Genomic DNA, 56,712 nt, shown 5'->3' on the forward strand with positions numbered 1-56,712 from the left:
TAAGCCCGTGCTTCCTGCACAGGTCCGCCACCGGCACGCCGGCCTCCTGCTCGCGCAGGATCCCGATGATCTGCTCTTCCGTGAACCGTGATCGCTTCATTCGTCCGTCCTTGGGTCGGGCGGACTCCAGTTATTTTTGGAGGAGTCTCAGGGGGGCACGTCAGGGGGCATGCCCCCAACCCCGTTGCCATCACATCAACCATCAGACAAAACAGCGAAAGACTCTCCGTCTGAATGGATACATTCAGAAGAGCACGTCAGGAGCAACGCGCAGCCAGTAGCGCTCCCCAAAGATCGCCAGGGCCCAGCAACGTCGTCAAAAGGCGCGCACGTATATGATCCGAGTTCAGGGCTTGGCGGCTCATGCTCTGATGGGCGTTCTCCACGGCGATGACAGCATCGAGCAGCTCATCCACTAGGTTGGGAGAGTTACTGAATTGCTCCTTCGTGTTCGCTGCCGCTTGCGCGCGCAGACTATCTGATTCGAGCAGCTTCCCCTTCAGGGTCTCAACGTAAGCCACGGTATCACCATCCGTGATGTCACCCTCGAACAGATCATTCATCGCCGCGATAATCTCGGCCAGGCGCAGCTTCTGCTTATCTTGCAGTTGCCCGGAGCCGACCTCGGTCATCGGCTTCAGCCCCTCTGGTGGCTCATTGCCGCCGAGGTTCAGGCGCTGCTGGCCCAGATCCCGCATCCGGTGGTGAGTCAGCTTCAGCGCCGACAAATCGAGGCCTTCCCGCTCACGGCGGTAATCCAACAACGGCACCAGAACCTTGGCGAACAGATACAGCTTCTCGTAATCCGTGTTCCCATAGTCGAACATCTGCCCCAGGAATTCGTAAACCCGGATGTAGCTCGCCAGGTCGCTCTTGAACTGCCACAGCAGCGCCATTTCGGCCTTGCCGTCTTCCCAGGGCTTGCTGCCCTCCGGCTCAGACCTAAAAGCTTGCTGCGCGTGCTTGAACGCGGTCGTGAGACGCCCGACCACCGGCCCGATCGCGGCATCCAGCTCCGATTGGCTGGCGTTCGGCTTGACGATCACCTTGGCGACGCGATCAACCTCGAATCTGTCGTAGCGCCCGGTCGCCTCCAGCTTGGACCGCAGGTCCAGCACCACATTCGGGTCACTGACATCCACCAGCTCCGCTGTCGTGTGATACAGGCGGAAGGCGTCCAGGATGTCCGAAGGCTCATTCACGAAATCCACCACATAGGTGGTATCCTTGCCCGGATAGGCGCGGTTCAGGCGCGATAATGTCTGCACCGCCTGAATGCCGCCCAGCTTCCGGTCGACATACATGGCGCACAGCAAGGGCTGATCGAAACCGGTCTGGAACTTGTTCGCCACCAGCAGGATGCTGAACTCCGGCGTGGCGAAGGCCTCGCGCAGATCCCGGCCCTTCAGGCCCGTGTTCATGTTGGCTTCGGTGAAGGGCTCAGGCCCTGTCTCCGGGTCGTTCACCTCGCCGGAAAAGGCGACCAGCAGCCCGATGCCGTAGCCCTGTCGAGCGATATAGGCCTGCATGGCCTTCATCCATCGCACGGCCTCCTTGCGGCTGGCCGTCACCACCATCGCCTTCGCCTTGCCGCCCAGCAGATGCGCCACGTTCTGGCGGAAATGCTCGACCACGATCTCCACGCGAGAGGCGATGTTGTACGGGTGCAGCCGCACCCAGCCCATGATGCCCTTCTTCGCCTCGGCGGCGTCCACCTCCTTCTCCGACATCTCCTGCCCGTTATGGGTCAGCCGGAAGGCCAGCTTGTAGGCGGTGTAGTTCTTCAGCACGTCGAGGATGAAGCCCTCCTCGATCGCCTGGCGCATGGAATAGACGTGGAAGGCCGCCGGCAGGTTATCCGCCGCCGCGGGGCGAGAGGGATCAGGCCGGCGGCCGAACAGCTCCAGCGTCTTGGCCTTGGGCGTCGCGGTGAAGGCGACATAGGTGATGGCCGCCTGCTGGTCCGCGCGCGCGGCCATGTTGGCGGCCAGCACGTCCTCCGCGTCGAACTCGCCCCCGTCCTGAAGTGCCGCCTGTTCCTCCGCGCTCAGCACGATCTTCAGCTTGTTCGCCGTCTCCCCGGCTTGAGACGAATGCGCCTCATCCGCGATCACCGCGAAGCGCTTGCCCTTGCTCGCCGACAGTTCCCGCACCTGCTCCAGCGCGAAGGGGAAGGTCTGGATCGTGCAGACGACGATCTTCTTGCCGGCCGATAGCGCGGTAGCCAACTCACCGCTTTTGGCCGTGCCTTCCCCGGTGATCACGGCGACCACGCCTTGCACGCGTTCGAACGCCTCCAGCGCTTCCTGCAACTGCTTGTCCAGCACCGTCCGGTCGGACACCACCAGCACCGTGTCGAACAGCTTGTGGTTCGCGCTGTCGTGCAGATCGGCCAGGAAATGCGCGGTCCAGGCGATGGAGTTCGTCTTGCCCGACCCTGCCGAGTGCTGGATCAGGTAACGCCCGCCCGGGCCTTCCTTCAGCACCGCAGCGACAAGTTCGCGTGTCGCGTCCAGCTGGTGATAGCGCGGGAATATCCAGCTTTTCAGCTGCTTCTTGTCATCCTTCACCGGCACTAGGTAGCGGCCCAAAATCTCCAGCCAGCTGTCGCGCTGCCACACTTCCTCCCACAGATAGGCGGTGGGCGCGCCGTTCGGGTTGGGCGGGTTGCCCGCGCCCATGTCCTTGCCCCTGTTGAAGGGCAGGAAGAAGCTGTCGGCCCCCGCGAGGCGCGTGCACATCGCCACCTCGCTGTTGCTGACGGCGAAATGCACCAGCGCCCCGCCGGGAAAGGCCAGCAGCGGTTCGGGCGTGTTGGCGGTGCGGGGCGGGCGGTCGAAGCGGTACTGGTCGATCGCGTCCTGCACCGATTGCGTGTAGTCCGACTTCAGCTCCACCGTGGCGACGGGAATGCCGTTCAGGAACAGCACAAGGTCGATGCAGGCCTCACTGTGCTTCGAATAGCGAAGCTGCCGCACCACGCGCAGCCGGTTGGCGGCGTATTGGGCCTGCAGCGCCGGGTTCATCGCCAACGCCGGGCGGAAGCGGCATAGGTCGAGCCGCTGTTTCAGGCCCATCACATCCAGCCCATCGCGCAACAGCGTCAGCGTGCCGTGTTTGTCGAGCGCGCTGCGAAGCCGGGTCATCACCGTGTCCAGCGCCTTGGCGCCCTGGGTCTTTTCCAGCGTGGCCCAGGCATCGGGCTGGGCCTGTTGCAGCCAGGCCGCCAGATCCTCGGGGAACAGCGCCCGGGCGCGGTCATACCGGGCGGCGGCGCCGGCCTCATACAGCCAGCCATGGGCAGCGAGATGGGCGCAAATGCCGTCCTCGAAGGCGAGTTCCTTATGGATGCTCATGCCTCGTCTTCCGTCGCCTGCGAAAGCTGCCGGGCCTCCCATTCCTTATAGGTGATGCCCTCACCCATGAGCCGCCAGGAGGTCAGGCCGTTGGCGCTGCGGCCGTAGACCACGGCGGCGGCGGCGCTGGGGCTGCTGAAGGCGTAGTCCTGGGCGAAGACTCGGACCTCGCCCTGCGCTGCCAATACGCCGGCGCGCACGAGTTCATTGTAGAGCGGCAGATAGGTGCCAGCCTCGCCGTTCTGCCCTTCCCAGCGAGCGCGGGCAGTGGAGCCAGCCTCGACCCAGAAGGTGCCATCGCGCAGCGTGGCGGTGGCGTCCAGCCCGAGCCTGGCCGAGCGCAGGTCGAAGCGCGGCACCTCGGCGATAGGGGGCGTGGTGGCGGGTGGCGTGGTGGCGAGCGGCGCGGGTACCGAAGGTGCGGCGGTGGGCGGGTGGGTGGCGGGCTGGGGCCCTGCCGGCGCGGCAGGTCGAGTGCGCTGGATGAACATGTCCACCCGCACCGCCGGCAGCACGACCAGCAGGTTATCGATGAAGGCTTCCATCTTCGCCCGGTCAGCCTCGCTCAACCCCGGCAGGGAAGGGGTTGTGCCGTTATCGAGCGGGGTGCGGTTGATCTCACGCGCACGGGCGATCAGCCGCGCTTCCAGGTAGCGCACATGCGCCTTGTTCAGCTGATTGGCGGCGGTGGTGACGAGCAGGGCGGTGGTCCACCAATCCTTCTGCGCATCATGGCTGGTGATGCGCGCGCCGATATCCTCACCCTCGCCGATATAGGCGCGGGGCTCGCCCTCCTGTTCGCCCAATAGCAGGTAGATGCCGGTGAAGCGGGATTGCGGGCGCTTGAGCGCGGCGGCGAGCTGGGTGCGGGGTGCGACCAGCACATGCCCGGTCCAGTTGAACATCTCCGCCGTCAACATGCCGTCCGGGCGGCCGTCGATGTAGAACAGTTCGAGGGAACGGCCGAGGGCGGTGCTCATGCGGCGACCTCGGTTTCGGGCACCAGGCCGCGCACGTCGATCTTGCCGGTGACGGCGGCGGAGATGAGGGCGGCGCGGCGTTCGCGGAGAAGGGCGATGGCGCGGGTGGCTTCGGCTCCTAATACATCAAAGCTTGCAGCCTTCGCGCCCAAACCCATGACAATGCTTCGCTGCTCTGACATCGGCGGCAAAGGGACTCGGAATTTTCGCAGCATCTCAAGCGTGATTTCTTTAAACGTTGCTCCTTTAGATTGAGCATCAAAACCCTGATTTGCTGAGTGCGAGTTTAGAAAGAGGAAAAGATATTCAACGTCGACCAACGGTCCTGGTGAGACGCGAGCCGTACCTTGCGTGAGATTCGCTCCATGCAGATGCGCAGGAACTTTAAGCGTCTTACCGACTGTGGCCCGGATAGCAACGACCAGATCGCCTGCCTCAACTTTCGAGCGGGAATAGGCCCGGTCGATCTCTGGCGTCGTCTTGAGATAACCTTGTTCGGGAAACTCGGAACCGCTCATATCGGAGGTTCTAATATATGGAATCCCATCAAGCTGGTCTGGGCCGGCTTGCACAATCCCATAGGTGATTGTGGTCCCTCTGCGTACCATGGAAGAGAGGGCTCTAACATTCCAATGCTCCGGCACCTGCCCGAGCCATTCGATGCCGGAGTCCTTCATCGGCACGCTGGGGTCCAGGCCCTTGGTGACGGCGTGGGAGATGACGGCCTGCCGCTTCTCCTTCAGCAGCGCGATCAAGCGCTCCTGCTCGGCCACCAGCGCGTCAATCTTGCCCGTCTCGCGGTCAAGGAAGGCGGCGATGGCGGATTGTTCGGTCGGAGGTGGGACCGCCAGCAAGATATTGCGCATCTCCGAGAAATTCGTGCTCCAGAGATCGGCCACGATGCCTTTCCCGTACCGGTAGAACTCCTCCTGAAAGGGAGGGCTCTTTAGCAAGTGGCCTACGAATTCCATCTCGATGGGCTGATGCGGATAGAGCACGATGTTAATGAGGGAGACGGAGCCATCAAGCGTCGATAACCCTGATGAGCCCTTTCGATCCGAGCGCCCATTGATTACGAAGTCTTTGGCGCACACGCGCTTGCGATTGTCGCCATCATCTGTCTTCGCCGCCGTTTCGAGTTGGGGCACTATTCCACTCTTGGTGACAGAGAGCGCAGGAAAATCCCGATCGCTCACCTTTTCACGACGCTCTGCTAGGTAGTAGCCAAGCCGGCGCAGGATCCAATGCGCTGGGACCTCGCCGAGCCATTCAACGACACTGTCCTGATACGCCGGATAAGCCGGAAAGCTCACGCCGAAAGCCCCTCCAGCATCCGCTTGATATTATTCGTCACCGCCTTCAGATCCGCGTCGATCACCTCCAGCGGCCGCGGCGGCTCGAACACATAGAAATGCCGGTTGAACGGAATCTCGTACCCGACCTTCGTCTTCTCCTCGTCGATCCAGGCATCGGGCGCGTGCGGCTTCACCTCGCGCTCAACATACGCATGGATGTCCTCGGTCAGCGGCACATTCTCCGTGTCGCGCCGCGCGGTGTCGGGCTGCGGCTTGCCCTTCTGCTTGCCTTTCTGGCCCAGCACCGGCCGGCCCGCCTCATCGCACAGCGGGCGCTCCACCGTGATGGTGCGGTAGCCGAAGGCCTCGTTGCGGAACAGCCGCGCCAAGGGGGCGAGCTTCACCGAACCGCCCTCCGGCGCCTCGGGCGGGGCCTCCCCCGGCGTCACCGCCACGCGCGTGGCCTTGCCGGCCTTGTCCGTCACCGTCGCCAACTGCGCCTCGCCCCCCGCGCCGAACAGCCGGGTGACCAGGGCGATGTCCTCCTCCCCCATCTCCCGCCGCTTGGAACCCAGGCTCTTGCGCATCTTGCCCCACAGGGCAGAGGCATCGATCAGTTGCACCGTGCCGCGCCGGGCCTCGGGTTTGCGGTTGGTCAGCAGCCACACATAGGTGGCAATGCCGGTGTTGAAGAACATGTCGGTGGGCAGGGCGATGATGGCCTCGACCAGGTCATTTTCCAGCACATAGCGGCGGATCTCGCTCTCGCCCGAACCCGCGCCCCCGGTGAACAAGGGTGAGCCGTTGAGCACGATGCCGATGCGGCTGCCGCCGGCCTGGGCGGGCGTCATCTTGCTGATCAGGTGCATCAGGAACAGCAGCGAGCCGTCGGAGATGCGCGGCAAGCCAGGGCCGAAGCGGCCGTTGAAGCCCTGCTGTTCATGCTCGCGTCGGACTTCCTTTTCCACCTTCTTCCATTCCACGCCGAAGGGCGGGTTGGACAGCATGTAGTCGAACTTCCTGTTCGCGTGGCCGTCTTCTGACAGCGTGTTGCCGGGCATGATGTTGCGCACATCCTGGCCCTTGATCAGCATGTCCGCCTTGCAGATGGCATAGCTTTCGTCGTTCAGCTCCTGCCCGAACATGGTCAGCCGCGCGGCGGGGTTATGCGCCAGCAAATGCTCGGCCGCGACGGAGAGCATGCCCCCGGTGCCGGCGGTGGGGTCATAGATCGTGCGCACCGCCTGCTTGCCGGGGTTCAGGATGTCGTCATCCTCGATGAACAGCAGGTTCACCATCAGCCGGATCACGTCGCGCGGGGTGAAGTGCTCGCCGGCCGTTTCGTTGGAAATTTCCGCGAATTTGCGGATCAGCTCCTCGAAGGCCAGGCCCATGTCGTGGTTACTGACCTGGTCGGGATGCAGCGGAAAGCCCACGAAGCGCTCGGTCACCTTGTACAGCAGCCCGGCCTTGCGCAGGCGTTCCACCTGCTCGGCGAAGCGGAAGCGGTCGAAGATGTCCCGCACCGGGGCCGAGAAGCCTTGGATGTAGGCGTCGAGGTTGGCCGCAATATTGTCCGGGTCGCCGGAAAGCTGCTTCAGATCCGTCTCGGCCGTGTTGGCGAATGGCAGCCTGGTAAGGCGCGTGGCGAAGGGCTCGGGGTTGATGCCCATCGCGGCCTTCGCTTTGGCTTCGGCCAGGACCGCGTCCTTCGTCGGCGCCAGCACGCAATCCAGCCGGCGCAGGACGGTAAAGGGCAGAATGACCCGCCCGTATTCGGAGGGTTTGTAGTCGCCACGCAAAAGGTCAGCGACGGACCAGATGAGGGCGGAAAGGGACTGCGACTGACTCATGATCACTGCTCGGCCGAATTTCCTGGCAGGCTAGCCTTGCGGGCGAGGTGGGGAAAGGATGGGCGGCTGCTCGTTGTCCTACTGTGCGCAGGCGCCTCTATGGCTGCGCCCTGAGCGCTGTTCGCCACAGGCCGAATCCTGTCCCCGCATCCAACGTTCGCAGTACTTCAAGACCAAAGCCAGAACGGCCGTGCCCATTAAGGGCAGCGGCCGTTTTGGCGTTTGAGGCCTGAACAGCGTCGGCCTGCAGAAAGAACGCAAGGTCGCCACGGAGAGAGACCTCGACCTCGCCTCGGCGCTCGCCGGGGAACACGAGGATACTGTCCACCAGCAGGCGCAGCGCCTCGGTGGCCAGGGCATTCAGCTCAGGGTCCACCAGATCCTGCTCCAGACGCTCCACACGACGACGATACAACTGCGGGAGGTTGGGGTGGAGGACAGGAGCTAGTTCGACCTCGCCAGCAGCAGAACGTCCTGCGTCCCATCCTTGGGCCTCCGATCGAGTGAAAACCTTAACCAGGTGTCCACAAGACCGGCAGCAGCTCAGAGGCATCGCCGCGCCCCGCCGCCCCGCCGCTGGTGATCCGGCATTGAACCACCCGTCAGGCTGACCAGGCGTCCAGGCGTTCCATCAGCGCCAGCATGGGCGCCAGGGCGGGGTTCGCGTTGTCGGGCTTCCAGGCGGCGTTGAGCTCGATGGCCGGGGCATCGGGGATGGCGATGGCGCAGAAGGCGACATTCGCGAAGGTCGCGTTGCGCGCTTCCTCCGGCACCAGGGCAACGCCCATCCCCGCGCTGACCAGCGACAGAATGGTCTGGGCGTGGGCTGCGGACTGCACCCATTGCGGCTGCACCCGAGCCTCGGCGAACAGCGCCGCCTGTAGTTCCTGCATGTAGGGGCCTTCTTCGGAATAGCCGATGAAGGGCACGCCATGCAGGTCGCGCAGCCGCAGCCGGGGCCGCGCGCCGAGCGGGTGGCCGTGCGGCACCGCCAGCGCCAGCCGGCCGCGAAACACGCGGAGGTTCGCCAGGGCGCTCAGCCCGGGCCCAGGACGCAACAGCCCGATATCGAGCCGGCCGGTGCGCAGTTCTTCCAATTGGGTGACGCCGTTCATCTCCCGCAGGACGAAATCCGTGTCCGGCAGTTCCTGGCGCGCCTGGGCGATCAGCCGGGGCAGATAGGCGTAGGTGGTGGCGCTGAAAAACCCCACCCGCAGCACGCTGCCGGTCCCGGTCTGCATGGCGCGCCGCGCGACCTGCCCCGCACGCTCGCTGGCGGCCAGCAGGGCCTTGGCCTCCGGCAGGAACGCCCGCCCCGCCGGGGTCAGTGCGACGGCATGGCGCGACCGGTCGAGCAAGGTCACGCGCAGCCCTGCCTCCAGCAGCTGGATCTGGCGGCTGAGCGGCGGCTGGGTCATGCCCAGGCGCTCCGCCGCCCGGCCGAAATGCAGTTCTTCGGCGACGCAGACGAAGGAACGCAGGTGGGTAAGGTCGAGCATCGCCCCGGTCACGCCCTTTCGTGATACCATTTATAGATCACCGAGATACTGCATTAATGTTAGACGAGCATCAGCAGCCCCCTAGGATAGAGCCCGAAGAATCCGGGCCATCGCGCCCGAAATGGGGGAATCCGGTGCCCGAGAATGTAATCGGCCTGTCGTCGCATCCTGCCGCCGCGATCATCGCGGACCCGCAGGACAACACCGCCACGCTGCGGCGCCCTACCGGCGCGGGCAGCCGCCTTAACGGCATTGATGCCCTGGCGGCTGAGGATCTGCCCGCCGGGGCGAAGGTCGCGCTGCGCCCCATCGCGCGTGGTCAGGCGGTGCTGAAATCCGGCCTGCCCATCGGCATCGCCGCCACCGACATCGCGCCCGGCACGCGTGTCCATGCCGGGTTGCTCGGCCCGGCTCCGGCAGCGCAGGCGACGGCGCCGCGCGCCCCTTTGGCCGCCCTCGCCCCGGCCAGCTTCGAGGGTTACGTGCGCGCCGACGGGCGGGTGGGCACCCGCAATTTCATCGGTGTGGTGATCGCGAGCAACTGCGCTGCCACCGCAGCGCGGCGCACGGCCGATTGGTTCGATGCCGAACGCCTGGCCGAATTTCCGCATGTCGATGGGGTGGTGCCGCTGATCCACACGCTCGGCTGCGGCATGGAAATGACCGGGGAGCCGATGGACCTGCTCCGCCGCACCATTTCAGGCGTCATCCGCAACCCCAACATGGCGGGCGCGGTGATCCTGGCGTTGGGCTGTGAGCGCAACAACCTGAAGCTGCTGCTGGAAACCCAAGGGCTGCAGCCGGGCGACATGCTGCAGACCGTGACCTTGCAGGAGGTCGGCGGCACCAACGCGGCGATGGAGATGGCCAAGGCGCATATCGAGAAGATGCTGCCGATCGCCAACGCCGCCCGTCGCACCACCGTGCCGGCCGGCCGCCTCACGCTCGGGCTGCAGACCGGTGCTGCGGATGGTTTCTGCGGCCTGTCGGCCAACCCGGCGCTGGGTGTGGCGGTGGATATGCTGATCGCCCAGGGCGGCACCGCCATCCTGTCGGAAACCCCCGACCTGCTGCTGTCGGGCGACGCCTTCGCCGCCCGCGCCGCGAGCGAGGAGGTGGCCGCCGCGCTGCGGGAACGGCTGGATTGGTGGCAGGATTACGCGGGTGGGCGCGATACCAGGCTGAACGGCGAACTCGACCGTGCGGCCGAACAGGCGGGCTTCGCCAGCGGGCGGGAACGCGCGCTGGACGGGCTGCGCAAGGCGGGCTCCACCCCGCTCACCGCGGTGCGCCGCTATGCCGAGCAGGTGTCTGGCCCAGGGCTGGTGCTGATGGACAGCCCGGACCACGACCTCGTCTCCGTCACCGGGCAGGCGGCGGCCGGGGCGACGATGATCGCCATGACCACCGGGCTCGGCAGCGATTTCAGTTCCCTGCCCGCCCCCGCGCTGAAGATCGCTTCGAACACCGAGACCTTCACCCGCATGGCCGACGCGATCGACATCGACACCGGCGCCGTGCTGGACGGGACTGAGAGCGTGCAAGCCGCCGGCGAGCGGATCTTCGCCGCCATTCTGCGCCACGCGTCGGGCGAACCGACCAAGGGCGAATGGGAAGCCATGGGCGAGACGGGCTTCGCGCCCTGGCCCGTCGGCATCTGCTCCTGACCGGAAAGGCTGAAGATCATGGAAAGCTCCGTCACCCGGCCGAACTACAGCCCCTTCATCCGGCTCGACCCCGCCGACAACGTGATGGTCGCGCGCATGCCCGTGCCCCAGGGCACCGCCGCCCCGGGCGAAGGCATCGTGACCCTGCAGGATGTGCCCGCCGGGCATAAGGTCGCAGCCCGGCACATCGCCAAGGGCGAGGCCGTGCGCAAATACGACACCGTCATCGGCTATGCCTCCGAGGATCTGGAACCGGGCACCTGGATCCACAGCCACAACATCCTGTTCGATGATGTGGAGAAGGACTACGCCTATGGGCGGGATTATCGCCCGACCGCCTTCGTGCCGAAGCCCGAGCGCGCGACCTTCCAGGGTATCCGCCGCCCCGACGGGCGCATCGCCACGCGCAATTACGTGGGTGTGTTCACCCTCGGCCCCGCAGGCGGGGCGGCGGCGCGCAAGATCGCGGCGCACTTCACCCCCGATCGCCTGGCCGGCTTCCCGATGGTCGATGGCGTCGCCCCCTTCGTGCAGGAGCGCGGCGAGGGCATGGAGCGCAGCGGAGAGGCGATGGCCGTGCTGCGCCGGACCATCGGCGGCACGCTGCGCCACGCCAACACCGCGGGCGCGCTGATCATTGCCTCCGCCGCCGAGGCCAATGGGCTCGAGGAATTCCTGGTCGAGCAGGGGCTGGTGCGCGGCCCCACGCTGCAGACCCTGGTGCTGGAAGAAACCGGAGGGATGCGCCGCGCGGTGGAAGGCGGCATCGCCGCCGTGCGGGCCATGCTGCCCGCAGCCAATGACTGCCGGCGAGAAAGCGTCTCGGCCGAGCATCTGATCATCGGGATGCAGTGCGGCGGCTCGGACGGGTTTTCCGGCCTGTCCGCCAACCCGGCGCTGGGCGTGGCGATGGACACGCTGATCCGTCACGGCGGCACCGCCATCCTGTCCGAGACCTCGGAGATCTTCGGGGTCGAGCACACGCTGACCGCCCGCGCGGTGACGCCCGAGGTCGGCCAGAAGCTGGTGGAGCGGATGAATTGGTGGCTAGCCCACAGCGAGGGGCTGGACACCCAGATCAACGGCCGCGTCTCACCGGGCAACAACGCCGGCGGGCTTGCCAATGTGCTCGAAAAATCCCTCGGCGGGTCGAAGAAGGGCGGCAGCACCGGGCTGATGGCCGTCTATGAATACGCCGAACCGGTAACGGCCCAGGGCTTCGTCTTCATGGACACGCCGGGCTATGACCCGGTCGCCGCCACCGGCCAGATCGCGGGCGGGGCGAACATGATCATCTTCACCACCGGCCGTGGGTCCTGCTTCGGTTCGCTGCCCGCGCCGACGATGAAGCTGGCTTCGAACACACCGATGTATGAACGTATGCACGCCGACATGGACCTGAATTGCGGCCTGGTGATTGATGGTGAGGAAACTCTGGAACAGGCCGGCGCGCGCATCTTCGCGCAGCTGCTGCGCCATGCCTCGGGCGAAAAGACGAAAAGTGAGCTGGCGGGGGTCGGCACCAATGAATTCGTGCCCTGGCCGCTGGGCGTGACGGCATGAGCGCGCCGATGACCGCCGCGCTTGCCGCGCGCCACGATGCGGGCGTGCTGCGCCGCTTCGCGACCGAGCTGTTCAGCGCCTCGGGCATGGACCCGGACAAGGCCGAGATCGTCGCCGCCGTGCTGGTGGAGGCCGACATGCTCGGCCACGACACGCATGGGCTGGCGCTGGCGACCCGCTACCTCACCGAAATCGACAACGGCGCGATGACCCTGACTGGGGAGCCTGAGGTGATCTCGGATCGTGGGGCGTGCCTGACCTGGAACGGGCGGCGGCTGCCGGGGCCGTGGCTGGTGGTGAAGGCGATGGAGATCGCCTTCGCGCGTCTGGAACAGCACGGCATCGTCAGCGTGGCGATCGGCAACGGGCACCATATCGGCTGCCTCGCGGCCTATGCGCAGCGCGCGGCCGCGCGCGGCAAGGTGCTGACCATCCATTCCTGTGCGCCGGGCGTGGCGACGGTCGCCCCCTTCGGCGGGCTGCGCGCAGCACTTTCCCCCGCCCCCTTCGCCATCGGCTTCCCGACCCAGGCGGACCCGGTGATGATCGACATCAGCGCGTCCATCACCACCAACAACATGGCCCTGCGGCTTTCCCAGGAAGGGCGGCGTTACCCCAATCCGTGGCTGATGGACGCCGAGGGCGAGCCCACCGATGATCCCACCGTCCTGCAGCGCGGCGGCACCGTGCTGCCGGCCGGTGGCGTGGACCATGGCCAGAAGGGCTATGGCTGGGGCCTGACCGCCGAGGCGCTGAGCCAGGGGCTGTCCGGCCAGGGGCGCGCCGATGGGCCGAAGGGCATGGTGAACGCGGTGTTCCTGCAGCTGATCGACCCGGAGGCCTTCGCGGGCCTCGATGCCTTCACCCGCCAGACCAGCGCCATCGCCGATAAATGCCACGCGAGCCCGCCGCGCCCCGGCATGGGCCCGGTGCGGCTGCCCGGTGAGGGCGGGCTACGCCGCCAGGAAGCGGCCGAGCGTGGCGGGGTGCCGCTGCGCGACGGCATACTCGATGCGCTGCAGCCCTGGGTGAGGCGGCATGGCGTGGCGATTCCTCCCGCATTGAACTGATGGCGGATTGATGCACCTGGTCGATCGGCCCAACCCCGATCGGCTGGCTGATCCGACCGCCTAGCCGTCGTTACACCGGCCTGCATGCAGCCCCCACCTTTCCCGCCGACGCGCCCCGCGCGCCGGTTAGCAACGATACGCCCGCGAATTGGGGGCCGCTCCAGGCCTCCGATCGAGTGAAAACCTTAACTAGGTGTCCACAAGACCGGCAGCAGTTCACCACGACGAACCACACGCATGAGCCAGCCGGACTGTCGTCGCCGCCGAGCGCGTCGAGCGCCTCGGCTAAGGGATTCGAAGCTAAGCTAGGAAAGAGCTAAATTAGAACCGTTATGCACCTCTGACGCCGGCTGCGGCTCCCCGCATCCAAATCAACCCCACCAGCTCACCTGGTGGGGTTTTCGCGTTCTAGAAACAATACTCTCCTACCCCCTCAACCCCAGCGACCGCACCGCATCGCGCTCCTCCGCCACCTGTTCCGCCAGGAAGCTGCGATACTCCTCCGTGCCCTTGTACATCACGGGCATATCCAGCCTTTCCAGCGTCTGCACATGCCGCTCATCCAGCAGCGCATCCTTGAAGCCGTCATGCAGCGCCTTCACCGTATCAGCCGACATGCCGCGCGGCCCGACCAGCCCATAGGGCGAGGCAAACACCAGGTTCGTCCCCGTCTCCTTCAGCGTCGGCGCCTGCGCGAAGCGGCGCGGGCGTTCCGCGCCCCAGGTCACCAGCAGGCGGAAGGTGCCGTCCTCCACCATCGGTGCCCAGCCGCTGGAATCGGCGGCGGCGTGGATCTGCCCGCTCATCAGCGCCTGGACGTTCTCGCCCACGCCGCGATACGGCACATGCGTCCAGCGGATGCCCTGCTCCCGCGCGATGCGCTCCATCCCGATGAAGGGCGTGCTGGCCGCACCCGCCGTGCCGTAGTTGATCTTGTCGGGGTTCGCCTTGGCATAGGCCAGGAACTCCTGCCAAGTCTGCCACGGCGCATCCCGCCGCACGACGACACCCAGCAGATAGCCGGTCAGGTGCAGCACCGGCGCGCAATCCCGCGTCGGGTCGGCCTCGATGTCCCCGGTCATCAGCATGTTCCGCACGGCCGTGATCGGCAGCGTGGTCAGCGTCAGCCCATCCGCCGCCGCCGTCCGCATCGCGGTCATGCCCAGGGAGCCGCTGGCGCCCGGCCGGTTCTCGATGATCACGGTCTGCCCGAAACGCCTGGACGCCACATCCGCCAGCACCCGCATATGCACGTCGGTGGACCCACCTGCCGAGAACGGCACGATCAGCCGGATGGGTCGCGCGGGCAGGCCCTGGGCGCGGCCCAGATTCGGCAGCGCGAGCGCGGTGCCCGACCCGAGCAGCAGCCGGCGGCCGATGGCGATGTGATGCATGGCGTTTCCCTTTCCTTGTCATGTGAGCACTCGCACATCGCTCACCTGGCCGGAACCCCGCTTTGCAATCGTTTGCCCCGCGATTGACGCACAACCGCCGGCACATCATGACGCATGCACCGCCGCCCCTTGCGGCGCGAACGCTCTGCCGGGAATCACGGAATGGACTGGAAGCAGCTGCTCTGCAGCGAACGTCTCAATGACGGGAAGTACGAGGCCGGCCCCAACCGCTCCATCTTCGTCCAGGACCATGACCGCATCGTCTTCTCCGCCCCGTTCCGCCGCCTGGCCAACAAGACCCAGGTGCAGCCCCTGTATGAGAACGACCACGTCCATCACCGCCTGATCCACTCGGTGGAGGTCAGCAGTGTCGGCCGCTCCCTGGCCATGCGCATCGGCGCCTGGCTGGAGGAAGAGGGGGCGATCGAGCCCGGTGAATCCGCCACCCTGGCCAACATCGTCCAGGCCGCCTGCGCCGCGCATGACATCGGCAACCCGCCCTTCGGCCATCTGGGCGAAGCCGCGATGGGCGACTGGTTCGCCGAGCGTTTCGCGAACCCCACCGGCCTCGCAGCCGAGATCGAACCGGGCCATCGTTCGGAATTCACGAAGTTCGAGGGCAATGCCCAGGGCTTCCGCATCATCACCCGGCTGGAGATGTACCGGAACGCCGGCGGCATGCGGCTGTCAAAGGCGATGCTGGGCGCCTTCTCGAAATACCCCGTGACGTCCGTGACGCGTGAGGCACTGGCGCCCAACCCGTATGTCGGGCTGAAGAAGTTCGGCGTGTTCCAGGCCGACCTGCCGCAGTTCCAGGAAGCGGCCACGGCGCTGGGCCTGCCGCGAGAGGATCACCCGACAGGCCCCTGGTGGCGCCGCCACCCGCTGGTCTTCCTGGTCGAGGCAGCGGACGACATCTGCTACAACATCGTGGACCTGGAAGACGCCTTCACCACCGGTGAGCTGCCCTTCCGCACCGTGCGGGACCTGCTGCACAAGGCCGCCAACAGCCCCAACCGCGACCCCGGTGACCTCAGCGAGGCGGAGCAGATCGCGCTGCTGCGGGCCCTCAGCATCGGCGCCGCCGTGACCAGTTGCCTGGAAGCCTTCAAGACCCACTATGCCGAGATCATGGCGGGCACCTATTCCGGCTCCTTGACGGAGGCCGGGCCGATGGCGCCGGCTTTCGCGCAGATGCGCGAAGTCTCCCGCGATCAGGTCTTCACCGCCCGCCGCAAGACGGAGCTGGAAGTCTCGGGCCGCCGCGTGATCGGGAACGTGATGTCCGGGCTGTGGCCGGTGTTCGAGGACCTGGCCCGCGCCCGGTGGAACGCGGCGGATCTCAGGCCCCATCATCGGCAGTTGGCCCGGGCGGTCGATCTCGACCTGCGGGATGTGGCCAGCGCGGCCCAGGCGTTGCACGCGCTGGCCGATTTCACCTCGGGCATGACGGACCGCTACGCGGTGCGCATCGCCCGGATGCTGACGGGTATCTGACGCGCGGCTATTCGGGCCGGCGCGCCAGCTCCCGGTTCATGGCCAGCACCAGCAGCGTGACCAGCGCGCCGGACAGCAGATAGGCGCCGGAGGATACCAGCCCGAAATGGCTGGCCAGGAACAGGGCCACCAGCGGCGCGAAGCCCGCGCCGAACATCCAGGCCAGATCCGCCGTCAGCGCGGAACCCGTATAGCGGTGGCGCGGCGCGAAGTTGGTCGACAGGCTGCCCGAGGCCTGGCCGAAGCACAGGCCCAGCAGGATGAAGCCCACGATCATATAGGCCGTCTCGCCTCCGCGGCCGGCATCCAGCAGCTGCGGCGCGAAGCCGCTGAACGCCGCGATCAGCGCGGCGCAGCCGCCCAGCACGGTGCGCCGGCCCAGCCGGTCCGCCAACATGCCGGAGGCGATGATCGCCAGCAGCCCCAGCACCGCCGCCCCGGCCTCGACCAGCAGGAAGCGCGAGGGCGTCTGGTCGGTGAACAGATGCACCCAGGAGAGCGGGAACACCGTGACGATGTGGAACATCGCGAAGCTGACCAGCGGCGCGAAGGCGCCCAGCAGCACGGTGCGCCACGCGGTGCGCAGGGTCTGCGCCACGCTGGCGGGCGCGAGCGTCAGGTTCTCATACAGCTTGGTGTATTCGGGCGTGACCACCATGCGCAGCCGCGCGAACAGCGCGACCACATTGATGGCGAAGGCCACGAAGAACGGATAGCGCCAACCCCAGGAGAGGAAGTCCTCCGCCGGCAGGATGGCGGTGAAATAGGCGAACAGCAGGCTGGCCACGATCAGGCCGATCGGCGCGCCCAGCTGCGGCAGGGCCGCGTACCAGCCGCGATGGCGCTCCGGCGCGTTCATCGCCAGCAGCGGCGCCATGCCGTCCCATGAACCGCCGAGCGCCACGCCCTGGCCCATGCGGAACAGCGCGAGCAGCGCCACGGCCCACCAGCCGATGCGCTCGAACCCCGGCAGGAAGGCGATGGCCGCCGTGGACCCGCCCAGCAGGAACAGCGCGATCGTCAGCTTCACGCCGCGCCCATAGCGCCGGTCGACACCCATGAAGAAGATGGACCCCAAGGGCCGCGCGACGAAGGCCAGCGCGAAGATCGCGAAGGAATGCAGCGTGCCCGTCAGCGGGTCCGCATAGCTGAAGAACACCCGCGGAAACACCAGCACGGAGGCGATGGCATAGACGAAGAAGTCGAAGAACTCCGACGTGCGCCCGATGATCACGCCGATGGCGATCTCGCCCGGCGTCACCTCATGCTCATGGGCGACCAGGGTGCGGGCGTCGTGCTCTGCGGTGGTTTCGGGCGTGATGGTCATGCGTGTCGGTACTCTAAAGCTTGCGCGGCCGCTGCTTCGCAGAGATGGGGTGGGCGGGCCATTGGACAAAATGTCCTATGTGCACCTGCGAAGGGCTCCGGTAGGGGGCGCGCATGAAGCTGTTCCCGCCTGTCGTCGCGCGCCTTCTGGCCCTGTTCTCGCTGCCCGCGCTGCTGGGCGGCTGCAACCTCGTGGTGCTGAGCCCGGCGGGCGACGTGGCCCAGCAGCAGGGCAACCTGGTGCTGATCTCCACCGGGCTGATGCTGATCATCATCATCCCCGTCATGATCGTGACGGTGCTGTTCGCCTGGCGCTACCGCGAAAGCGCCAAGGCCCGGTATGAGCCCGAATGGGCGCATTCCACGGGCCTCGAACTGGTGATCTGGGCGGCGCCGCTGCTCATCATCATCTGCCTGGGCGCGCTGACCTGGGCGGGCACCCATCTGCTGGACCCCTATCGCGCGCTGGGCCGCATCGCGCCCAACAGCACGGCCGACCACACCCGCCAGCCGCTGGAGGTGCAGGTGGTCGCGCTGGACTGGAAGTGGCTGTTCATCATGCCCGAGCAGGGCATCGCGACGGTGAACGAACTGGCCCTGCCGGTGGACCGCCCGGTGCGCTTCCGCATCTCGTCCTCCTCGGTCATGAACTCCTTCTACGTCCCGGCGATGGCGGGCCAGATCTATGCCATGCCGGGCATGGAGACGCGGCTGAACGGCGTGCTGAACCAGCCCGGCCGCTTCATCGGCTTCTCGGCCAACTACAGCGGCGCCGGCTTCTCCGGCATGCGCTTCCCCGTGAACGCGATGCCCGAGGCCGAGTTCGAGCGCTGGGTCGAGCAGACCCGCGCCGGCGAGGGCAGCCTGGACCGCGCCGGCTACCTGGCGCTGGAACGCCCCAGTGAGAACGAGCCCGCCCGCCGCTTCGCGCGCGTGGAGCCCGGCCTGTTCGACGCCGTGGTGAACATGTGCGTGGAGGCCGGGAAGATGTGCATGCACGACATGATGTCCATCGACGCGCGCGGCGGCATGGGCCTCGCCGGCACCATCAACCTGACCACGCTGGCCTATGACCGCTATGGCCGCCGGGGCGCCACCCAGGGCACGCGTGAGGTGGTCGGCGCCATCTGCACCGAGCCCACCCCCGTGCAGTCCCATGCCTGGTCGCGCCCGATCGACCAGACCCCGCTGGCCGGCATGTCCTTGCCGCGGCCCAGCTCCCGCCTGGGCCAATCCCGACCGCAGCCCTTCGCCACGCTGCCCGCTCTCACGCCCGATACCTGAAGGCTAGACCATCATGGCCGCACCCCACGCCCTGGAGACCACACCTCTCCTGGGCCGCCTCTCGCTCGAAGCCCTGCCGCTGCATGAGCCCATCGTCGTCGCGACCTTCGCGGCCGTGGCGCTCGGCGGCCTCGTCGTATTCGCGGCGCTGACCTACTTCCGCCTCTGGGGCTATCTGTGGAAGGAGTGGTTCACCAGCGTGGACCACAAGAAGATCGGCATCATGTACATGGTGCTCGGCCTCATCATGTTCCTGCGCGGCTTTGCCGATGCGGTGATGATGCGCCTGCAGCAGTCCATGGCCTTCAACGGGTCAGAGGGCTATCTGAATTCCCATCACTACGACCAGATCTTCACCGCCCATGGCGTGATCATGATCTTCTTCGTGGCGATGCCCTTCGTGACGGGGCTGATGAACTACATCGTGCCGCTGCAGATCGGCGCGCGCGACGTGTCCTTCCCCTTCCTGAACAATTTCAGCTTCTGGATGACCGCCGGCGGCGCCGTGCTGGTCATGATGTCGCTGTTCGTGGGTGAATTCGCGCGCACCGGCTGGCTCGCCTTCCCGCCGCTGTCGGGCATCACCTACAGCCCGGATGTGGGCGTGGACTACTACATATGGGCACTACAGGTAGCGGGCGTGGGCACCACGCTGTCGGGCATCAACCTGCTGTGCACCATCATCAAGATGCGCGCGCCCGGCATGGGCATGATGAAGATGCCCGTGTTCACCTGGACGTCGCTCTGCACCAACGTGCTGATCGTGGCGTCCTTCCCGGTGCTGACGGCGGTGCTGGTGCTGCTGTCGCTCGACCGCTACATCGGCACCAACTTCTTCACGAGCGACTTCGGCGGCAACCCGATGCTCTACGTGAACCTGATCTGGATCTGGGGCCACCCGGAGGTCTACATCCTGATCCTGCCGCTGTTCGGCGTGTTCTCCGAGGTCACGTCCACCTTCAGCGGCAAGCGGCTGTTCGGCTATACCTCGATGGTCTACGCGACCGTCTGCATCACCATCCTGTCCTATGTCGTGTGGCTGCACCACTTCTTCACGATGGGCTCGGGTGCCAGCGTCAACAGCTTCTTCGGCATCACCACCATGGTGATCTCCATCCCCACGGGCGCGAAGCTGTTCAACTGGCTGTTCACCATGTACCGCGGCCGCATCCGGTTCGAGCTGCCGATGATGTGGACGGTGGCCTTCATGCTGACCTTCGTGGTCGGCGGCATGACGGGCGTGATGCTGGCGGTGCCGCCGGCTGACTTCGTGCTGCACAACTCCCTGTTCCTGATCGCGCATTTCCACAACGTGATCATCGGCGGCGTGCTGTTCGGCCTGTTCGCGGCCATCAACTTCTGGTTCCCGAAGGCCTTCGGCTTCAAGCTGGACCGCTTCTGGGGCCTGGTGTCCTTCTGGTGCTGGGTGGTGGGCTTCTGGCTGGCCTTCATGCCGCTGTATATCCTGGGCCTGATGGGTGTGACGCGCCGCATGCGCGTGTTCGACGACCCGTCGCTGCAGATCTGGTTCATCGTGGCGGGCGTCGGTGCCGCCATCATCGCGGTCGGCATCGCGGCCATGCTGATCCAGATCGGCGTCAGCATCCTGCGCCGCGACAAGCTGCGCGACGTGACCGGCGACCCCTGGGGCGGCCGCACGCTGGAATGGGCCACTTCCTCGCCGCCGCCCGACTACAACTTCGCCTTCACCCCGGTCATCCATGACATGGATGCCTGGCACGACATGAAGCGCCGCGGTGCCGCCCGCCCGCTTGAGGGCTTCCGCCCCATCCATATGCCCAGCGGCACGGGGGCGGGCGTGATCCTGGCCGGCTTCAGCACGGTGCTGGGCTTCGCGATGATCTGGCACATCTGGTGGCTGGCCGCCGCCAGCCTGGCCGCCATCGTGCTGGGCGCCATCATCCACACCTTCAACTACCATCGCGACTACCACATCCCCGCCGAGACGGTGGCCGCGACGGAACAGGCGCGCACCGCGCGGCTGGCGGCGGCGGAGTGACCATGCAGACCCCCACGACCAACCCGGGCTTCTGGGACCTCGACGAGCACGCGCACCCGGAAGGCCACAGCACCATGCTGGGCTTCTGGATCTATCTGATGAGCGACTGCCTCATCTTCGCGATCCTGTTCGCCACCTATGCGGTGCTGGGGGCCAACTACGCCGCCGGCCCCGCGCCGAAGGACCTGTTCGAGCTGGAGCTGGTGGCGGTCAACACCGCCATGCTGCTGTTCTCCTCCGTCACCTACGGCTTCGCGATGCTGGAGATGCAGAAGGGCCGCAAGGCCGGCACGCTGGTGTGGCTGGCCGCCACGGCGGTGTTCGGCGCGGCGTTCCTCGGCATCGAGCTGTATGAGTTCCACCACCTGATCGAGAACGGCGCGGGCCCGCAGCGCAGCGCCTTCCTGTCCTCCTTCTTCACGCTGGTGGGCACGCACGGGCTGCACGTGACCTTCGGCATGATCTGGCTGGTCACGCTGATGATCCAGGTGGGCACCAAGGGGCTCATCCCGGCCAATCGCCGCCGGCTGATGTGCCTCAGCCTGTTCTGGCACTTCCTGGACGTCATCTGGATCGGCGTCTTCACCTTCGTCTACCTGCTGGGGATGCTGCGATGAGCCACGACCATCATGACGCGGCGCATGAAGGCGCCCACGGCTCCCTGAGGGACTACCTCGTCGGCTTCACCCTGGCAGTGATCCTGACGGCCATTCCCTTCTGGCTGGTCATGGAACGCCCGCTGCCGGCCAACTGGACGGCGGCGCTGGTCATCATCTTCGCGGCCGTGCAGGTCGTGGTGCACATGATCTACTTCCTGCACATGAAGGCAGGCGCCGAGGATGGCTGGACCATGACCTCCCTGGTGTTCACGGTCATCGTGGTGGTCATCACGATCGCTGGTTCCGCCTGGGTCATGTACCATATGAACACCAACATGATGCCCATGATGCACGGAGCCACCTGATCCTACGTCGCGTCCTCCTGGGTGGCGGCCTGCTTCTCGCCGCCGCCCTCTTCACCTGGCTCGGCACCTGGCAGATCGAGCGCCGCGCCTGGAAGCACGCGCTGATCGACCAGGTGGAGTTCGGCCTGCGCACGGCGCCGGTGCAGGCCTTCGGGCCCGGCAACTGGGACCATGTGGACCGGCGCGACGCCTATCGCCGCCTGACCGTCACGGGCGAGTTCCTGCATGACCGCGAAACCCTGGTGCGCGCGACGACGGAGCTCGGCAGCGGCTATTGGGTCATCACGCCCCTGCGCACCCCCGCCTTCACCGTGCTGGTCAACCGCGGCTTCGTGGACCCCGCGCACCGCGACCCCGCCACGCGCCCCGCCCCCGGCGGCGCCACCGTCATCGGGCTGCTGCGCCTCAGCGAGCCCGGCGGCGGCTTCCTGCGCAGCAACAACCCGGCGGACAACCTGTGGTATTCGCGCGATGTGCCGGCCATCGCCGCGGCGCGCGGGCTGGGGCAGGTCGCGCCCTACTTCATTGATTCCGAGGCCCGCGATCAGGCAGGCTACCCCGTCGGGGGGCTGACCGTGATCCGCTTCGCAGATAACCATCTGGTCTATGCGCTGACCTGGTTCGGCATGGCGGTGCTGAGCCTGGTGGGCTTCGGGCTGGTGCTGCGGCGCGCCCCATGAACAGCCCCGCCAAATGAACAGCCCGGGTGAGGCGACCAGGCGCAACATGCGCGTGCTGATCCAGCTGCGCTGGATCGCGGTGGCCGGGCAGCTGGCGACGATCGCTGCCGTGCAATGGGCCATGGGCATTCCGCTGCCGCTGAACATGCTGCTGCCGGTGCCCGCCCTGCTGGTGGCGGTGAACCTGGCCAGCCTGCCGCTGCTGGACCGGCGCTCCGGCATCTCCAATACGGAACTGACCCTGGCACTGCTGCTGGATGTGGGCGCCCTGGCCTGGCAGCTGCATTACAGCGGCGGCGTCAGCAATCCCTTCGCCTCGTTGTTCCTGCTGCAGGTGGTCATCGGCGCGCTGCTGCTGGACCAGCGGTCCAGCTGGGTGGTGTTCGGCGCCTGCGCGGTGGCGGTGCTGACGCTCAGCCTGCATTCGCCCCCGCTGGCCCTGCCCGAGGAATACCGGCAGGACCCGCTGGGCCTCTACCTCAGCGGCAGCCTGGTCAGCCTGGCGCTGATCGCGGTGCTGCTGTTCCTGCTGGTCACGCGCATCAGCGGCAACCTGCGGGAACGCGACGCGGCGCTGGCCGCCAGCCGCCAGCATGCGGCCGAGGAAACCCACATCGTGCGGCTGGGCCTGCTGGCCTCCGGCGCCGCGCATGAGCTGGGCACGCCGCTGTCCTCGCTGTCGGTCATCCTGGGCGACTGGAAGCGCATGCCCCGCCTGGCCGGGGACCCGGAGCTGGTGGACGACATCGACGACATGCAGGCCGCCGTGCAGCGCTGCAAGGACATCGTCAGCAACGTCTTGATGTCCGCCGGTGAGGCCCGGGGCGCCGCCACCGCCGTGACCACCATGCGCGCCTTCCTGGAGGGAATGGTCGCCGACTGGCGCGGCGCCTGGCACGCCGAGGCGATCCAGTTCCGCGACGAGTTCGGGGAGGATGTGGCCATCGTCTCCGACACCGCGCTGAAGCAGGTGATCGGCAACCTGGTGGACAATGCCATCGAGGTCTCGCCCGATTGGGTGTGCATCACGGCGCGCCGGGTGGATGACAACCTTCTGCTGGAAGTGCGCGACAGGGGGCCGGGCTTTCCGGCCAATTCCCTCGCCTCTTTCGGCCAACCGTATAATTCGACAAAACAGCGGCGCAGCGGTGGGCTAGGCCTGTTTTTGCTGGTCAGCGTGCTGCGGAAACTGGGGGGGACGGCCGAAGCCGCCAATGCGCCGGAAGGGGGGGCGGTTGTCCGCATCACCCTGCCGGTCGCGGCACTGGCCTATTCGGATGACGAGTCATGACTGACGAACCCCGCCTTCTCCTCATCGTGGAGGACGATCCGGCCTTCTCCCGCACGCTGCGCCGCTCCTTCGAGCGACGCGGCCACCAGGTGCTGACCGCCAGCAGCCTGGAGACGCTGCAGGCGCTGATGGCCGAAGGGCACAAGCCCACCCATGCGGTGGTGGACCTGAAGCTGGACGGCAGCTCGGGGCTTGCTTGCGTTCAGCTGCTGAAGGCGGCGGATGCCAGGATGCGCATCGTGGTGCTGACCGGCTTCGCCAGCATCGCGACCGCCGTGGAGGCGATCAAGCTCGGCGCCTGGGACTATCTGGCCAAGCCATCCTCGACCGACGACATCGAGGCCGCCTTCGAGCGCGGGGCAGGGGATGCGCAGGTGCCCGTCGGCACCCGGCCGTCCTCGATCAAGACGCTGGAGTGGGAGCACATCCATCAGGTGCTGGTGGAGACGGAGTTCAATATCTCCGAGGCGGCGCGGCGGCTGGGGATGCACAGGCGGACGCTGGCCAGAAAACTGGAGAAAAGAAGATTGGTGTAATTGTTCTTTTTTGGAAAAAAGAACCAAAAAACTTTTGGTAGTCTGAGTGGCGCCTTAGTCGCCAGGCGCCACTCAGATTTATAAAGTCTTTTTGCTTCTGTTTCTTCAGAAAAAGAAGATGACTACTCCTTGTTTCCCAGCGCCGAGGGCGGCGGCGAGCGGGTGTCCGCCCCCGTCGGCTCGGCGGTTTCCATCACCTTCTCCTTCTCGCGGTGCTTCGGCCCGTCATGCCCCGGCCGGGACAGCACCATGGCCTGGGACGGCAGGGCGATGGCGATGCCCAGCTCCTCGAAGCGCAGCTTGATGCGGCGGTTGAACTCCCGCTGCACGCCCCAGCGGGCGGTGTCCTTGCACTTCATCTGGCCCAGCACGGTGAAGGTGGCGCCATCCACCTTGTCCACGCCCCACAGGGCGAAGTCGTCCAGGATGCCGGCCTTGAAGGCCTCGTCCTCACGCAGCTCGGCGCCGATTTCCTTCAGCACCGCGCCCACGCGGTCCGGGTCCTCGTCGAAGGCGACGGTGACGGCCACGGCGGCGTTGCCGATGCCCCGGTTGGTGTTGGTCAGCGTGGTGACGGAGCTGAACGGGATGACATGCACCGAGCCATCGCCCGCGCGCAGCCGGATGGTGCGGATCGAGAGATTTTCGACCGACCCCGACAGCCCGGCCACCGTCACCCAGTCACCCACCTGCATGGTGTTTTCCAGCAGCAGGAAGATACCGGTGATGACATCCTGCACCAGCTTCTGGGAACCGAAGCCGACCGCGACACCCAGGATGCCGGCGCCGGCCAGCAGGGGCGCGATGTTGACGCCCAGCTGCGCCAGGGCGGTGAAGCCCACGATGGCCACCACCACCACCATCAGCGTGGAGCGCAGCAGCGGCAGCAGGGTGCGCAGGCGCGCCACGCTTGTCACGTCGCCACGCGCGGTCATGCCCTGGATGGTGCGGTCGATCCAGCCATTCGCACCCTCCCAGATCAGCACCGCGAGGAAACCCGCGACCAGGATGACGATGACGGAGCTGGCCATGCGCTGGCCCAGCCCGCCGTCGCGGAAGGAGGCAGCGACATCCACCCCCCACACCTGCAGCACCGCCAGCGCCGCCACCACGCTGACCAGCGTGACGACCACCCGGCGCAGCACGGGCAGATAGGTGTTGGCCCGCCCCTCCAGGAAGGGCAGGCGGGCCGTGCGGTCCGCGCGGATCCGGAAGGCGCGGTCGATCGCGCCCAGCAGCAGCACCGTCAGCAGGCGTGCCACCACCAGCACCGCGATGGTGGCGCCGCCGAAGCGCAGCATCAGCGAATAGCCGTCGCGGATCTGCATGGCCCAGACGAACCACAGCGCGATCAGCGCCGCGATGGCCAGGATATGCCAGGTGCGCGCCACCCACTGGCGCATCAGGGCCACGCTGCCGGTGCGGCCTTCCTCGGGCTCGATCATGCAGGCCACGGTGCGGCGCACCTGCAGCACGACGATGATCAGCAGCACATGCGTCAGCAGCACGATCAGCTTGGCGGCGGAGGCATAGGCGGCCGCATACAGGCCCAGAATCCGCGCGATCTCCAGCACCGCGAAGCCATAGATGGCCGTGCCCGAGATGCGCGCCAGCCAGATCTCGGCATAGGCGGCGCTTTCGTCGGAGAGCCTGAACAGCCGCAGGGAGCGGCGCTCGGGCGCGAACAGCGCGGCGCCCACCGCCATGATGCCCTGCTGCAGGACATAGGCATTGACCGCCGCCAGGATCACCAGCGGCGCCACGCGCCCGCTGACCAGCGGCGTGGCCAGCAGCAGGTTGCCCACCGCGGCGAAGGCCAGCACGGGAACCAGGTTGGCCAGCAGGTGCAGGGCCATCCAGGGCGCGCGGTGGAACAGCCGCAGCTCGGTGCGGCTGGCCACGGCCTCGACGGCGGTTTCGCCGTCCTGCGCGCGCTTCACGCGGCGGCGCACGGCCTGGCGCTCCGCGCGCTGCTCCAGCATGGCCATGGGCTTGCGCAACGCGAACTGCACGGCCCGCCGGGCGGCCCAGGCCAGCACCAGCACGACCGCCAGGCGCCACGCCACATCCAGCACGGCGGATTGCGCGAAGGGATTGGCGGCGGTGTTCACGATCCAGCGCCACACCAGCGGCAGGGACGACACCGTGGCCCCCACCATCGCCAGGTTGCCGGACAGCGAGGAAAGCCAGCTGGAGGCCGCCGTGATGATGGCGGCCAGCAGGCTGTCGGAGGTGATGGCCACATTCTCCGTGCTTGCCGGGGCAGGCGCCTCGGGTGCCGGCGCGGCCGCCGCCCGTGATGCCGGCGCCACCTGGGCCACGGCGCGCAGGGCGTTGATCACCTCCTGCCGCCGCGCGTCATCCTGCAGGACCGCCAGCGCCTGCCGTGCCTGTTCGGGGGAAAGGCCCGCAGCCGCCGTCGGGGCCGTGCCCTGTGCCGATGCTGGTGATGGCGTGCCGAGAAGTGGGAGCGACAGGAACAGGCAGCACAGCATCAGGCAAAGGTATCGGCGTGCGGCGGCAAGCGGCATGCGGGGGTATTCCCTCTGTGGTGAACGATAGCGATTGCCCTTTCAGCGAAGGGGCAACATCCGGGACAGACATGCCCGGTAACCCGGCGGCAATGTCCGGGTCGTGATGAGGCGGGCCCGCGCCCGTCGGGTCTGGAACGCGCGACGACGCGATTGGTTTGCCGGTGAAAGTCGGATTTGGACCTTCGCGCCCCGCGCGCCATGCCCTACTGCCGCGCCATGACCTATGGCGCCCTTCTGGCCCTTCCCGGCGTGCCCGCCCTGCTCGGCGCCATGACGCTGTCGCGCCTGGCGGGGCGGATGTTCGCCCTGGCCCTCGTGCTGCACGCGCTGGACCGCTTCGGCTCACCGTCGGTGGCGGGTTGGCTGACCTTCGCGGCGGTGGCGCCCGGGCTGCTGGTCAGCCCCATCGCGGGCACCGTGCTGGACCGGCTGGGGGCCGCGGGCTCCGTCACCGTCGACCTCGCGGTCAGCGCCGTGCTGGTGACGGCCATCGTGGCCACGGGCTGGATGGGTCTGGACGGGCTGCCGCTGCTGGCGGGCCTCGCGTGCCTGTATTCGCTGACCACGCCGCTGGGGGCCGCCGGCGTGCGCACCATCCTGCCGCGCCTGGTGCCGGAGGCGGCGCTGGACCCCGCTAATGCCGCCGATACCGCGATCAACGCGGCGGTGGGCGTGGCGGGGCCGGTGCTGGCCGGGCTGTTGGCGGCGTGGCTGGGCACCGGGCCCGCGCTGCTGGTGGTGGCGGGGGTTTATGCGGCGGGCGCCATCTGCCTGCAGGCCGTGCCGCCCGTGCCGGGGCCCCCGCCGCTGGCCGGTTCCGTGCTGCGCCAGACGGCCGAGGGGCTGGCCACCGTGCTGCGCGAGCCCACGCTGCGGGGGCTGGCCATTTCCTACTCCCTGCACCGCGTCACCTGGGGCGTGCTGCTGGTGGTGGTGCCGGTCTATGCCGCCGCGCGTTTCGGGGCCGAGGATGCGGGCGCTGCCTCCGGCCTGCTGTTCGCCGCCATGGGCATCGCGGGCGGGGTGGGGGCGCTGGTCGCCGGCCGCTTTCGCACGCTCGGCCGGGAGCGTCAGGTACTGGCCGCCGGCATGCTGGTCTGCGCCCTGGGCGCCTGGCCGGTGGGGATGCTGGGCCTGCCGGGGCTGGCATTGGCGCTGGCACTGGTGGGGCTGGCCTCCGGCCCCATCGACGTCGCGCTGCTGACGCTGCGGCAACGCCGGACAGACCCGCGCCAGCTCGGCAGGGTGCTGTCCATTTCAATGAGCCTGAACCTGGCCGGCACGCCCATCGGCTCTGCCCTTGCGGGCATGCTGCTGACGGGGTCGATCGTGCCGGCGCTGGTGCTGGGGGCGCTGGGGTCCGCGCTGGGGGCGCTGGCGGTCAGGGGGATTCCGCGCGGGTGACGCCTGGCGGCGCCTGTCGTGCCGGCCGCCGGGTCTCGGACCAACTGGCCAGGAAGTTTTCCATATCCTCGTGGCTGGGTGCGAAAGGCGGCAATCCCTCCACCGCTGCACCGGTTGCAGAGTGAATGGCCTGCCAAACTTGGTGTGGTTCTGTCTCGGCTGCGGCTTTTTTGAGGATCTCGGCCAGAAGCTCCACTCTTCCTTCCACGCATTGCTCCAGCAGGCTGATGTCGGCGTGCGCGATGACGGCCAGACCAACCGTCACAGGTGCCGTCGGCGCCGCCGGATGGCTGGCCGCCAGCCGCAAGCGATTGAGAAAGCGCTTCATCTCCCGGGGAGAGGGGCGGGCCAGAAAAGCCGCTCTAGCCCAGTGCTGCAACGCAAGGGCAAAGAGCGGAGCATCGCTTTCCAGCATCAGCCGATTGCGGCGCAGCCATTGCAGCCACACCGCTGCAACGAGCAGCCCGGCCAATCCGGCCGTGATCAGCAGCCAGTCCCGTAGCGTGATGGCCTGGCCAAGCTCGTGATACTCGATGCCGGAGGCGGCCTGCCGCGGTGCTTCCTCTGTGGGCCGCGGGGGTGGGGGTGCCGGCTGCGGTGCCGGAGCGGGTGTGGCTGCCGGTGCCTGCACCGCCGCAACGGCGACAGCAGGCGCCGACGGCGGTGTCGGCCTCATCAGCCATGTCCCCGTCCAGAAGCACCCTGCCACAAAAACCGTGGCAACCATGGTCCAGACCGGCACCTTCCAGGCCTTGTCTGCCGGCTGCTCCGCTTCCTCTGCCGCGTTCTGCATCAGCCGCACGGCGGCCTCGGCGTCGAAGGATGGCACAGGAATCTCGATCTGGATCAGTTTGCGCAGGTAGTTCTCCGCATACTCCTCACGCATCAGCCTTTCGTCGGTCAGGCCGGGGCGTGCCATCTCCTTGGCCATGGTGGCATGGGCCTGGCCCATGGCGGCCAACACGTGCTCCCGCGCGATGGCCAGCACGATGAAGCAACGGGCCGAGCCAGTCAGGTAATTCAGCGTCTCCATTATCTCCGCCACCTGGTCGGGGCGGCAGCGGTCCAGGTCGTCTACCACAATGGTCAGGGTGCGTGGCCCGAGCGCATCGGCGGTTTCCTGCAAGGCCTCCGCGAAACGCGCGCGAAAGGACAGTTGCGCGCCGAGGTCACGGGTGCGCAGGCCATGGCTGGTGGAGGCCAGGAGCTTTCCGGGGTCCAGCCCGGCCGATTTCAACGTCGCCCCGAATTCCCCCAGGGCCTTCAGCAAACCTGTGACAATGAGCAGGCCCGGCAGGATGACGGGAAACACCTGCGGCCAGCTCCATGTCTGCCCGGTCCAGGCCTGGCGCAGGCTGGACAGGCTCTGCGCCCAGTCATTCCCAGCGATCATGCCGAGCCCCACGGCGACGGCGCCCAGGAAGAATGCTGTCCACAGCGGGTACCGCCGCATGCGGGCGGCCAAAAGCCGGAAACGGACTGCCAGCCCGTCCAGGCGCCATGCAGGCGGAATGGCCCGTTGCCGCACCGCCTGCAGCAGGGCGGCGAAGATGTTCTCCTCTTTCTGGTGGTGCCACGCATTGAACCAGATCGGCCGCAGGCCCCTGGCACGCAGGTCGTCGCACAGCCGGGCGCAGACGCTGCTTTTGCCGCTGCCCCAGGGCCCGGTGATGGCCAGGGTGAGGGGGGGCGCGGTGCGCACATGGCGCAGGAAGTAAGAAAGGCGTTGGGCCAGCAGGTCGGTGCCGGCCACATCGGCATCCTTGGCTTCTAACGGGCGGTCCGTCGCGAAGATCGCGGCGATATCCTCCGCCGCGCGGGGTTTCGCCGGTGGGAGCGGCAGGAACGCCGGCATGGCTACGATGAGGCCCAAGCCGATCAGAAGCCAGGTGATAGGTGGGAAATGGCGGCGGTGCTCGATGCGGTTCCAGGTAAGGCCGCTGTCAGTGCTGCGCAGGATGGTGCCGCCGGAGCCAGCGGCGAGGACGGTGCGTCCGTCGCTGCTCATCGCCATGCCGAATAGGAAGCTTCGCGTTCCTGAGGTGACGGGTTGCCAGGTGGCGCCGGCATCGGTGCTGCGCAGGATGGTGCCGCCGTCGCCAGCGGCGAGGACGGTGCGTCCGTCGCTGTCCATCGCCAGGGCGGACAGGGTGCTTTGCGTTCCTGAGGTGACGGGTTGCCAGGTGGCGCCGGCATCGGTGCTGCGCAGGATAGTGCCGCCGTAGCCAGCGGCGAGGACGGTGCGTCCGTCGCTGCCCATCGCGAGGGAATACAGGAAGTTTTGCGTTCCTGAGGTGACGGGTTGCCAGTTGGCGTCGGCATCGGTGCTGCGCAGGATGGTGCCGCCGGAGCCAGCGGCGAGGACGGTGCGTCCGTCGCTGCCCATCGCCAGGGAGGTCAGGTGGTTTTGCGTTCCTGAGGTGACGGGTTGCCAGTTGGCGCCGGCATCGGTGCTGCGCAGGATGGTGCCGCCGCCGCCAGCGGCGAGGACGGTGCGTCCGTCGCTGCTCATCGCCATGCCGAATAGGAAGCTTCGCGCTCCTGAGGTGACGGGTTGCCAGTTGGCGCCGGCATCGGTGCTGCGCAGGATGGTGCCGCCGGAGCCAGCGGCGAGGACGGTGCGTCCGTCGCTGCTCATCGCCAGGGCGGACAGATAGCTTTGCGTTCCTGAGGTGACGGGTTGCCAGTTGGCGCCGGCATCGGTGCTGCGCACGATGGTGCCGCCGCCGCCAGCGGCGAGGACGGTGCGTCCGTCGCTGCTCATCGCCAGGGCGCTAATACCGGCCATAGCTTGCGGCAAACGCCCAAAACCATGCGTTTCCGGTACCTCAAACCACCATGCCGGCTCCCCGAAACGCGCAGTACGGAACGGATCGGCGCGAAGCGGGAGATAGACCGCCAACAGGATTGCTACCGCCGACAGCAGCATGCCCCCCATCACCCAGGGCCAGCGCATCCGCCACCAGCGGCGCATTTGCATGCCCTGCCGGCGCCCTGCCGGCTGCGGCGGCTTCGTCATCTCACCTCGCTGTCTACTCAGCGAAGACTAAGTTGCCCCGCAATACAGGCAAGGGCAGATCGTGTTCCGGCCGCATGCAACAACTCAGCCGCGGGTGATCTCCTCCACCAGCGCCGCCACCCCCTCCTCCGTCGCGTCCCAGGCGAACATGAAGCGCGCCCCGCCCCCGATGAAGGTATAGAAGCGCCAGCCACGCGCCCGCAGCCGGTCCTGGGTTGCGGACGGCAGCCGCAGGAACACCGCATTGGCCTCGACCGGGAACATCAGCTCCACCCCCGGCGCGCCCGCCACCAGCGCGGCAAACCGCCGCGCCGCGTCATTCGCGTGGCGCCCATTGGCCAGCCAGCCGCCGCTTTCCAGCATCCGCACCCAGGGCGCGGCCAGGAACCGCATCTTGGACGCCAGCTGCCCTGCCTGCTTGCAGCGATAGTCGAAATCCTCCGCCAGATCCCGGCGGAAGAACAGGATGGCCTCGCCCACCGCCATGCCGTTCTTGGTGCCACCGAAACACAGCACGTCCACCCCTGCCTGCCAGCTCATCTCGGCCGGCGAGCAGCCCAGCGCCGCAACGGCGTTGGCAAACCGCGCGCCGTCCATGTGCAGCACCAGCCCCAGCTCCCGGCAGGTGGCCGAGATCGCGCGGATTTCCTCCAGGCTGTACAGCCGCCCCGTCTCGGTCGGCTGGCTGATGGTCACCACGCGGGGCTTCGGGAAATGGATGTCACGCCTGCCGGCCGCGAAGCCGCGGATCAGATCAGGCGTCAGCTTGCCGTCCGCGCTGGCCGCCACCAGCAGCTTGGACCCGTTGGAGAAGAACTCCGGCGCGCCGCACTCATCGGTTTCGACATGCGCGGCGTCCGAGCAGATGACGCTGTGATAGCTCTGGCACAGCGCCGCCAGCGCGAGCGAATTGGCCGCCGTGCCGTTGAAGGCGAAGAACACCTCGCAGCCCGTTCCGAACAGCGTGCGGAACGCGTCGGAGGCGCGCTGCGTCCAGACATCGTCGCCATAGGCGGGGTGGTGGCCCTGATTGGCCTCGGCCATGGCGGCCCAGGCCTCGGGGCAGATGCCGGCATAGTTGTCGCTGGCGAATTGCTGAACAGGTTCGGTCATCGGGGCACAGCCTTCCGTCTCAGGTTGCTGCTCCGAGGCGGTCTGACTTGCGGCGTGTCCCGTTGTTGCCGGTACGGCCACATCTCCCGGAGGGGTCCCCGGGACGCCACCTTGCCGGGAAAGGCAGGTTGGCGTTGAGCGTCAGCTCAACTCTGGATGCGGGGGTGTTCGTAGCGTGGAGCGGGGCGCGCGGCAACAGGGGCTTTGCCCCCGAACCCCCACCAAGGGGCGCTGCCCCTTGCATCCCCGCCAGGACCGTAGCGGCCCTGGACCCCGGGTACTCGGCACTGAACTCTGCAAGGTTATCCTATTGATAATTATAAAAAATGGCGCCCCGCCTGCGAAGGTAGGGCGCCAAACTCTCATCAGGTCCAGGAGATATTATCTCCTGGCGGGGTGCAGCGGCAGCGCCCCTGCGCGGGGGCAAGGCCCCCGGGCTTTCACCGGAACACCGGCACCGCGTCATCATCCGGTGCCTCGGGCAGCGGCACGTCGATGGTCACCGTGCTCGGGTCCACCTGCGGCCCGTGGTCGATGAAGTAGGTCACGCTTTCCGGCCACACGATCACGATGGCCACCAGCGCCAGCTGCAGGAACAGCCAGGGCACAGCGCCCCAATAGATGTCGCGCGTCAGCACCGTGCGCGGCGCGATGCCGCGCAGGTAGAACAGCGCGAAGCCGAAGGGCGGGTGCATGAAGCTGGTCTGCAGGTTGATGCACAGCAGCACGCCGAACCACACCAGGTCGATGCCCATGTTCGCCGCCACCGGGGCCAGCATGGGCACCACGATGAAGGCGATCTCGAAGAAGTCGAGGAAGAAGGCCAGGAAGAAGACGAAGATGTTGACGAAGATCAGGAAGCCCGTCTTGCCGCCCGGCAGGTGGCTCAGCAGGTGCTCGATCCAGTGGCTGCCGTCCACGCCCTGGAACACCAGGCTGAACACGGTCGCGCCGATCAGGATGAAGATGACCATGGAGGTGATGCGCATGGTGTTGCCCATCGCCTCACGCAGCAGCTTCCAGGAATAGGTGCCCTGGGCCACTGCCAGGAACACGGCGCCCACCGTGCCCATGGCGCCGGCTTCCGTCGGCGTCGCCAGGCCCAGGAAGATGGTGCCGAGCACGAGGAAGATCAGCACGATCGAGGGCACCATGCCCTTCAGCACGCGCCAGTACAGCGGCCAGCCGCGGGGCTGCAGGGCCTCCGGCGGCAGGGGCGGCACCTTGTGCGGCTGGAAGATCGACACGCCCAGGATGAACAGCATGAACAGGATGATCTGCAGGAAGCTGGGGCCGATGGCGCCGGCGTACATGTCGCCCACGCTCTTGCCCAGCTGGTCGCCTAGCACGATCAGCACCAGCGACGGCGGGATCACCTGCGTGATGGTGCCCGACGCCGCGATGACGCCCGTCGCGATCCGCATGTCATAGCCGTAGCGCATCATGATCGGCAGGCTGATCATGCCCATGGCGATGACCGAGGCCGCGACCGTGCCCGTGATCGCGCCCAGCACCGCGCCCACCAGGATGACGGCATAGGCCAGGCCGCCCGGCACCTTGCCGAACAGCTGGCCCGTGCCTTCCAGCAGGTCCTCCGCCAGGCCGCAGCGTTCCAGGATGGCGCCCATCAGCGTGAAGAAGGGAATGGCCAGCAGCAGGTCGTTCGACAGGATGCCGAACACGCGCAGCGGCAGGTTGCCCAGGAAGGCCTCGTTGAAGAAGCCCATCTCGATGGACAGGAAGCCGAAGAACAGGCCAACGGCGGAAAGGCTGAACGCTGCCGGAAAGCCCAGCAGCAGGAACAGCACCAGGCCGCCGAACATCAGCGGCGGCATCATGTCGAGGGTCATTGTTCGGGCTTCTTGTACTCGAGGAAGGCATCGGGGCCCATGTCAACGCCGCGCAGCACGGCGATGCGCTTGAACAGCTCGGCGAAGCCCTGCAGCACCAGCAGCGCGAAGCCCACCGGCAGCGCCAGCTTCACTGGCCAGCGCATCAGGCCGCCCGCATTCGGGCTGCCCTCGTTGCGGATGAAGCTGTCCATGAAGAAGGGCCAGGTCATCCAGGTCAGCAGGATCATCGCGGGCAGCATGAAAAAGACGAAGCCCAGGATGTCGATCCACAGCCGCGTCGTGTGGCTGACCGAGCCATAGAGCAGATCGACGCGCACATGCTCATTGCGCTTCAGCGTGTAGCTGGCGCCCAGCATGACCATGCCGGCGAAGAGGTACCACTGCACCTCCAGCCAGGCATTCGACGAGTAGGAGATGCCATAGCGGACGAAGGCATTGCCGGCGGAGATGGCGCAGGAGAGAAGCACCATCCAGTCCGCGATCCGGCCGAACTTGTCCGATATCCAGTCAACCGCGTGACTGTACGCCAGCAACGCCTTCATAGTTTTACCGCCTTGCCTGTTGTTCCTGGGCCTGCATCGCATAGACGAAGCTGTCGTAGCTGTTTTCCGCGACGCGGAACCACTGCAGCTGCGTCTCGCGATAGGCCTTGAAGTGTTCCCAAACCCGCTTGAAGTGCGCGTTGGTGTTGGAGGTCTCCTCATAGACCTCCATCGCCGCGCGATAGCACGCCTCCATCACCGGGCGGGGGAAGGGGCGCAGCTGCGCGCCGCCCGCCACCAGGCGGCGAAGCGCCTCGGGGTTCACGCGGTCGTACTTCGCCATGGTCTCGATGGTGGCGTCGCGGCAGGCGCTTTCCAGCACCTCGCGGTACAGCGGCGGCAGCTCTTCCATCTTGGCCTTGTTGACCAGCATGGCCAGGTTCAGCCCGCCTTCCCACCAGCCGGGGAAGTAGTAGTAGGGCGCCACGCGCTGGAAGCCGAGCTTCTCGTCGTCATAGGGGCCGACCCATTCGGCGGCGTCGATCGTGCCGCGCTCCAGCGCCGGGTAGATGTCGCCGCCCGCGATCTGCTGGGCCACGACGCCCAGCTTGGCGAGCACGTTGCCCGCGAAGCCGCCGATGCGGAACTTCAGGCCGCGCAGGTCTTCCACCGTGCGGATCTCGCGGCGGAACCAGCCGCCCATCTGCGCGCCGGTGTTGCCGGCCTGCAGGCTGACCACGTTGTAGGTATCGAAGAAGGGCTTCAGCACCTCGCGCCCGCCGCCGGCATTGAGCCAGGAGTTGAGCTGGCGGAAGTTCATGCCGAAGGGCACCGTGCCGTCGAAGGCGAAGGTCGGGTCCTTGCCCACGAAATAGTAGCTGGCGGTGTGGGTGCAATCGACCGTGCCGGCCTGCACCGCGTCCAGCGTCGCCAGGCCCGGCACGATTTCGCCGGCCTGGAAGACCTGGATGCGGAACTTGTTGTCGGTCAGGGCGGCCACGCGGCGGGCGACGTGTTCGCCGGCGCCGTAGATGGTGTCCAGCGCGCGCGGGAAGGAGGAGGCGCAGCGCCACCGGATCTCCGGCATCGCCTGAGCAAGGGCCGGCGCCGCCAGAACAGGCAGCACTGCCGCGGCCGCCCCGGAGGCGGCCAGCATTCTACGACGTTCCATTATATGTTCTTTCCCAGAAGGAGCGACGCGACAGCCCGCGCCGGAAGTCCCTGCCGCCGTTCATGCGCAAGATTTCGCCATTGTCCAGCCCTCTCGCGACATTTTCCGACGGCCCTTCACGACGCGGGCACGCCTGACGCATTGTGCATAGGTGGAGAAGAAGCCGAAACACATTCCTCGGGGCATGTATCGATGCTGTTGATTCTGGCCCTGATGCTGGGGGGCTGCTGCCTGCTGCTGCTGCCTGCCGCGTTCCGGCTGTGGGCCGTGCTGCGCGTGGCGGCGGCGTTGCTGATGGGCGGCTTCTGCGCCGTCGGCGTGCTGGCGCTGCTGGCGCCGGAGCCCGCGCCCCTGGCCCTGCCGCTGGGTCCGCCCTGGGCGGCGGCGCTGGTCGGGCTCGATGCCGTCTCCGCCTGGTTCCTCGCGCCGTTGGGCGCGCTCGGCTGCTTTTCCGCGCTGCTGCTGCGCCCCGCCACCCGGACGGAGCTGATGGCCTTTCCGGCGCTTCTGCTGGGCCTCGTGCTCAGCGCCGTCGCGATGGACGGCTACACGCTGGTGCTGGGTCTGCTGGTGGCGGCGGTGGCGGCCTGGGCCGCGCTGCCTGAACGCCGGGCCGCGCGCCTCATGCTGGGATTCGCGCTGACGGGCGGCCTGTGCCTGATGGCGGGCTTCGCGCTGATGTCGGCCGGTGCCGGTTCGCTCGGATTCGCGGCCCTGCGCGCCAGCCCGCCCGAGGGCTGGGTGGCCGGCGCCGTGCTGGTGCTGGCCCTGCTGGGGGCGGCGTCGCTGGGCGGCCTCGCGCCGCTGCATGGCTGGATGGCCGGCGCGCTGTCGGCGGCACCCGCCCAGGTGGCGCCGCTGCTGGGCGGCGCGCTGCCGGCGCTGGCCCTGCTGGCCGCGCTGCGCGTGGTGCTGGAGCTGACGGGCCCTGCCCAGCCTTCCTGGTGGGGTGTGGCGCCCCTGATGCTGGGCGGATTCGCGGTGCTGATCGGTGGCTTCCGCGCCCTGGTCGAGGACGGGCTGCGCGGCGTGCTGGCGGGCGCCGTCACGGCGGGGCTCGGCCTGTTCGCGCTGGGGCTCGGCCTCGCGCTGCTGTTCCGGGGTTCGGACATGGATGTGCCGGCGGCGCTTGCCTTGTCCGGCGCGCTGCTGGCCGGGGTGCATCTGATGCTGGGCGGCGGGCTGCTGGCCCTGGCATTGAGCGTGGTGCAGATGCAGGCGGGCCCGGTGGCGGGCGCGCGGCTGGATGCGCTGGGCGGGCTGTCCCACAACATGCCGCTGGCCGCCGGTGCGGCCCTGGTGGCGGGGCTGTCGGTGGCGGCGCTGCCGCCCTTCGCGGGTTTCGCCGCGCTGTGGCTGCTGCTGCAGGGGCTGCTGGCCGCCTGGCGCACCCAGCAGGCGCTGTATCAGTTCGCGGCCCTTGGCACGCTGACCATGCTGGGCCTGGGCATGGGGCTGCTGGCCATGGCCATGGTGCGGCTGTGGGGCATGGTGTTCCTGGGCCGCCCGCGTTCCCCCCGCGTGGCGGGCGCCGAGGACGCGCCGGGCCCGGCCCGTGCCGCGCTGCTGTTCCCCTCCCTCGCGTTGCTGGGGTTGGGCGGGCTGCCCTCGCTGGCCATGGCGCTGATGCAGGGCGCGGTCGAGCAATTGATGGGCGGGCCCGCGCCCGCCTCCATCCTGGGCCTGGCGGCCGGCGATGCCGGCGCGCGTTATCTCGTGCTGCCGATCCTGGCCGTGATGGCCGGGCTGATGGCGCTGCTGTGGTGGGTGGCGCGCCGCCGCGCGGCCCGCGGCGCCACGGCCGGCCCCGCCGAGGCCCCGCTGTGGCAGGGCGGCTTCCAGGCGCCGCCGCCGCACATGCCCTTCGGCGATCCGCAGTCCCAGGTCTCGGCCGAGGGCTTCGCCGCCCCGGTGCTGGCCGTGCTGGGCGGGCCGCTCGGCGGCTATCAGTCGCGCGTGGTCGCGGCCCCGCCGGGGTCGCTTGCGACGGCGCGGCATGAATCCCGCTGGCGCGACCCGTTCCTGAAGGGGCTCGGCCGGCTGACGTCGCTGCGGCACCAGGCCAGCCTGCTGGCCGAGCGCGGCCGCCTGCCCAGCCCGCGCGCGGCCCTGCGCGTGGGCTTCGCGGCGGTGGTCGTGCTGCTCGTCATCCTCGCGCTGGTGGAACGCCCATGATCCTCAGCATCACCGCGACCGTCCTGGCGCAATGGCTGCATGGGGCGCTGGTGCTGGCTCTGGCGCCGTTGCTGGCCGGGCTGCTGGCCATGATGGGGGCGCGGCTGCGCGGGCGGCGCATGCCTTCCGTGCTCGACCCCTGGCGCGAGATCTGGCGCCGCTGCCGCCAGCGCCCCGTGCTGGCGCAGACGGCGGGGCCCGTGACGCGCTGCGCCCCCTATGTGGCCACCGCCAGCACCTGGCTGGCGCTGATGCTGGTGCCGGGTTTCGCCCTGGGCATGGCGCTGGCACCGGTGGGGGATGTGCTGGTCATCCTGGGGCTGCTCGGCCTGTCGCGCGCCGCCGCGGCGCTGGCGGAAATGGACGCCGGCACCGCCGAGGGCGGGCTGCGCGCCTCCTCCCGCCTCTCGGTGGCGGCCTTTGCCGCGCCGGTGCTGCTGCTGGGCCTGCTGGTGCTGGTGATGCTGTCGGGCAGCAGCAACCTGGACACCATCGCGGCCTATGTGCGCGAAAACCCGCCGGGCCCGCATGTGCCCCTGGCGCTGACGGCCGCCGCCATGCTGGCCGTGGCGCTGGCCGGCGCGCTGGGCGTGGCCGATACCGACAGCGTGCCCGCCGAGGCCAGCGGCCGCCATCTGGCGCTGTGGCGGCTTGAGGCCGCGATGCGGCTGATGCTGTGGCTGTGCCTGCCCGCCGCGCTGTTCCTGCCCTGGGGCCTGGTGCCGGCCGACGAAGGGCCGCTGGCCTGGCTGCTGGGCATGGTGGCCTGGCTGGCCAAGCTGGTGCTGCTGGCCGGGCTTCTGGCCCTGCTGCGCGGGCGCGGCCTGCCGGCCCGGCGGCCGCAATTCCTGGGCGCCGCCCTGTTGCTGGCGGCACTCGCCGCCGCCCTCATGTTCGTATCCACGGGGCTTGCCTGATGACGTCCGGCTTCGACCACGCGCTGGTGGGCGCCCTGCTGCTGACCGGCTTCCTGATGCTGCCTTCCCGGCGGCCGGTTATCCTGCTGCGGCTGCTGGCGGTGCAGGGCGCCCTTCTGGCTCTGGCTGCCGCCTGGCAGGCCTGGGCGCAGGAAAGCCTGCCGCTGGCGGTGGTGGCGCTGGTGGTGCTGGGCAGCCAGGCGGCCGCCGTTCCCATCGCGCTCAGCCGCCTGGAATGGGGCCCGCCCGAGCCCGGCCTGCCCATCCTGCCCGCCATGCTGCTGGGCTGCGGGCTGGTGGCGCTGGCCATCCTGGTGGTGCTGCCGGTGGCCCCTGGCGTAACCGCCATGGCACGGCAGGACCTGGCGCTGATCCTGGCCTTCCTGCTGGTGGGGCTGCTGGGGCTGGCCTGGCGCCGCCCCGGGCTGGGGCAGGCCGCCAGCCTGATCGGCTGCGGCCACGCGCTGATGCTGGCCATCGTGTCCGCCCGGGGCATGCCCTTCGTGCTGGAGATCACGGTCGGGCTGATGCTGCTGCTGGCCACGGGGCTTATCGGGTTGCGGGCGCGCCTGCTGGGAGGGCTGGCATGATCGCGCTGGCCCTGGTCCTGCTGCCGGCGCTGGGGGCGCTGCTGGTCGCCGCCCTGCCGCGCGCGGCGGCCATTCTGCAACCCCTGCTGTGCGCCCTCTGGGCCGCGCTGTCCGTGCTGCTGGCGATGGCGGAGCCCGAGCCCGGCATCGTGGCCGCCGACGTGCTGAACCTGCCCTTCGTGCTGGCCGTCGCCTTCGGCGCGCTGCTGCTGTCCCTGATGCCGGTGCCCGCCGAGGACCGCCCCTGGCATGCCGGGGTGCAGGCCATGCTGGGCGGCGCCATGCTGTCCATGCTCGGCCAGAACATGACGCTGTCCTGGCTGGGGCTGGAGGTGGCGCTGCTGGGCGCCATGCTGCCCCTGGCGCTGGCCGCCCCGCGCGCGGGGTGGAAGCTGTTCCTGCTGGGCGGGGTGGGGCTGGGGCTGACGCTGTTCGGCCTGGTGGCCGTGCATGTGGCGGCGCCCGAGGCCCTGTTGCACTGGCCCGCCCTGCAGGCGCGCGGCATCGAGACGATGGACCCGATGCTGCTGGCGCTGGGCTTCGTGCTGGCGCTGGCGGGCTGCGGGGCGCTGCTGTCGCTGGCACCCTTCCATGCCTGGTGGCCCGACACGGCCGGCGAGGCGCCGAGCCGCATCGCCGCGCTGTTCCCGCTGCTGCTGGCGCCTTCGGCCCTGCACATGCTGCTGCGGATCAAGGCGCTGGCCGGGGGCAACATGTCCGCCTGGTCGCTGCTGGCGCTCGGCGTGGGCACCATGCTGCTCGCCTCGCTCAGCCTGTACCGCAAGCGCGATGCCGGGCGGATGCTGGGCCTGGCCTCCATGCTGCAGCTGGGTGCGGCGGCGGCGGGCTTCGGCCTGGGCGGGCCCGCCGGCAATCTGGCCGGGTTGCTGATCCTGCTGGGCCACGGGCTGGGGGCCGCCGCCGGCTGGGTGGCGCTGGGCGCCGCCATGCGCCTGAAGGACAGCCGGCGCCTGGGCGGCATCTCCGGCCTGATGGCCGGCAGCCCGGGCCTCGGCTGGGCGCTGATGCTGGCGCTGCTGGCGCTGGCCTGCCTGCCGCCTTTCCTGCCCTTTGCCGGGGCCTTCCTGCTGCTGACCAGCGCGGGGCGCCAGGCGCCCTGGCTGATGCCGCCGCTGCTGCTGGCGCTGCTGCTGGGCGCCGCCGCCCTGGCGCGCGCCGCCCAGCGCCTGTGCATGGGCCCCGCCACCGCCGATGCCGAGGCCCCGCCGGGCTGGCGCGTGCTGGCCCCGGCCTGGGCTGCGCTGGCCCTGGCGCTGCTGGGCGCGCTGGCCATGCCCGGCCCCTTCGCCGCCCTGCTTGCCGCCGCGGCGGAGGCCGCACGATGATCACTGGCGGAGGCCGCCCGATGACCGCCACCGAATGGCTCACCGCCCCGCAATGGGAGGCCCTGGCCGCCGATGCGGAACTGCCCCTGCTGGCCCTGTGGGGGGAGCCCGGCATCGTCCGCGCCGCCTTCCAGGACGGCGACGCCCTGCGCCTGGTGGCGCTGCTGGCGGAGGACGGGCAGTACCCCAGCCTTTCCCGCGCGCGGCCCTCGGCAGCCTTGTTCGAGCGCGCGGCGCATGATCTGTGGGCGCTGGAGCCCGTCGGCACGCCGGATGGCCGCCCCTGGCTCGACCACGGCAACTGGCCGGTGCTGAACCCGCTCTCGGGCCGGCCGGTGCGGCACGCCACCCCGCCCTCCCTGCCGGAATTCCTTCCCGCCGAGGGCGAGGCCCTGCATCGCCTGCCCATGGGCCCGATCCTGCCGGGCATCGGGGAGCCGGGCTACCTGCATCTCTCGGTCGCGGGCGAGACCATCGTGCGGCTGGAGGCCCGGCTGGGCTATGCGCACAAGGGCACGCTGGGGCTGATGCCCGGCAAGTCGCCCCGCGCCGCCGCGCGCTTTCCGGCGCGCATGCAGGCCGAGGCGACGGTGGCCCATTCCCTCGCCTTCGCCCTGGCCGCAGAGCGCGCGACCGGTGCCGAGGTGCCGCCCCGCGCCATCGCCCTGCGTGCCGTGATGGCCGAGATCGAGCGTATCGCGGTGCATCTGCGCGTCTGGCAGCAGGTGCTGGAACTGGCCGGGCCCTCGCCGCTGGCCGACCAGGCGGGCCTCGCCCGCGAAACCCTGCTGGCGGCCAGCCAGATCGCCTTCGGCCACCGGCTTCTGATGGACCGCGTGATGCCCGGCGGCGTCGCGCTGGACCTGGAGGAGCGCGGCCTGTCCATCCTGCGCGACGCGCTGCTGCTGCTGGCGCAGGACCTGCCGCGCCTGGGCCGCGCCACCCTGCGCCACGGCCCGCTGATGGAGGCGCTGGCGGGGCTGGGCACCATTCGCCACGACCAGGCGCGCGCCTATGCCACCGGCGGCCCCACCGCGCGTGCCAGCGCGGTGATGACCGATGCGCGGATGCTGGGCGACACGCCCTATGTCGAGCTCGACCTCGAGATCCCGCTGCAGGCCGATGGCGATGCCGCCGCCCGGCTGGAGCAGCGCATCGCCGAAACCGTGGAAAGCCGGCGCCTGCTGGCCACCATGCTGGATGCCCTGCCCGATGGCCCCGTCTCGGTTTCCCTGCCGCAGCGCGCCGGAGAGGGCGCGGCGCTGGTCGAGGCCGCGCACGGCCCCTGCCTTGCCTGGCTCGCGCTGGATGATGGCGGGCTGATCCGCGCGGCCATGGCCCGCGATCCGGGCTGGGGCCTGTGGCCCCTGCTGGAGGCCGCCGCCCCCGGCACCACCACCGAACGCCTGCCGCTGCTGATGGCGGGGCTGGGCCTGACCATGAGCGGGATGGACCTATGAAGCTGCCGCGCATCCTGGCCCGCCCGATCGCCGCGGCGCCCCCGCATCCCTCGGTGCAGCTCGTCTCGGACCTCGCGGCGCGGCTGGAGGCCAGCGCGCGCCGGCGCCTGGGCCGGGGGCTGGCCCTGCGCCACATCGGCACCGGCGGCTGCGACGGCTGCGCGCTGGAACTTATCGCGGCCCGCAGCCTGGTGCATGAGCTGGACAGCCTGGGCCTGCGCTTCGTGGACAGCCCGCGCCACGCCGACGCCCTGCTGGTCAGCGGCCCCGTGACCCGCAACATGCGCGAGGCCCTGGAACAGGCCCGCGCCGCGATGCCGGAACCGGGCTTCGTCGTGGCACTCGGCGACTGCGCCATGGATGGCGGCGTGTTCAAGGGCAGCTACGCCGTCGAGGGCGGGGTGGAGGCCGTGATGCCGCCCGACCTGCGCATCCCCGGCTGCCCGCCCAACCCGCGCCAGGTGCTGGAGGGGCTGCTGGCCTTGATGGAGGCCCAGGCATGAAAAGACGTTTCGGGTAAACATCTTGTGTATCCCGCAATTGCGGGATGGCCATCATTCCACGGGCCTGAGCAAATAAATCCTTGAGCAAGCCGTATTTTCACTGCCTGTTCACTGGAGCTTGCAATTGGTCACGCCCATGGACAGCGAAAACGATCCGGCGCGGAACAGTACAGGGCGTGCCGTGCGGCGGGCGTTGCTCCTGGCATTGCGGGCGGGCCTGCGCGCCCAGCCCGAGCGGCTGGAGGATCTGGCCGAGGAATTGCGGGCAAGCCTGGCTGAATCACCCTCCCCCGACGGGGTGGATGTGGTCGAGGACGCGGCCCACCGCGCCATCGTCGCCGCCGAGCTTGAGGCCGCGCTGCGCCAGCTGCGCAGCGAGTTCGGCCACTGACCCTCAGGCCCCCCTTCAGGCCCCCCCTCAGGCCCCTCACTCAGGCAATGAAACGCCCCGGCAGCACCAGCCGCGCCAGCAGCCCGCCCAGCTTCTGGCCCCGTTCCAGCACCAGCGCGCCGTTATAGAGCGAGGCCAGGTCCGACACGATCGCGAGGCCGAGGCCGCTGCCGGGCGCGGTTTCGTCCAGCCGCACGCCGCGCACCAGCGCCGCCGCGTCCTGGCCTTCCGCCAGGCCGGGGCCGTCATCCTCCACCTCGATCAGGATATGGCCGGGGCCGCCGCCGCGCACGCGGCATTCGACCCGGCTCTTCGACCATTTGCAGGCGTTTTCCATCAGGTTGCCCAGCATCTCGGTCAGGTCCTGCGGGTCGGCCCGGGTGCGGGCGGTGTCCTTGCCCAGCACCAGCACCTCCACCCCCTTGGACGCGAACAGCCGCCGCAGGGCGGAGGCCAGGGTATGCGCGGCCGCGGTGGGGGAGGCCTCGGCCCCCGCCGCACCCGCCAGGGCGCCGGCGCGGGCGCGCCGCAGATGATGCTGCACCAGCCGTTCCAGCGTGGCCGCCTGGGCGCGCGCGACCGATGTCTCGCCCCGTTCCAGCGCGTTGCGCAGCACGGCGATGGGTGTCTTCAGCGCATGGGCCAGATTGCCCACATGGGTGCGCGCGCGTTCCAACGTGGCCCGGTTCTGCTCGATCAGCGCCTCGATCTCATGCACCAGCGGCGCGACCTCACGCGGGGCGGTCAGGTCCACATGCTCGCGCAGGCCCTCGCGCACCTCGGCGATTTCCTGCTGGGCGCGGCGCAGCGGCGACAGCGCCCACACCACCAGGATGCCCACCGCCGCCACCACCCCGGTGCCCAGCCCCATGAAGGCCAGCACGAGGCCGCGCTGCAGGCGCTGGATCTCTTGGTCGGTCGGCAGGCGCGTCACGGCCACCTGCACCGTGACCCGCACGGCGGGCATGCGCCGGGTTTCCAGCTGGATGTGCCGCTCGACCAGGCGCAGCGGCTCGTCGCGCGGGCCGATGATGTCCTCGTTGCGCGGCTCCGCATCCTGGCGGGGTGCCGGCAGCCGCTGGTCCCACAGGGAACGCGAGGTGGTGACGAGCCCGCTGTCGGTCGTCATCTGCCAGTAGTGGCCGGACAGGGGGCGGTCGAATTCCGGCTCGCTGACCGCGCGCGCCAGATAGGGGCCGCGCGCCGGGTCCAGCGAGGCCGCCGCCACGATGGCATCCAGCAGCGAGACCATGCGCGCGTCGGCCTCTGCCTCGATGCGGGATTCGGTCATGCGCACGACGAACCAGCCCGTCACGCCCAGGCCGATGGCCACCCACAACCCCACCAGCAGCGCCAGGCGCCGCGTCAGGCTGCCGCGCACGCGGATGACCGCGCGCGGCCCCAGCCTGCCGTCGGAGGATGTTTCCGGGGCAGGCAGGGGCGCGTTCATGCGGCCGGCACCATCCGATAGCCCTGGCCGCGGATGGTATCGATCAGCCCATCCCCCAGCTTGCGCCGCAGCCGGGCGGCGATGACTTCCAGCGTGTTGGAATCACGGTCGAAATCCTGGGCGTAGAGGTGCTCCGTCAGCTCCGTCTTGGAAACGGGCCGGCCGGAGTTCAGCGCCAGATAGGCCAGCATGCCGTATTCGAGCGCCGTCAGCCGCACCGGCATGCCGGCGCGCGTGACCGTGCGGGCGGCGGTGTCGATGCGGACCTCGCCGAAGGCCAGCTCCGGCTTGGCCACGCCCGAGGCGCGGCGGATCAGCGCGTTCAGCCGCGCGATCAGCTCCGCCATCACGAAGGGCTTGGCCAGATAGTCGTCGGCGCCGGCGTTCAGCCCTTCCACCTTCTCGGTCCAGCTGTCACGCGCGGTCAGCAGCAGCACGGGCATGCGCTTGTCGTCCGCGCGCCAGCGCCGCAGCACCGACAGCCCGTCCATGCGCGGCAGGCCGATATCCAGCACCACCGCGTCATAGGGCTCGGTCAGGCCCAGATGCAGCCCTTCCTCCCCATCGGCGGCATGGTCCACGGCGAAACCGGCCTCCGTCAGGGCGGAGCGGAGCTGGGCGGCCAGGTCTGCAGTATCTTCGACGACGAGAAGGCGCATGGTGACTTTCTAGCGAAGGGCGGGACGGGAAGCGAGCGGCTGGTCAGAGCAGGGGCTTCAGCACCGCGTACAGGTCGTTCTTGCGCTCGAACCCGATGCCGGGGGCATCCGGCATGCGGATGCGGCTGTCGGTCACGGGCGTCTCGTCCGCGAAGCCGCCGAAGGGCGCGAACACTTCCGGATAGCTCTCATTGCCGCCGAGCCCGAGGCCCACCGCGATGTTCAGCGCGAACTGGTGCCCGCCATGCGGCACGCAGCGGCGCGGGGACCATCCGTGCAGGCGCAGCATGTCCAGCGTGCGCAGGTATTCCACCAGCCCGTAGGACAGGGCGGGGTCGAATTGCAGGATGTCCCGGTCGGCGCGCAGCCCGCCGTGGCGGATCAGGTTGCGGGCATCGATCATGCTGAACAGGTTCTCGCCGGTGGCCAGCGGGCCGCGGTAATGTTCCGCCAGCGCCGCGTGGTTGCTGTAGTCCAGCGGGTCCATCGGTTCCTCGTACCAGCGCAGGCCGTAGGGTTCGATCGCCTCGCCGTACAGGATGGCGGCCTTCAGGTCGAAGCGGCCGTTCACATCGACGCACAGGCGGGAGCCGTCGCCGCCCAGCAGCTTCAGCACCGCCTCGATGCGGCCCAGATCCTCCTTCAGCGCGGCCTCGATGCTCGTGCCGGGCGCGCCGCCGATCTTCATCTTCACCACGGAATAGCCGAGGCCCAGGTAGCGCTTCATCTCCTCGACCAGCGCGGCCTCGTCCTTGCCGGGGTAGTAGTAGCCGCCGGCGGCATAGATCCAGGCGGTGTCGTCGGCGGCACCGCCGTTGAAGCGGTCCGCCAGCAGGCGCCACAGGGGCTTGCCCGCCAGCTTCGCCGTCGCGTCCCACAGGGCCATGTCCAGCACGCCCACCGCCACGCTGCGCTCGCCATGGCCGCCGGGCTTCTCGTTCTTCATCATGGCGGCCCAGGCGGGGGCGGGGTCGAAGCCGCCATCGGGCAGGGCGGGCAGCTCACCCACCTCCTGCAGGCGCGGCACGAAGCGTTCGGCCAGCAGGCCGGGCTGGGCATAGCGGCCGTTGCTGTTGAAGCCGAAGCCGGTGGCGCGGCGGCCGCCCTCGGCCTCCACCGTGATGGCCACCACGCTGGCCGTCATCTTGGAGAAGTCGATATAGGCGTTGGCGATCGCGCTGCTGATCGGCACCACGCCCTGCTTCACGCTGACGATGCGCATGTGACGGCCTCCCTCATCTTTGCCCCTGCATCTTTCCATGCGGGGCGCGGGCTGGAAACCCGGCCCTTTCCAGGGCGTTGCCCCGGGCATGCCACATGCCGCCAGCCAGAGGCGGGACCTGCGAGAAGGCAGGCCCGTTTGGAATCCCAGCCCGAAGCTGCCGCCGCCCGACATGCTGGCCGAAAGCGAGAGCGCCCACATCGTGGTGATCGGCGGCGGCATCAGCGGCGCGTTGATGACCGACGCGCTGCTGGCCGCGGGGCATGGCGTGCTGGCGCTGGACCGGCAGCGCTTCGTCGCGGGCTCCACCATGGCCAGCACCGCCATGCTGCAGTTCGAGATGGACGAGCCCCTTTCGGCACTGACCCGCAAGATCGGGCGCGAGGCCGCCATCCGCGCCTATTGGCGCAGCACCCAGGCCATGGACCGGCTGCGCGCCCGCATCGAGGACCTGGACATCCGCTGCGGCTTCCAGCCGCGCCACAGCGCGTATCTGCCCGGCCGCGCCATGAACATGACCGCCCTGCAGAAGGAGGCCGCGCGGCGCCGCGCCGCCGGCCTGCGCTCCCGCTTCGTGGGCCGGGAGGAACTGCGCGAACTGACCGGGCTGGAGGAGGCGGGCGCGATCTGGTCCACCGGCTCCGCCGAGGTGGACCCGGTGCGGCTGACCGCCGGGCTGTGGCGCAGCGCGGCCGCGCGCGGCGCCCGCCTGGCCTGGCCGGTGGAGGTGGAGGAGGTGCGGCCGCGGATGCGCGGCGTGACCCTGCACTGCACCGGGGGCCGGGTGATCCGCGCGAAGCATGTGGTGTTCTGCTGCGGCTATGCCGCGCCCGATTTCCTGAAGCTGGAGCGCAACAGCGTCATCTCCACCTGGGCCATGGCCACCCGCCCGCAGCCCGAGGCGCTGTGGCCCGACCGCTGCCTGATCTGGCGCGCGGAGGACCCCTACCTGTATGTCCGCGCCGATGCCGATGGCCGGGTGATCGCGGGCGGCGAGGACGAGCCCTTCGTGGACGACGACCGCCGCGAGGCCGCGACCGAGGCCAAGATCGCGCGGCTGGTGGAGAAGCTGCGGCGCCTGCTGCCGGGCATCGACCCCGAACCCAGCCATGTCTGGAGCGGCTGCTTCGGCGTCAGCACCACCGGCCTGCCCGCGATCGGCGCGGTGCCGGGCCTGCCGCGTTGCTATGCGCTGCTGGGCTTCGGCGGCAACGGCATCACCTTCAGCACGCTGGGGGCCGAGATCATCCAGCGCCTGATCGACGGCATGCCCGAACCCGATGCCGGGCTGTACGCTTTACGGGAGTGAGGCTTCGGGCGAGGCTGCGGCCAAATCCGGAGACGCCGCATGACCGAGGAACTGCTGCAGGAACGCCGCGACGGCATCCTGTTCCTGACCTTCAACCGCCCCCAGGCGCGCAACGCCATGACCTTCGCGATGTATGAGGGCCTGGCCAACGCCTGCACCGCCGCCAACACCGACGACAGCGTGCGCGCCATCGTGCTGACCGGCGCGGGCGAGAAAGCCTTCGCGGCCGGCACTGACATCGGCCAGTTCACCAACTTCCGCACCGCCGAGGACGCGCTGGCCTATGAGGCCAAGATCGACCGCATCCTGACCGCCATCGAGGATTGCCGGAAGCCGATGATCGCGGCCATCGCCGGCGCCTGCACGGGTGGCGGGGCCGCCATCGCCGGCGTCTGCGACATCCGCATCGGCCAGGCCAACGCCCGCTTCGGCTTCCCCATCGCCAAGACGCTGGGCAACACGCTGTCGATGGTGAACCACGCCCGCATGGCGGCCCTGGTGGGCCCGGCCCGCGTGACGGACCTGATTTTCACGGCGCGCCTGATGGAAGCCGAGGAAATGCGCTCGGCCGGCCTGCTGAGCGAGATCCTGCCCGACAACGCGGCCCTGCTGGCGCGCGCGGAGGAACTGGCGAAAACCATCGCCGGCCACGCGCCCCTGACCCTGCAGGCCACCAAGCAGGCTCTGCGCCGCCTCTCCGCCGCGGCCCGCGCCGTGAACGGGGACGACCTGGTGGAAATGTGCTTCACCAGCGAGGACTTCGCCGAGGGCGTGCAAAGCTTCCTGGCGCGCCGGCCGGCGCAGTGGAAGGGCAGGTAGCACTGCGGGGCTTCGCCCCGGACCCCGGCCAGGGGCTTTGCCCCCGGCACCCCCACCAAAGGCCGAAAGGCCTTTGGAAACCGGGAGCTGGAAGTTGGGATAGGGGGCGGAGAGCACGCGTCGGGCCAGGAAGGCGCGTCGTGCCCCCTCTCCCAACTGCCAGTAACTGATGGGTTCAAAGGGTCGTTACGACCCTTTGCGGGTTCCAAGGGCGGCGCCCTTGGTCGGGGCTCGGGGGTGAAACCCCCGCCGCGCAACCTACCCCACCGGCTGCGCCAGCGGCTTCAGCCGGGCCAGCCACAGGGCACCGACCAGGGCCACGGCCATGCAGCCGCCGACCAGGCCGACCACGCCTTCCCAGCCCCAATGTTCCAGCATCATGCCGCCGATCCAGCCCATCAGGCTGGCGCCGCCATAGGTACAGAAGACATAGAGCGAGGAGGCCTGGCTCTTGGCCTTCAGCGCGCGGCGGCCGACCCAGGCGCTGGCCATGGAGTGCGCGCCGAAGAAGCCGAGCGTGATGACGGCCAGCCCCAGCACCGCGCCCAGCAGCGAGTGATGCAGGGAGATGATGAGGCCCAGGATGATGACGCCGATGGTCATCCAGAACAGCCGGGCGCGGCCCAGCTTGTCGCCGAGCGAGCCGATCAGCGTGCTGGCGGCGATACCCACGATGTAGGTGGTGTAGACGAGGCCGATCATCACCGGGCTGGCTTCCAGCGAGATCAGCCGGTAGCCGATGTAGTTGTAGATGGTGACGAAGCTGCCCATCAGCAGCAGGCCCTGCAGGAACAGCACGCGCAGCCCGGGTTCACGCAGGTGCTGCTCGAAGCCCTGGGCCAGGGCGCGCAGGTTCAGCGGGCGGGGGCGGAAGTGGCGGCTGGGGCGCAGCGCGCGCCAGAACACCACGGCAGAGACCAGGCCCAGCACGCCCATGGCACCCATCGAGACATGCCAGGAGACCACGTCGCCCAGCATGCCGCTGCCCACGCGGCCGGCCATGCCGCCCAGCGCGTTGCCGCTGATGTACATGCCCATGGCCAGGCCGATGGAGCGCGGGTGCACTTCCTCGGCCAGATAGGCCATGGCGGCGGCCGGCAGGCCGGACAGCGCCAGCCCCTGCAAGGTGCGCAGCACCAGGAAGCTCTCCCAGTTCGGCGCGAAGGCGGAGGCGAGGGTGAGGCCGGCGGAGATGAACACCGCGCCCAGCATCAGCGGCTTGCGGCCCAGCGCCTCGGAGAGGGAGGAGGCGATGAGCGTGCCGATCGCCAGCGCGATGGAGGGCAGGGAGATGGCCAGCGAGGCGTAGGAGGCGCTGATGCCGAACTCGCGGGAGAACACCGGCAGGATGGGCTGCGCGGCGTAGAGCAGGGTGAATGTCGCCAGGCCCGCGCAGAACAGGGCAATGGCCGTCAGCCGGAATTCGGTGCTGCCTTGCTCGATATAGGGCGTCTCCACGGCGCGGCTGGCCGGGATGGCGGTGTCGAGGGCGGTAACGGCTGGCGGGCTCATGCGCGCAAGGGTCCTTACTGGTGGCGGACACCACCCCCGAATACCGTGTCCCCGATTGCCGCTTTTGCGGGCTATCGGGTCCGGCTTGGCACGCAGCAACGACGTGCTGGCGTTAAAATGGGCAACGTCAGTGCTTCTGTCATTCCTGTTGCAGCGCAAAAATATTAGGCTGGACCGAATTATTCAGGAGCCTGTCATGGAAACCCGCCTGCTCCGCGCCTTCACGGCGGTGGCCGAGACGCTGCACTTCGCCCGCGCGGCCGAGGCGCTCGGCATCTCCCCGCCCTCATTGACCGAGCAGATCCGGGAGCTGGAACGCCGGCTGGACGCCCGGCTGTTCGCCCGCACCAAGCGCAGTGTGGCGCTGACCGATGCCGGGCGGCTGTATCTGGAGGAGGTGCGGCCCGCCCTGGCCCAGCTGGATCGCGCCGCCCTGCTGGCCCGCCAGGCTGGGCGAGGGGAACGCGGCATCGTGGAGATCGGCTTCACCGCCTCGGCCGCCTATTCCGGCGTGCTGGCCAAGAACGTCGCCGTCTGGCGGCATGACCACCCGGAGCTGGAGCTGCATTTCCACGAGATGGAGAGCATCCCGCAGATCGAGGCCCTGGCGGAGGGGCGGCTCGACATCGGCTTCCTGCGCCTGCCGGTGATGGAACCCCCCGGCATCGTCACCGCCCGCCTGCTGCGGGAGGCCCTGCTGATCGCCCTGCCCGCCGCCCACCCGCTGGCCGCCGAGGAGAGCGTCGCGCCGGCCGCCCTGGCGCCGGAAGGCTTCATCGTGACCGACCAGGACACCTCGACCAGCTTCCATCACCTGACGCTGGCGGTCGGCAGCCAGGGGGGCTTCAAGCCGCGCGTGACGCATCGCGGGCGCGACCTGATCGCGGTGACGGCGCTGGTGGGCCTGGGCCTGGGCATCGCCGTGGTGCCGGACAGCCTGTGCCGCAGCCTGAACCTGCCGGGGGTGGTGTATCGCCCGCTGAAGGGGGCCGCGGTGATGGCCGAGATCGCGGCCGCCTTCCGCCGCAGCGAGCCCGCACCGGCCACCCGCGCGCTGATCCATCAGATCAGGAAGGCCGCGGAGGGGTGACGGGCGCCCCGCGCGGGTAGACACTGCGCGCCGGAGGAACGCCCATGCCCAGCTTCGGTCCCTTTGACGTGACGGTCCTGCTCGACGGCATCTTCGAGGCGCCGGCCGAACGCCTGCTGCACCAGGCCGGCGAGGCCGCGCGCAAGGCCGCCATCGCCGCGCTGCCGCAGATCCGCATTCCCGTCCATTGCTTCCTGCTGCGCGGCCCGGCGGGGACGGTGCTGGTGGATGCCGGCACCGGGCCCAGCTGGGGCGCGCATCTGGGCCATGCCTGGGCGGCGCTGGAAGGGCTCGGCGTGGCCCCGGCGGATGTCACCCATGTGGTGCTGACGCATATCCACGGCGACCACGCGCTGGGCGCGCTGGACGGCGAGGCCGCCTATTTCCCCAAGGCCCAGGTCATCGCCCCCCAGGCGGACCTGGATTTCTTCTCCGATGAGCAGGCGAAGCTGGCCCTGCCGGAGCCCCGGCGCGGCGGCTTCACCATCACCGCGTCCCTGCGGCGCGCCTATGGCGACCGGTTCCGCGGGGCGCCGCCGGGCGAGGTCCTGCCGGGGCTGGAATACATCCCGCTGCCTGGCCACACGCCGGGGCATAGCGGCGTGCTGGTGGGGGGCGCGCTGCTGCTGTGGGGGGATCTGGCGCATCTGCCCGCATTGCAGGTGCCGGACCCCGATCTGGGCGTGCAGTTCGACCTGGACCCGGCCATGGCCGCCCGCACCCGCCACGCCCTGCTGCCCCGCGCGGCGGCCGCCGGCTGGACCATCCATGGCGGCCACACCGCCGATTTCTGCCGGGTGGAGAAGGCCGGCGAGGGCTACCGCCTCAGCGCCTGATCACCAGACGGGCACGCCGATCAGCCGCCCGTGCAGATGCGCCATGGCGGCCCAGGCCAGCACCCCGATCGCGGGGCGCAGCCAGCCGATCTCGGCCCAGCTGACACGGTTGCGGCCGGCCAGCACGGCGCCGAAGGGCAGGATGGAGGTCTCGGCCGACAGCCGTGCCCAGACGGCGGGGTCGCGCTTGGCCAGCTTCGCGTCGATGCTGGGCATGCCCGCCAGCGCCGTGACCAGGAAGGTGCCGAAGAACACCAGCGCCGCCGTATCCCCATTGGCCAGCAGATGCGCCCCCGCCCAGATCGCGAAGGACCACAGCATGGGGTGGCGCGTGACGCGGGTGATGCCCCGCGCGCCCTCGGCCCCCAGGCTCTGTCCCACGGAGGTCGGGTTATTCCCCGCCACCGACAGCGCGAACAGCACGAAGGCCAGCAGCATCAGCGCCGCCACCAGCCCGCGCAGGGCGCCAGGCGCGTACCACAGCGGCGTGGTCGGCGCGGCGCGCCAGGCCATGACCAGCCAGATGATGACGACGGTGGAAGCAGCCGAGAACACCCCCCGGAACGGCCATTCTCCGCCCAGGGCAGCCACCACCCGCCCCCGCAGCGCGGTGCCGGAGACGCCGATATGCAGCGCGAGCCAGGCGGCCGCGGCGAGGATCAGAGGGAGCATGCGCGGCAGCGTGCCAGAGGCCCCGCCCGCCGCGCCAGTGAAAAGTGAAAGACTTACACTTCCTTGTAGCGATACCCGATGCCGTACAGGGTCTCGATCTGCTGGAAGTCGTCGTCCACCTCGCGGAACTTCTTGCGCACGCGCTTCACGTGGCTGTCGATGGTGCGGTCATCGACGTAGATGTTCTCGCCATAGGCCGCGTCGATCAGCTGGTCGCGGTTCTTCACGATGCCGGGGCGCAGCGCCAGCGCCTTCACCAGCAGGAACTCCGTGACCGTCAGCTGCACCTGTTTGCCCTTCCACAGGCAGGTGTGCTTCGTCTCGTCGAGTGTGAGGTCCCCGCGCACCAGCAGCCCGCCGGGCACGGCGCCGGATGCCTCGGCGCGCAGGTTCTCGTTCCGGCGCAGCAGGGCGCGGATGCGCTCCAGCACCAGGCGCTGGCTGAAGGGCTTGCGGATATAGTCGTCAGCACCCAGCCGCAGGCCCATCAGCTCGTCCACTTCCTCATCCTTGCTGGTGAGGAAGATGACGGGCATGGCGCTGCGGGCGCGCAGGCGCTGCAGCAGCTCCATGCCGTCCATCCGGGGCATCTTGATGTCCAGCACCGCCAGGTCCGCGGGCTTGCCCATCAGGCCCTGAAGGGCGCTTTCGCCATCCGTGTAGGTGCGCACGGTGAACCCTTCCTGCTCCAGCGTCATGGAGAGGCTGGTCAGGATGTTCCGGTCGTCGTCCACCAGGGCGATGGTATGCGGCATATGGGCTCCCCTTTACGCGCCATGCATAGACGGGCTGGGCGCAAGCGCAAGGTCAATCGCCGTGGTGGCACCTGGCGAGCACAGCGGAACGTGAAGTCGCATCATTCATCGAAGCCATGCATCCTGCCTGGAACGCCGATAGCCTTCCCTGGTCTGGAAATGATCGTGCCGGGTGCCCTGCATCCGCTCGATGTCAGGAGGCATAGGGCATGGTGTCGATCAACTGGGCCCATGTGGGCCGCGTCGATCCCGAGATGTGGGTCGCCGATACCGACAAGTTCTTCTCCTTTCCCAACTCGAATTCGGATGACGCCGCAGTGGCCAATCTCGGTGCCTTCATTGCCCGGGGATTGAACGAGGCCGTCGCCTTCATCGACAGCAAGGTAAAGATCTGGAAGCCCTGCAACGAATGCTTCAAGCGGCTGCCCAAGAAGCGCAGCTTCGCCGAGATCTGGGACGATCCCGACACCTGGATCCACTATAACGGCAAGACGATGTCCCTGGGCTTCGCACGGCCCGGCACGAAGGAGATCGCGCTGGGCTTCTCCTCGTTTCGCGGAACCCCCGCCAAGCCGATGGAGCCCAATTCCATGCAGGTAGCCGCGACCATCGTGCATGAGCTGGCACATGTGAACGGTGCGGAGGGCAACCCGGCCAAGCGCGACAACTCGGCCGAAGCCTCGCTGAAGTCCTGCCTGCTGACGCAGATGTTCAAGCCGGAAGTCTTCGGCGCCATCGACCGGCAGAGCGAGGAAAACTGGAACGACACGCGCTATATCGCGTGAAGCCGCCTGCCGGATGAGGAATCCGCGCGCCAGCCTTGCCGCGCGCCCGGTTGACGCCCCGGCGGGGGCGGGTTTGTTGGCTGGACCATGCGCCACCCCGCCATCCCGGCCTTTCTGGCCTTTGCCGTCCGCCAGCGCCTGCGGCTGCGCGAAAGCGAGCTGGCCTTCATCCTGCTGGCGGCGGGCGCGGGGGTGGCGGCGGGGCTGCTGACCACCGTGCAGCAGTTCCTGGCCCATGGCCTGCAGCGCGTCTTCTACGGCATTTCCTCCGAACGGCTCAGCGCGCTGGGCGCCATCGAGCAGCCCTGGCGGCTGCTGGCGCTGCCCTTCGGCGGGCTGCTGCTGGTGGGGCTGGCCCGGCTGCTGCGCCGGCGCACCCGCGCGCCGGTCGACGTGGTGGAGGCCAACGCCCTGCATGGCGGCCGCATCGCGCCCGGCGACAGCCTGGTCATCTCCGCCCAGACCATCATTTCCAACGGGGCCGGCGCCTCGGTGGGGCTGGAGGCCGCCTATGCCCAGATGGGCGGCGGTGCCGCCTCCGTGCTCGGGCATTGGCTGAAGCTGCGGCGCAACGACCTGCGCACGCTGGTCGGCGCCGGGGCAGGGGCGGCGGTGGGGGCGGCCTTCGGCGCGCCGCTGGCCGGTGCCTTCTATGCGTTCGAGATCGTGATCGGCACCTACACCCCCTCGGCCATCGCGCCGGTGCTGGGCGCCTGCCTGGTGGCGGCCTGGGTCACGGGCACGATCGGTGATGCGCCCTATCTGATCGCGACCACGGCCGACCGCGTGTTCCATGGCGCGGACTACTTCGCCTATGCGCTGCTGGGCCTGCTCTGCGCCGGGGTGGGCATCGCGCTGATGCGGCTGGTCACGGCGGCGGAGATGCGCGTGCAGGGCTGGAAGCGCCTGGGCCGCTGGCGGCCGGTGCTGGGCGGGGCGCTGCTGATGCCCATCGCCTGGCTGTCGCCGCAGTCGCTTTCGGCGGGGCACGGCGCGCTGCACCTGAACCTGGTGCTGCACCCGGTGCTGTCCTTCCTGCTGATGGTGCTGCTGCTGAAGATCGCGGCCTCCGTCATCTCGCTGGCCTTCGGGTTTCGCGGCGGGCTGTTCTTCGCCTCGCTGTTCCTGGGCTCGCTGGTGGGGCAGATCTTCGCGGTGCTGGCCGGGCAGGCGGGGTTCGAGGTGAACCCGAACGACGCGGCGCTGGTCGGCATGGCGGCCCTCAGCGTCGCGGTCGTCGGCGGGCCGATGACGCTCGCGGTGCTGATGCTGGAGACCACGCACGACTTCGCGCTGATGAGCGTGGTGCTGACGGCCTCTCTCGTCTCCGGCGCCTTCACGCGGGAGATGTTCGGCTATTCCTTCTCCACCTGGCGGCTGCATCTGCGCGGGTCCATGATCCGCAGCCCGCGCGACATCGGCTGGATGCTGAACCTGAGCGCCGCGCGCATCATGCGGCGGGACTGGGTTTCCGTGCGCGAGGACCTGAGCATCGGCGCCTTCCGCACCCGTGTGCCGCTGGGTTCCGCCAGCAAGGCGGTGGTGGTGGATGCCGAGGGCCGCTATCGCGGCATCCTGGCCACGGCGGCGGCTTACGCGCCGGAACTGGACGCGGACGCCCCCATCGGCAGCATCGCGGCCCTGGAGCGGGACATGCTGAGCCCCGGCGCCGACATCCAGGCCATGCTGAAGGCCTTCGACAGCCTGGGCGCGGATGAGATGGCGGTGGTGGACGCGCAGGGCCAGGTGCTGGGGGTGGTGACGGAACGCCACGCCCGGCGGCGGTATTTCGAGGAAGTCGAGGCATCCCAGCGGGAGCTGTTCGGGGAAAGCTGATCCCTCATCCCCGCGGCGGCAGCTCCCTCGGAACGCGGGTCGGGCCGCCCGCATGACCGGCCGAACCAGCGGCCGCCGATGCCGGCGGCCCGGACTTGGCAATGGTGGCCGCGTTCAGGGGCTCAGACGCCCTCGGCCGCCATCACCTTCCGCACCGCCGGCCGCGCCAGCATGCGGTCGTGATGCGCGGTCAGCTTCGGATAGGTCGCGGCATCCAGCCCCAGCCGGTCGCGGAAGCGCCAGAACAGGCGGAACAGATGGATGTCGGCGATGGAGAAGGCCCCGCCCACCAGCCATTCCTTGCCGCCCAGCCGCTGCTCCGCGATCGCCCAGATGGCGCGGGCGTGTTCCTCGCTGACCTTCCAGGCGGGATGCACGCTGGAAGCGAGGAACGACATCCAGGACACGACCTGGCCCTGCTCCAGCGCGCCTTCCGGCAGCAGCCCGGCGGCGGGAAAGCGGCGCGCGATATAGAACATGGTGCCCGCGACCTCGGTCAGCACGGTGCCGTCCACCTCCAGCGCCGGCACCTTG

Annotated in this window: 47 protein-coding genes and 1 riboswitch (1 of these 48 only partly in view); of the genes, 25 read left to right on the top strand and 22 right to left on the bottom strand. The window is 68.9% G+C overall.

From position 1 onward, the window contains the following. The 7 genes from EOD42_RS09190 to EOD42_RS09220 form a co-directional block, all read right to left on the bottom strand. The coding region (locus EOD42_RS09190) for a transposase (RefSeq protein ID WP_164867849.1) at positions 1-100 on the bottom strand (100 nt) is incomplete at its 3' end. Positions 101-257: 157 nt separating this feature from the next. Further along, positions 258-3,356 (bottom strand): type I restriction endonuclease subunit R, encoded by a 3,099-nt coding sequence (locus EOD42_RS09195; protein ID WP_127787237.1) that lies wholly within the window; start codon positions 3,354-3,356, stop codon positions 258-260. Beyond that, the gene (locus EOD42_RS09200) at positions 3,353-4,336 is read right to left on the bottom strand and encodes a GIY-YIG nuclease family protein (protein WP_127787238.1); all 984 of its coding nucleotides are present in this window, start codon (positions 4,334-4,336) and stop codon (positions 3,353-3,355) included. The genes EOD42_RS09195 and EOD42_RS09200 overlap by 4 nt, the downstream gene beginning before the upstream one ends. Next, the gene (locus EOD42_RS09205; protein WP_127787239.1) at positions 4,333-5,649 is read right to left on the bottom strand and encodes a restriction endonuclease subunit S; all 1,317 of its coding nucleotides are present in this window, start codon (positions 5,647-5,649) and stop codon (positions 4,333-4,335) included. The genes EOD42_RS09200 and EOD42_RS09205 overlap by 4 nt, the downstream gene beginning before the upstream one ends. After that, positions 5,646-7,484, bottom strand: a complete 1,839-nt coding sequence (locus tag EOD42_RS09210; RefSeq protein ID WP_127787240.1) for a type I restriction-modification system subunit M — start codon at positions 7,482-7,484, stop codon at positions 5,646-5,648. The genes EOD42_RS09205 and EOD42_RS09210 overlap by 4 nt, the downstream gene beginning before the upstream one ends. 97 nt (positions 7,485-7,581) lie before the next feature. Next, on the bottom strand, positions 7,582-7,899 hold the full coding sequence (locus tag EOD42_RS09215; protein WP_127787241.1) for a hypothetical protein: 318 nt from the start codon (positions 7,897-7,899) through the stop codon (positions 7,582-7,584). Positions 7,900-8,086: 187 nt separating this feature from the next. Continuing rightward, complete coding sequence (locus EOD42_RS09220; RefSeq protein WP_240655096.1) at positions 8,087-9,013, bottom strand: LysR family transcriptional regulator; 927 nt, start codon at positions 9,011-9,013, stop codon at positions 8,087-8,089. 104 nt (positions 9,014-9,117) lie between these two features. Here EOD42_RS09220 and EOD42_RS09225 point away from each other — a divergent pair, with 104 nt between their 5' ends. The 3 genes from EOD42_RS09225 to EOD42_RS09235 are packed head-to-tail and all read left to right on the top strand — an operon-like array spanning position 9,118 to position 13,283. Continuing rightward, a complete protein-coding gene (locus EOD42_RS09225; RefSeq protein WP_240655097.1) occupies positions 9,118-10,650 on the top strand; it encodes an altronate dehydratase family protein in 1,533 nt (510 codons plus the stop codon). Between the two features lie 18 nt (positions 10,651-10,668). Then, positions 10,669-12,213: a UxaA family hydrolase gene (locus tag EOD42_RS09230; protein WP_127787243.1), complete on the top strand. Its 1,545-nt coding sequence runs from the start codon at positions 10,669-10,671 to the stop codon at positions 12,211-12,213. Between the two features lie 8 nt (positions 12,214-12,221). Next, positions 12,222-13,283: an Ldh family oxidoreductase gene (locus EOD42_RS09235; protein WP_240655098.1), complete on the top strand. Its 1,062-nt coding sequence runs from the start codon at positions 12,222-12,224 to the stop codon at positions 13,281-13,283. Between the two features lie 425 nt (positions 13,284-13,708). On the opposite strand, the gene EOD42_RS09240 is transcribed toward EOD42_RS09235, so the two are convergent. Next, on the bottom strand, positions 13,709-14,677 hold the full coding sequence (locus EOD42_RS09240) for a tripartite tricarboxylate transporter substrate binding protein (protein WP_127787245.1): 969 nt from the start codon (positions 14,675-14,677) through the stop codon (positions 13,709-13,711). Between the two features lie 162 nt (positions 14,678-14,839). Between EOD42_RS09240 and dgt the strand changes: the two genes are divergently transcribed. Next, the gene (gene dgt, locus EOD42_RS09245) at positions 14,840-16,174 is read left to right on the top strand and encodes a dGTP triphosphohydrolase (RefSeq protein ID WP_127787246.1); all 1,335 of its coding nucleotides are present in this window, start codon (positions 14,840-14,842) and stop codon (positions 16,172-16,174) included. Between the two features lie 7 nt (positions 16,175-16,181). Here dgt and EOD42_RS09250 read toward each other — a convergent pair whose 3' ends face one another. Further along, positions 16,182-17,501: an MFS transporter gene (locus tag EOD42_RS09250; protein WP_127787247.1), complete on the bottom strand. Its 1,320-nt coding sequence runs from the start codon at positions 17,499-17,501 to the stop codon at positions 16,182-16,184. Positions 17,502-17,614: 113 nt separating this feature from the next. On the opposite strand from EOD42_RS09250, the gene cyoA reads away from it, so the two are divergent. The 7 genes from cyoA to EOD42_RS09285 are packed head-to-tail and all read left to right on the top strand — an operon-like array spanning position 17,615 to position 24,275. Further along, entirely contained in the window at positions 17,615-18,784 is a 1,170-nt protein-coding gene (cyoA, locus tag EOD42_RS09255; RefSeq protein WP_127787248.1) for a ubiquinol oxidase subunit II, read from the top strand. A gap of 13 nt (positions 18,785-18,797) precedes the next feature. Further along, positions 18,798-20,804 carry a cytochrome o ubiquinol oxidase subunit I gene (gene cyoB / locus EOD42_RS09260; RefSeq protein ID WP_127787249.1) on the top strand — a complete coding sequence of 669 codons (2,007 nt, stop codon included), beginning with the start codon at positions 18,798-18,800 and terminating at the stop codon, positions 20,802-20,804. Between the two features lie 2 nt (positions 20,805-20,806). Further along, positions 20,807-21,421 (top strand): cytochrome o ubiquinol oxidase subunit III, encoded by a 615-nt coding sequence (cyoC, locus tag EOD42_RS09265; RefSeq protein WP_127787250.1) that lies wholly within the window; start codon positions 20,807-20,809, stop codon positions 21,419-21,421. Further along, positions 21,418-21,768: a cytochrome o ubiquinol oxidase subunit IV gene (cyoD, locus tag EOD42_RS09270; RefSeq protein WP_127787251.1), complete on the top strand. Its 351-nt coding sequence runs from the start codon at positions 21,418-21,420 to the stop codon at positions 21,766-21,768. Before cyoC ends, cyoD begins: the two co-directional genes overlap by 4 nt. Positions 21,769-21,797: 29 nt before the next feature. Next, the gene (locus tag EOD42_RS09275; RefSeq protein WP_276318145.1) at positions 21,798-22,448 is read left to right on the top strand and encodes an SURF1 family protein; all 651 of its coding nucleotides are present in this window, start codon (positions 21,798-21,800) and stop codon (positions 22,446-22,448) included. A 13-nt stretch (positions 22,449-22,461) separates the two neighbouring features. Next, complete coding sequence (locus EOD42_RS09280; RefSeq protein ID WP_127787253.1) at positions 22,462-23,739, top strand: ATP-binding protein; 1,278 nt, start codon at positions 22,462-22,464, stop codon at positions 23,737-23,739. Next, positions 23,736-24,275: a response regulator transcription factor gene (locus EOD42_RS09285; protein ID WP_127787254.1), complete on the top strand. Its 540-nt coding sequence runs from the start codon at positions 23,736-23,738 to the stop codon at positions 24,273-24,275. Before EOD42_RS09280 ends, EOD42_RS09285 begins: the two co-directional genes overlap by 4 nt. Positions 24,276-24,397: 122 nt before the next feature. Here EOD42_RS09285 and EOD42_RS09290 read toward each other — a convergent pair whose 3' ends face one another. Continuing rightward, entirely contained in the window at positions 24,398-26,806 is a 2,409-nt protein-coding gene (locus EOD42_RS09290) for a mechanosensitive ion channel domain-containing protein (RefSeq protein WP_127787255.1), read from the bottom strand. A gap of 177 nt (positions 26,807-26,983) precedes the next feature. Here EOD42_RS09290 and EOD42_RS09295 point away from each other — a divergent pair, with 177 nt between their 5' ends. Further along, entirely contained in the window at positions 26,984-28,213 is a 1,230-nt protein-coding gene (locus tag EOD42_RS09295) for an MFS transporter (protein ID WP_127787256.1), read from the top strand. Here the strand turns inward: EOD42_RS09295 and EOD42_RS09300 are convergent. The 5 genes from EOD42_RS09300 to EOD42_RS09320 form a co-directional block, all read right to left on the bottom strand. Further along, positions 28,191-31,142, bottom strand: a complete 2,952-nt coding sequence (locus EOD42_RS09300; protein ID WP_164867850.1) for a P-loop NTPase fold protein — start codon at positions 31,140-31,142, stop codon at positions 28,191-28,193. The two genes, EOD42_RS09295 and EOD42_RS09300, sit on opposite strands and share 23 nt — an antisense overlap. 174 nt (positions 31,143-31,316) lie before the next feature. Then, the gene (locus EOD42_RS09305; RefSeq protein WP_127787258.1) at positions 31,317-32,345 is read right to left on the bottom strand and encodes a threonine aldolase family protein; all 1,029 of its coding nucleotides are present in this window, start codon (positions 32,343-32,345) and stop codon (positions 31,317-31,319) included. Between the two features lie 51 nt (positions 32,346-32,396). Further along, positions 32,397-32,510, bottom strand: a riboswitch (SAM-I-IV-variant riboswitch). Between the two features lie 275 nt (positions 32,511-32,785). Then, on the bottom strand, positions 32,786-34,195 hold the full coding sequence (locus EOD42_RS09310; RefSeq protein ID WP_127787259.1) for a TRAP transporter large permease: 1,410 nt from the start codon (positions 34,193-34,195) through the stop codon (positions 32,786-32,788). Further along, a complete protein-coding gene (locus tag EOD42_RS09315; RefSeq protein WP_127787260.1) occupies positions 34,192-34,740 on the bottom strand; it encodes a TRAP transporter small permease subunit in 549 nt (182 codons plus the stop codon). Before EOD42_RS09315 ends, EOD42_RS09310 begins: the two co-directional genes overlap by 4 nt. A 4-nt stretch (positions 34,741-34,744) precedes the next feature. Then, positions 34,745-35,851 (bottom strand): TRAP transporter substrate-binding protein, encoded by a 1,107-nt coding sequence (locus tag EOD42_RS09320; protein WP_127787261.1) that lies wholly within the window; start codon positions 35,849-35,851, stop codon positions 34,745-34,747. 192 nt (positions 35,852-36,043) lie between these two features. Here EOD42_RS09320 and EOD42_RS09325 point away from each other — a divergent pair, with 192 nt between their 5' ends. The 7 genes from EOD42_RS09325 (at position 36,044) to EOD42_RS09355 (ending at position 43,233) form a co-directional block, all read left to right on the top strand. Next, positions 36,044-38,026, top strand: a complete 1,983-nt coding sequence (locus EOD42_RS09325) for a proton-conducting transporter transmembrane domain-containing protein (protein WP_164867851.1) — start codon at positions 36,044-36,046, stop codon at positions 38,024-38,026. Then, complete coding sequence (locus EOD42_RS09330) at positions 38,023-38,943, top strand: NADH-quinone oxidoreductase subunit H (RefSeq protein ID WP_127787263.1); 921 nt, start codon at positions 38,023-38,025, stop codon at positions 38,941-38,943. Before EOD42_RS09325 ends, EOD42_RS09330 begins: the two co-directional genes overlap by 4 nt. Continuing rightward, positions 38,943-39,533: a hypothetical protein gene (locus tag EOD42_RS09335; RefSeq protein WP_127787264.1), complete on the top strand. Its 591-nt coding sequence runs from the start codon at positions 38,943-38,945 to the stop codon at positions 39,531-39,533. Before EOD42_RS09330 ends, EOD42_RS09335 begins: the two co-directional genes overlap by 1 nt. Continuing rightward, entirely contained in the window at positions 39,530-40,879 is a 1,350-nt protein-coding gene (locus tag EOD42_RS09340) for a proton-conducting transporter transmembrane domain-containing protein (RefSeq protein WP_127787265.1), read from the top strand. The genes EOD42_RS09335 and EOD42_RS09340 overlap by 4 nt, the downstream gene beginning before the upstream one ends. Positions 40,880-40,899: 20 nt before the next feature. Next, a complete protein-coding gene (locus tag EOD42_RS09345) occupies positions 40,900-42,339 on the top strand; it encodes a hydrogenase large subunit (protein WP_164867852.1) in 1,440 nt (479 codons plus the stop codon). Beyond that, entirely contained in the window at positions 42,336-42,842 is a 507-nt protein-coding gene (locus tag EOD42_RS09350) for an NADH-quinone oxidoreductase subunit B family protein (protein WP_127787267.1), read from the top strand. Before EOD42_RS09345 ends, EOD42_RS09350 begins: the two co-directional genes overlap by 4 nt. 136 nt (positions 42,843-42,978) lie before the next feature. Then, positions 42,979-43,233, top strand: coding sequence for a hypothetical protein (locus EOD42_RS09355; RefSeq protein WP_164867853.1), 255 nt, complete (start codon positions 42,979-42,981; stop codon positions 43,231-43,233). A 40-nt stretch (positions 43,234-43,273) separates the two neighbouring features. Here EOD42_RS09355 and EOD42_RS09360 read toward each other — a convergent pair whose 3' ends face one another. Genes EOD42_RS09360 through EOD42_RS09370 form a run of 3 tightly spaced genes read right to left on the bottom strand, consistent with a single transcriptional unit; the run spans position 43,274 to position 46,564 of the window. Further along, the gene (locus tag EOD42_RS09360) at positions 43,274-44,683 is read right to left on the bottom strand and encodes an ATP-binding protein (RefSeq protein ID WP_127787269.1); all 1,410 of its coding nucleotides are present in this window, start codon (positions 44,681-44,683) and stop codon (positions 43,274-43,276) included. Beyond that, positions 44,680-45,342, bottom strand: coding sequence for a response regulator transcription factor (locus EOD42_RS09365; protein ID WP_127787270.1), 663 nt, complete (start codon positions 45,340-45,342; stop codon positions 44,680-44,682). Before EOD42_RS09365 ends, EOD42_RS09360 begins: the two co-directional genes overlap by 4 nt. Positions 45,343-45,385: 43 nt before the next feature. After that, entirely contained in the window at positions 45,386-46,564 is a 1,179-nt protein-coding gene (locus EOD42_RS09370) for an enolase C-terminal domain-like protein (RefSeq protein ID WP_127787271.1), read from the bottom strand. A 172-nt stretch (positions 46,565-46,736) separates the two neighbouring features. On the opposite strand from EOD42_RS09370, the gene EOD42_RS09375 reads away from it, so the two are divergent. Then, positions 46,737-47,873 carry an NAD(P)/FAD-dependent oxidoreductase gene (locus EOD42_RS09375; protein WP_164867854.1) on the top strand — a complete coding sequence of 379 codons (1,137 nt, stop codon included), beginning with the start codon at positions 46,737-46,739 and terminating at the stop codon, positions 47,871-47,873. 39 nt (positions 47,874-47,912) lie between these two features. Next, on the top strand, positions 47,913-48,692 hold the full coding sequence (locus tag EOD42_RS09380; RefSeq protein ID WP_127787273.1) for an enoyl-CoA hydratase: 780 nt from the start codon (positions 47,913-47,915) through the stop codon (positions 48,690-48,692). Between the two features lie 258 nt (positions 48,693-48,950). Here the strand turns inward: EOD42_RS09380 and EOD42_RS09385 are convergent, their stop codons facing one another. Next, positions 48,951-50,204, bottom strand: coding sequence for an MFS transporter (locus EOD42_RS09385; protein WP_127787274.1), 1,254 nt, complete (start codon positions 50,202-50,204; stop codon positions 48,951-48,953). 196 nt (positions 50,205-50,400) lie between these two features. On the opposite strand from EOD42_RS09385, the gene EOD42_RS09390 reads away from it, so the two are divergent. Further along, complete coding sequence (locus EOD42_RS09390) at positions 50,401-51,294, top strand: LysR substrate-binding domain-containing protein (protein ID WP_127787275.1); 894 nt, start codon at positions 50,401-50,403, stop codon at positions 51,292-51,294. Between the two features lie 44 nt (positions 51,295-51,338). After that, on the top strand, positions 51,339-52,130 hold the full coding sequence (gene aidB / locus EOD42_RS09395) for an AidB family quorum-quenching N-acyl homoserine lactonase (RefSeq protein ID WP_127787276.1): 792 nt from the start codon (positions 51,339-51,341) through the stop codon (positions 52,128-52,130). On the opposite strand, the gene EOD42_RS09400 is transcribed toward aidB, so the two are convergent. Both EOD42_RS09400 and EOD42_RS09405 read right to left on the bottom strand, forming a co-directional pair. Beyond that, positions 52,131-52,802 carry an NnrU family protein gene (locus EOD42_RS09400; RefSeq protein WP_127787277.1) on the bottom strand — a complete coding sequence of 224 codons (672 nt, stop codon included), beginning with the start codon at positions 52,800-52,802 and terminating at the stop codon, positions 52,131-52,133. Positions 52,803-52,855: 53 nt separating this feature from the next. Next, positions 52,856-53,557, bottom strand: a complete 702-nt coding sequence (locus EOD42_RS09405; RefSeq protein WP_127787278.1) for a response regulator transcription factor — start codon at positions 53,555-53,557, stop codon at positions 52,856-52,858. Between the two features lie 209 nt (positions 53,558-53,766). Between EOD42_RS09405 and EOD42_RS09410 the strand changes: the two genes are divergently transcribed. Further along, positions 53,767-54,342 (top strand): hypothetical protein, encoded by a 576-nt coding sequence (locus EOD42_RS09410; protein ID WP_127787279.1) that lies wholly within the window; start codon positions 53,767-53,769, stop codon positions 54,340-54,342. Positions 54,343-54,429: 87 nt separating this feature from the next. After that, entirely contained in the window at positions 54,430-56,178 is a 1,749-nt protein-coding gene (locus EOD42_RS09415; protein ID WP_127787280.1) for a chloride channel protein, read from the top strand. Positions 56,179-56,300: 122 nt separating this feature from the next. Here the strand turns inward: EOD42_RS09415 and EOD42_RS09420 are convergent, their stop codons facing one another. Further along, positions 56,301-56,712 carry the 3' portion of a glutathione S-transferase family protein gene (locus EOD42_RS09420; RefSeq protein WP_164867855.1) on the bottom strand. The gene runs 143 nt beyond the window's last position, so 412 of the gene's 555 nt are visible here — the last part of the coding sequence; its start codon lies off the right edge, out of view; it ends in the stop codon at positions 56,301-56,303.

This window comes from Rhodovarius crocodyli, from assembly GCF_004005855.1.
Taxonomy (GTDB): domain Bacteria; phylum Pseudomonadota; class Alphaproteobacteria; order Acetobacterales; family Acetobacteraceae; genus Rhodovarius; species Rhodovarius crocodyli.

What these genes read in the sequence shown, in the direction of transcription:
- EOD42_RS09195 (WP_127787237.1), bottom strand. Translation starts at nt 3,356, where the DNA reads ATGAGCATCCATAAGGAACTCGCCTTCGAGGACGGCATTTGCGCCCAT.
- EOD42_RS09200 (WP_127787238.1), bottom strand. Translation starts at nt 4,336, where the DNA reads ATGAGCACCGCCCTCGGCCGTTCCCTCGAACTGTTCTACATCGACGGC.
- EOD42_RS09210 (WP_127787240.1), bottom strand. Translation starts at nt 7,484, where the DNA reads ATGAGTCAGTCGCAGTCCCTTTCCGCCCTCATCTGGTCCGTCGCTGAC.
- EOD42_RS09220 (WP_240655096.1), bottom strand. Translation starts at nt 9,013, where the DNA reads ATGGTATCACGAAAGGGCGTGACCGGGGCGATGCTCGACCTTACCCAC.
- EOD42_RS09230 (WP_127787243.1), top strand. Translation starts at nt 10,669, where the DNA reads ATGGAAAGCTCCGTCACCCGGCCGAACTACAGCCCCTTCATCCGGCTC.
- EOD42_RS09235 (WP_240655098.1), top strand. Translation starts at nt 12,222, where the DNA reads ATGACCGCCGCGCTTGCCGCGCGCCACGATGCGGGCGTGCTGCGCCGC.
- EOD42_RS09240 (WP_127787245.1), bottom strand. Translation starts at nt 14,677, where the DNA reads ATGCATCACATCGCCATCGGCCGCCGGCTGCTGCTCGGGTCGGGCACC.
- dgt (WP_127787246.1), top strand. Translation starts at nt 14,840, where the DNA reads ATGGACTGGAAGCAGCTGCTCTGCAGCGAACGTCTCAATGACGGGAAG.
- EOD42_RS09250 (WP_127787247.1), bottom strand. Translation starts at nt 17,501, where the DNA reads ATGACCATCACGCCCGAAACCACCGCAGAGCACGACGCCCGCACCCTG.
- cyoA (WP_127787248.1), top strand. Translation starts at nt 17,615, where the DNA reads ATGAAGCTGTTCCCGCCTGTCGTCGCGCGCCTTCTGGCCCTGTTCTCG.
- cyoB (WP_127787249.1), top strand. Translation starts at nt 18,798, where the DNA reads ATGGCCGCACCCCACGCCCTGGAGACCACACCTCTCCTGGGCCGCCTC.
- cyoC (WP_127787250.1), top strand. Translation starts at nt 20,807, where the DNA reads ATGCAGACCCCCACGACCAACCCGGGCTTCTGGGACCTCGACGAGCAC.
- cyoD (WP_127787251.1), top strand. Translation starts at nt 21,418, where the DNA reads ATGAGCCACGACCATCATGACGCGGCGCATGAAGGCGCCCACGGCTCC.
- EOD42_RS09280 (WP_127787253.1), top strand. Translation starts at nt 22,462, where the DNA reads ATGAACAGCCCGGGTGAGGCGACCAGGCGCAACATGCGCGTGCTGATC.
- EOD42_RS09285 (WP_127787254.1), top strand. Translation starts at nt 23,736, where the DNA reads ATGACTGACGAACCCCGCCTTCTCCTCATCGTGGAGGACGATCCGGCC.
- EOD42_RS09290 (WP_127787255.1), bottom strand. Translation starts at nt 26,806, where the DNA reads ATGCCGCTTGCCGCCGCACGCCGATACCTTTGCCTGATGCTGTGCTGC.
- EOD42_RS09300 (WP_164867850.1), bottom strand. Translation starts at nt 31,142, where the DNA reads ATGCTGCTGTCGGCGGTAGCAATCCTGTTGGCGGTCTATCTCCCGCTT.
- EOD42_RS09305 (WP_127787258.1), bottom strand. Translation starts at nt 32,345, where the DNA reads ATGACCGAACCTGTTCAGCAATTCGCCAGCGACAACTATGCCGGCATC.
- EOD42_RS09310 (WP_127787259.1), bottom strand. Translation starts at nt 34,195, where the DNA reads ATGACCCTCGACATGATGCCGCCGCTGATGTTCGGCGGCCTGGTGCTG.
- EOD42_RS09315 (WP_127787260.1), bottom strand. Translation starts at nt 34,740, where the DNA reads ATGAAGGCGTTGCTGGCGTACAGTCACGCGGTTGACTGGATATCGGAC.
- EOD42_RS09320 (WP_127787261.1), bottom strand. Translation starts at nt 35,851, where the DNA reads ATGGAACGTCGTAGAATGCTGGCCGCCTCCGGGGCGGCCGCGGCAGTG.
- EOD42_RS09325 (WP_164867851.1), top strand. Translation starts at nt 36,044, where the DNA reads ATGCTGTTGATTCTGGCCCTGATGCTGGGGGGCTGCTGCCTGCTGCTG.
- EOD42_RS09330 (WP_127787263.1), top strand. Translation starts at nt 38,023, where the DNA reads ATGATCCTCAGCATCACCGCGACCGTCCTGGCGCAATGGCTGCATGGG.
- EOD42_RS09335 (WP_127787264.1), top strand. Translation starts at nt 38,943, where the DNA reads ATGACGTCCGGCTTCGACCACGCGCTGGTGGGCGCCCTGCTGCTGACC.
- EOD42_RS09340 (WP_127787265.1), top strand. Translation starts at nt 39,530, where the DNA reads ATGATCGCGCTGGCCCTGGTCCTGCTGCCGGCGCTGGGGGCGCTGCTG.
- EOD42_RS09345 (WP_164867852.1), top strand. Translation starts at nt 40,900, where the DNA reads ATGACCGCCACCGAATGGCTCACCGCCCCGCAATGGGAGGCCCTGGCC.
- EOD42_RS09350 (WP_127787267.1), top strand. Translation starts at nt 42,336, where the DNA reads ATGAAGCTGCCGCGCATCCTGGCCCGCCCGATCGCCGCGGCGCCCCCG.
- EOD42_RS09355 (WP_164867853.1), top strand. Translation starts at nt 42,979, where the DNA reads ATGGACAGCGAAAACGATCCGGCGCGGAACAGTACAGGGCGTGCCGTG.
- EOD42_RS09360 (WP_127787269.1), bottom strand. Translation starts at nt 44,683, where the DNA reads ATGAACGCGCCCCTGCCTGCCCCGGAAACATCCTCCGACGGCAGGCTG.
- EOD42_RS09365 (WP_127787270.1), bottom strand. Translation starts at nt 45,342, where the DNA reads ATGCGCCTTCTCGTCGTCGAAGATACTGCAGACCTGGCCGCCCAGCTC.
- EOD42_RS09370 (WP_127787271.1), bottom strand. Translation starts at nt 46,564, where the DNA reads ATGCGCATCGTCAGCGTGAAGCAGGGCGTGGTGCCGATCAGCAGCGCG.
- EOD42_RS09375 (WP_164867854.1), top strand. Translation starts at nt 46,737, where the DNA reads ATGCTGGCCGAAAGCGAGAGCGCCCACATCGTGGTGATCGGCGGCGGC.
- EOD42_RS09380 (WP_127787273.1), top strand. Translation starts at nt 47,913, where the DNA reads ATGACCGAGGAACTGCTGCAGGAACGCCGCGACGGCATCCTGTTCCTG.
- EOD42_RS09385 (WP_127787274.1), bottom strand. Translation starts at nt 50,204, where the DNA reads ATGAGCCCGCCAGCCGTTACCGCCCTCGACACCGCCATCCCGGCCAGC.
- EOD42_RS09390 (WP_127787275.1), top strand. Translation starts at nt 50,401, where the DNA reads ATGGAAACCCGCCTGCTCCGCGCCTTCACGGCGGTGGCCGAGACGCTG.
- aidB (WP_127787276.1), top strand. Translation starts at nt 51,339, where the DNA reads ATGCCCAGCTTCGGTCCCTTTGACGTGACGGTCCTGCTCGACGGCATC.
- EOD42_RS09400 (WP_127787277.1), bottom strand. Translation starts at nt 52,802, where the DNA reads ATGCTCCCTCTGATCCTCGCCGCGGCCGCCTGGCTCGCGCTGCATATC.
- EOD42_RS09405 (WP_127787278.1), bottom strand. Translation starts at nt 53,557, where the DNA reads ATGCCGCATACCATCGCCCTGGTGGACGACGACCGGAACATCCTGACC.
- EOD42_RS09410 (WP_127787279.1), top strand. Translation starts at nt 53,767, where the DNA reads ATGGTGTCGATCAACTGGGCCCATGTGGGCCGCGTCGATCCCGAGATG.
- EOD42_RS09415 (WP_127787280.1), top strand. Translation starts at nt 54,430, where the DNA reads ATGCGCCACCCCGCCATCCCGGCCTTTCTGGCCTTTGCCGTCCGCCAG.